Genomic DNA, 48,309 nt, shown 5'->3' with positions numbered 1-48,309 from the left:
ATTGTCAAGGGAGGACTCTCCCGCATAATACGATACCGTATAAGAACCTGCACTCTGGCCTGCTAAAGCCTCTATATTGCTCTGCGTCAGATCGAAGGTAGCCTCTCCGGTGTTACCGTTGTCGCATTCCTCCTTGTCGCTTACCTCACCGATCACTACCGTGGCCACTTCGATCTCGAAAACAGTGGTATTGTAACAGTTGGGGCGTTCGGCGTTCTCTATGCGTACAAAGATCTCCTGGCCGTCCTCCAAAGGTTCATAGGATGTTGTATTGGTGATGCCGGCACCACCCAAATCTGCTGAGGCCAATGTCTCGTAGTAACGGATGTTGAAATCATCCAGGGACTGGTCCCCAAGCACAACGGGGGTGTTCACCGTTAGGTCTACCGTGTTCCCCGAAACGCCATTATCACAAAGGTATAGGTCATTGGGTTCATTGGCAGCACCGCTCTCGAAGCTCTCGATAAAAAAGCTGCCCGTCTCGTAGCAGTTGCTGTTGTTGTTGCTCTCCACACGCACAAAGACCTCCTGAGGGTTCGAAAGTACATTGGAGTAGTTCGTCGGGTTGGGGATTGCCTCCGACTGGCCGGCATCTGCAGAGGCCTGGCTATCGTAATAGGTCACCGTATAGTCCGAGGCTTCCTGGCCGTCAAGCGCCGCTGCATTGTTCTGTGTCAGGTCAAATTCACCGTCCCCATCATTATCGCCATCGCAAGACTCCAGATTACTATTTGATAAATCGCCGATACGGATGAGGGTTGTATTCACCTCAAAACTTCCGGTGTTATAGCAATCGGTATTGTTCGTATTTTCTATCCTAACATAGATGGTTTCATTTTCTGAAGCCGGGTTATAGTTTTGGGTATCGGCAATATCTTCAATATCATTCTCTGCATTTTCTGGGGTGGTGTGGTAGGACACTTCAAAATTGTCCGGGTCCTGATTACCCAAGATTGCAGCGGTATTTTCTTCCAAATCATAAAAAGCATCCGTTAAATTTTCAAAGCAGTCTTGTAGGGAACTTAGATTTTCTATCTCAGGTTCAGTATAAATAATGGCATTAATTTCAGCAATTTGATAACAATTATCATCTTCTTCTATTCTAATGTATAAAGAGTATGGAGTGTCATTAGAAAAACTATAGTTTTCGGGATCATTTATAAGCTCACTATTATTTTCTGTTTGTGCTCCAGTTTCAGTTTCATAATAGGAAATGCTATAATCTTGAGGGTTTTCAGTAAATTGAGTGATGGTTTGGGTAAGATCGTAAGTTTGTGAATTAATTCCATCATTATCACAATTTCCAAGAATGTCAATAGAGTCTGTGATTAATGATAAATCACCTCCAATTACTTGAATGGTAATAGACTCTTCACAATATTCGTTAGTCCAAGTGTAAATATAATCTCCTAAGTTATTTAATCCAGTTATGGTTGTTGTTCCTGAATTTGGAGATTCAATGATAGTGGGTGAAGGATTATCGGGATCTGCAATCCAAATACCACTACCAATTGCTTCTAATGTTATGGTATTAGTACAAGAAACAGTATAGGGATCTTGTGTGATGATCCCTGAATTAGCAGTAAAGTGAATATCATCTAGAAAATTTCCGACAGTATTGTTTCCAGAGGCAGTAGAAATTGCCCTGAACTCAAATCTAGTGGAGGTTTGACCGGTAGGAACTATGTAGGTTCCCACTTTTACATCCCAACCTTCATTGACAGATGAAGAGTATTGGGCAATTAAAGTTAAATTTCCGTTAGGAGCTCCGGCAAAAACCCCTACAACATCTTCTCCAGAAGGGGCTTGGTTTCTAGCAGCATGAGCAAAACTAAAATAAAACTGAGTACCTTCTATAGGCGTATTGAAATCTTGGTAAACACCAGATGTTTCATTGGCATTAAGTTCTATATATTGATTACCGGAATAGGCATTTATGGCGCCGCCATTACTGGAGTTAGGCCAAATTTCTATGGTGCTATCTGTGGCTGTGGTTTGCCATCCAGGAACATTACTATCATTTTGAAAAGAAGGCCAACCTGATTGAGGTATTACAGGTTCTTCAAAATCAGGGTTAATGGTTGTAATCACACAATCTCCTTCATTTTCATTAAAAATAACCTCTAAAGGAATAGAAATAGTTGATGTACAATTGTTGGCATCTGTTACTTCTAGTTCAACGGTAAATGTTCCCAATTGGGAATACGTATGACTTACTTCTAAACCATTTCCAGAATCTCCATCCCCAAAGTCCCAAGAATATATTGCATTTTCGTCACTATTTTCAAAAATAACTTCTGCATTAAAATTTATTTCTACAAAAACATCAACTGTATAGGTGTCATCTATTAATTCTGATGGACTAACAGAAGTAATTGCAGGATCAATATTTTGACAAGGCACTACGCAAGAAATTTCGGCTTCCCATCCTGGTAAAGGAGAAGGTTGTCCATCTGGAACATACTCAAATGTGAGACATCCGGTACTGTTCTGTTCTCCTACTGAAATTGTGAAAGGAGTACTTTGAGATGCTGAAAAAGAATCAATTAAAGGAGCATTTACATTGTCTCCATCATAAACATAAAGGATATCGTTACCTGAAGTAAGAAAAGAATCAAACACTAGTTGAATATTCATATCTGTATCAGGACAAATAGTAGTAATTTGTATATCTTCAGAAATAGTAAAACCAGATGGACCTCCTGTGTCGTAAAAACTACCAGAGCAAGTGTTTATTAGAGGTTCTTCTCCAATATTATAATTTTGACTATAAAATATAGTTGAATATAAAAATAGGGTGAATAGGAGTAATATTTTTTTCATAAGTTAATTGATAACTTAAAGGGGTTATAAGATTAGTTCGATAAAAATAAATAATTATTATGTATTTTTAACTATAACAGGTTACTATCTATAATTACTACATTTTTTAACTAAATTGTTTGAAACATTCTTAATAGCTATAAGCAAGTTTTGCCTGAAACCTTTCAGGCAAAACTTGCTTAATTAAAATATTGCTTAAAGAATATGTTACTCTTTAATTAGTTTAATCATTTTAATAGAATTTTTTATTTGAATTTTTATGAAGTAATTTCCTGTTTGAAGCATCGAAAAATCTATTGAACCTGAAACTTTGTTATAATCTTTTTGAAAAACTTGTTGACCTAACATGTTGAAAACAGTTATACTTTTAATTGGATTATTGGCTTTGAATGTTAGCATATTTCTTACAGGATTAGGATAGTACATAAATCCTGAAAAATCTATATCATTTACATCAAGTTCTTCAGTAGAAAAAGAAGCAACCGTTGACCATTCGCTATAACTTTCCTCTTCACAGACCGCTCTGATATATACATCATATTCAGTGTCCGGCTCTAGGTCGTTCAAGGAGTATCCGTCTTCTTGATCATCATCGGTAGCTGTTGTACCTTGAGTTTCAGGATCAAATCCTGTTGGTCCGTACAAAATTTCCCATTCAGTTTCGTCTCCGTTTGATGTCCAAGAGATCTGGGCAGAAGTTGTTGTAATATTTGAAAATTCAATACCTGTAGGTGTTTCACAGCTTTCAAGAGTAGAAAAAGAATCAACCGTAGACCATTCGCTATAATTTTCCTCTTCACAGACCGCTCTGATATATACATCATATTCAGTGTCCGGCTCTAGGTCGTTCAATGAGTATCCATCTTCTTGATCATCATCGGTAGCTGTTGTACCTTGGGTTTCAGGATCAAATCCTGTTGGTCCGTACAAAATTTCCCATTCAGTTTCGTCTCCGTTCGATGTCCAAGAGATCTGAGCAGAAGTTGTTGTAATATTTGAAAATTCAATACCTGTAGGTGTTTCACAGCTTTCAAGAGTAGAAAAGGAAGTAACCGTAGACCATTCGCTATAATTTTCCTCTTCACAGACCGCTCTGATATATACATCATATTCGGTGTCCGGTTCTAGGTCGTTCAATGAGTATCCATCTTCTTGATCATCATCGGTAGCTGTTGTACCTTGGGTTTCAGGATCAAATCCTGTTGGTCCGTACAAAATTTCCCATTCAGTTTCGTCTCCGTTTGATGTCCAAGAGATCTGAGCAGAAGTTGTTGTTATATTTGAAAATTGAACTAGTGTTGGTACTGAGCAAGATGGGGTTTCTGCTAATTTAATACTAGCGCCAAAAATATTAATTACTCCGTCTCCTGAAGATTTTTCAAAAAACAATTCAGAAATAGATTTCGATTGATTTGCTTCATCGATGGTTATTTCTAATTCATAAATTCTGGGATTAGTTGTTGAAGTTTCTACATCTTCAGTATCAAGATTAAGTCTACCAATTCCACGGATAATAACAGGAGGTGTTTCGTTAAAGTACCAATCAGGAACAGATGTATTTTCGATGGCCTGAGTAGAGCCATCGTTAAAAGTAATAGTTCCTGTCATTTCTGCGGAACCACTCCCCGAAGTTACCATTAAATGTAAGCTTTCTGCTGGTTGAGTATTGTTAAAGGTAAAAGTCCCGTTGTCTGAAACATTCTCTAAGCGCAAAGAATTGTTTCCCTCATATGGGTTATCAAATGGAGACATTTGAAAATGCAAACCGCTGGTTTCTCCTCCTTCTTTTGTTAAATCACCATTTAAGGGTAAACCATCACCATTTTGACTAACGGGAGGAGTGTCGATATCGTATTGATAATCTTCAGACATATATGCGTAATTTGCGCCATCAACATCATTAGTGGTAGAAGAACTGGGAGCCCCTATTCCATTAGCAATTACATCATCTGTAAACCCTTCGTTAGGTTGGAGTTTTGAATATACTCCAAAAGCATATGGGCCCGTCCAAGGGCTAAATCCCTCGACTTCAGAACAATCAACTCTAACATAAAACTCATAAACGGTTGAAGGATCTATAGCTACATCGTAGGTATTGGTAGTTACCGCTTCTCCAGAATCCGGTGTTCCGGTTCCCACAGGTTGTACGGCTATTTCCCAGGCGGTAGCTCCATCTGTTTCCCAAGTTAACTGCGCATTTGTATTGGTTACCAGAGGAGCGTTGAGATTTGTTGGAGCTGGACATAATGGTATACCTGAAGTATTTACATCGTCTATATAGAGATAATAGAAATTCAAAGAACTTGTACTTGTGTTTTTAAAAGCGACATAGATATCTTGACCTACGTATGCAGAAAGGTCATAAGAGTATTCATTCCAATTCTCGGGGGCACTAACTTGAGTAGCGATGACGTCTGTAAAATCTTCTTTTGCCTTTCCAGTAGTGGAAACTACAATATCGAAGGGTTGTGCATTTGTAGAATTTGAATTTTTTGCCCAAAAACTAAGTAAATCACTTTCGTTGGCATTTACGGTAAATTTAGGGCTAATTAAATAATCATCATGTGAATTCCAATCAGATCTAATACGTACAGAATTACTTCCAGTATTGGAATCAAAGGTATATACTTCCCAAGGATAAGTAGAGTCTCCATCATTAATTATTTCCCAACAGCTAGGTATTTCAGAAGAAGATTCAAAGCCTTCTTCTAATCCGTCTAAAAGACCACATGCAGTTGTAAAGGTTGTGGAAGTCCAGAAACTGTAGCTTCCTTCTGTTCCACAATAAGATCTCAAAAATATTTCATATTCTGTATTGGTCTCTAAATCATTAAAATTGTAGGTGGTTTCGCTTACTTCAGTTCCAGATTCAGGAGTATCCATTCCAGCCAGTTGAATGGCAATTTCCCAACTTTCTTCCGTATCTCCGGCAACCCAGGAAAGTTCTGCTTCGCTAGTGGTGATATTATCTACAGCTAAGTTAGTAGGTGATAAACAGTCTGCTGAAGTTTTTGCGCTAACGGCAAAAACATTTAAAAACCCATCGGTATTGGTTTTAGTGATCGCAATACTTTCTATGGTTTTACTGTAATTAGATTCTTCTATGTCTAGCGTGATATGATAAATCCTAGGATTGTTAAGAGGATTTTGTAAAACGTCATCGGTGGTACTAACTCTTCCTATTCCTGTAATAACTGCCGGAGGAGTAGTATTGTTAAACCAGTCTGGAGCTAGTTTTCCGGTTATTGTTTGAGAAGTGTTATCGTCAAAATTAATCTCCACATCAAAATCTGAATCTGCACCACCGGAAGTAGCTAAGATATAGAGGTTTTGAAAAGTTCCTCCATTAGAGAATGTTAGGGTTCCTGACATTTCTGTTTCATTAGATAGCCTTAAGGAGTTATTTTCCCCATAATCTGCAAATTGATAGATGGCACCTTCTTCTTGGTCTGTTAGGTCGTAGAACCCTGAAGGATCCAGTCCGTAAGTTGTAGGCGCATTACCATTAGAAGTTACCAAGCCTTGTTCTAAAAAGCAATAACCGGTTCCATCAATATCTGAAGTGGTAGAGTTAATTGTTTCCCCGGTTCCATTGGCAATAACATCTTCATTTAAGCCAGAATCAATAGTTAAAGTTATGTATTCTGGTGTATTAAAGAATAAGGAAGGTGTTGGTGGTTCTAAGGTTTTGTCTTTCTCTTTTTCAGATGAAAATACTGAAAAAGATAATAGTGTTAATAAAAGCAAAAAAGATATTTTTTTATCATTTTTTTTTGATTTTAACGAGTAATTTTTCATCATGTTTACGTTTTCATTGGTTTTTCGTAAATATATATAATTTTACTAAATCGTTTATCCTGATGTATTAAATATCTTTTATGTTAATTTTTCTTAATTATATTTTCTTATATAAAAAAGGAAGTTAGTTGTGTTATTATTGTTATTGAGGTTATTATGATGAAAATTATTCAATACTGATTTAAATACGCTATTAAAATTTAACATACTATTAACATTTTGAAAATTAGTATAAAAAAACGCCTTTCAAATCGAAAGGCGTTTTTTTGAGAGTATATTTTGAATTAATTAAACATCATCATAATCTATTTTAATAGTAGGAGTAGTAGGGTGAGCTTGGCAGGTAAGTGTTAAACCTTCTTCAACTTCATCATCAGTAAGAATTTGATTTTTAGCCATTTCAGCTTTTCCTTCTGTAATCCTAGCGATACAAGAACTACAAATTCCGCCTTGACAAGAATAAGGTGCATCAAGATCTTCGTCTAAAACAGCATCGAGTATGTTCTTTTTCTGATCCATGATGAAGGTTTTCTCTTCATCATCTAAAATTACCGTGATTTGCGTTTTACCATCTAAGTTAGCTTCAACTTCACCTTCATCGCTAGAACTAAATAATTCAAAATGAATATTTTCTTTAGTAATATTATTCTCCTGAAGCACTTCTGAAACTAAATCGATCATTTCTTCAGGGCCACATAAATAAATATCGTTAAATTGATGCCCCTTGAATTTGTTTTTCATCACAAAGTTTACTGTACTTCGCTCAATTCTTCCAAAGAAAGAATTTTCGTCTTTTGACCGACTGTATACAAATTCTACAAAAAACCTATCAGGATACGTTGCTTGAAGCTCTAATAACTCTTTGAAGAAAATAGTTTCTTCTGGAGTTTTATTACCATAGACCAATACAAATTTACTGTGTTCCTCTTCGGTTAAGGCTGTTTTTATGATGGACATCACCGGAGTAATTCCGCTTCCCGCAGCAAAAGCGGCATACGTGTGGTGAGATTTCCCTGGGTTGGCTTCAAAGATAAACTTTCCTTCAGGAGGAAAAACATTTAAACTTTCACCTTCTTTCAATTGGTTATTGGCAAAAGAAGAAAAACGGCCATCAGCAACCTCTTTTACGCTTACTTTTAATTGACCACTTTTTGGAGTAGAGCAGATGGAGTATGAGCGTCTGAGTTCTTGTCCGTCAAAATCTTTTTTAATTGTAATATATTGACCTGCGGTAAATTTAAAAATAGGTTTTAAGTCTTCAGGTACATCAAAAACCAAACTTACAGCTCTGGGTGTTTCTCGAATTATTTCTTTTACAGATAGGGAATGAAAGTTCTTCATTAAAAAAATTTTCAGCAAAAATACAAAGTCAGGTGTTTTTTAAAACATTTTACTTCAAAATATAATACCTAAGTTTTTTATGCATAAGAAAATTAGGTATATTTGGGTTGAATTTAAAACTGAAAAATGTCTAATTCAAAATTATATAAAGGCAGTCTTTCTACTATTATTTTGAAGCTATTAGCAGAAAATAATAAAATGTACGGGTATGAAATGACTCAAAGAGTAAAAGAGCTTACGCAAGGCGAATTAACTATTACTGAAGGTGCACTTTATCCGGCTCTACATAAATTAGAGGCCGATGGGTTTTTAGAGGTAGAAATGCAAAAAGTAGATAACCGATTACGGAAATACTATAAACTTACCCAAGCCGGAACTCAAGAAAGAGTGAATAGAATAGAAGAGTTGGAAAGATTTATTGAAACCATTCAAGGTATCGTGAACCCAAAACCAAGTTTAGGATGAACCCAAAATTAACCAAAGAAGAAATACAATTTATAGATAATTACCTTAAAAATTCTGGAGTAGAATATATCGATACTCGCGCAGAAGTGGTGGATCACGTGGCATCTGAAATCGAATCTCGATTATCAGCAAATAATACAACAAATTTTTACGAAGAATTTAAAGTTTATATGGTACAGCATAAAGAAACCTTATTAAAAAATGCCGGAAAATATAGTTGGAGCATAGATAAAAAGGTATTAAAAGAAGTTTTTAAAAACATGACTAATCTGAAGGTTTTAGTTCCTGCTTTTTTGATAGCTGTTATATTATTTGCTGTAGATCTAAAAGAATATTTGAATTCTACCCAAATTTTGATTGCTTTTTATGCTGTTTTGTTAGTGTTGGCTTTTATACCAATAATTCTTTATAGAAAAATAAAATTATCTTTTTTGAGGCGTATAGGTATTATTTCAACTATACCTTTTATAGCCATTCATAATCTTTTATTGGGAGATAGATTTGCTTTTGAGCAATATGAAATGGTGTATTCTTTTTTATTTTGGGTGCTTATAGCAACTACTTATACTTCCTATGATTTTACCCAAGAATATAAAAGGAAACTTGAACTTTTATAAAAAACTTATCCAGAAATGAATTTAGAAAAAGTGTAACGTTTATTATTAAATTTATACCTATCTAAAAAACAAACCAATCTTTATGTTTAAACGCTTTATCGCTTTAGAGTGGAAACAGTTTTCTCGTTCTTCCTATTTTCAAAAAGGGATTGCGATAAAAATATTGCTTGCATTTGGCGCATTATATTTTATTGGGATGGCAGCTTTTATGGGGGTCGCTGCTTATTTTGGACTTCAAAAATTTATGCCCGATAAAGATCCCATTACAATTGTAAATAATTTTGTGATTTATTGGTTTTTGGCAGATATGGTGTTTCGCTACTTTTTGCAGCAGTTACCCGTATTAAACATCAAACCTTATATGGTGATTCCTATAAAGCGGAGTGTCGTGATTCATTTCTTATTAGGGAAAACTTCCATTTCTTTTTTCAACTTTCTGCCGTTATTTTTCTTTTTACCGTTTTCCATAACGTTATTGGTAAATGGTGATTATTCCATACTTCATATAGCGAGTTGGTTCTTTTCGATGATGTTATTCACCTTATCTATTAACTACCTTAATTTTTTACTCAATAAAAACAACAAGGTTTTTTATGTAATTGCAAGCCTTTTAATCGCTGCCGGATTGCTTCAGTTTTATGGAATTTATTCGGTTACAGAACCAGCAGGGTATTTTTTCAATACTATTTACAATAAACCTTATGCAGTTTTAATTCCATTACTTTTAATGGTGATGCTCTACCGGGTTAATTTTAAATTCATTAGAAAAGATTTTTATTTAGACGGAGCTATTTCAAAGGAAACTAAAGATGTACACACGCAAGAACTTACTTGGCTAAATAGATTTGGTAAAATAGCGCCATTCTTAAAAAATGACGTTAGAATGATTATGAGAAACAAGCGCCCAAAACAGGTACTGTTGATGTCATTCTTATTTCTCTTCTACGGACTCATTTTCTACACCCAAGAAACTTATCAAGAAATGCCGGCGTTTTTAGCCTTTGCTTCTATGTTTGTTACAGGAGGTTTTCTCATGTCTTTTGGTCAATTGGTACCATCTTGGGATAGCGAATATTACAAGTTATTAATGAGTCAAAATATTCCCTATCGTGAATATTTAAAATCTAAATGGTCGTTAATGGTGGTGGCCGTTTTGATTTCCTTTATTTTAAGTACACCATATATTTATTTTGGCTGGGATATTTTCGGGATGATTGCCGCCGGAGCCTTATTTAATATGGGGTTAAATTCATTTATTACTTTGTATGGAGGAGTTTTAAACCGAGTTCCTGTAGAGTTGAATGTGAGAGCAAAAGCCTTTAGTAACACTCAAGGTTTTAATCCAACACAATTATTAATAGCCTTACCTAAAATTTTTGGTCCTATCCTTATCTTTTATATTCCTTATAAACTAATCAACTTTGAAACCGGAATTATTTGTCTGGCGGTTTCAGGAGTTTTGGGATTGGTGTTTACCAACTTCTTTTTAAACCAGATAGAAAAAGTGTATCAAAAACAGAAATACAAAACCATCGCTGCATTTAGCGAGAAAAAATAAATCACGATGATAAGTGTAAGCAATTTAAGCAAAGATTATAACGGCGTGACCGTTTTAAATATAGATAATTTAGACATTCCAACTGGGGAAAGTTTTGGTTTGGTAGGAAATAACGGAGCGGGAAAAACTACATTTTTTAGTTTACTGTTAGATTTAATTCAGCCTTCCGGTGGGTACATTAAAAACAACCATATCATTGTAAATGAAAGTGAAGAATGGAAACCATTTACCTCCTCCTTTATAGATGAAAGCTTTCTAATAGGCTACCTTACAGCAGAAGAATACTTTTATTTTATAGGAGAGTTACGCGGCCAAAATAAAGCCGATGTTAATGATTTTCTGAAGAAATATGAAGAATTTTTTAATGATGAAATTCTTCAGAAAAAGAAATACCTGCGAGACCTTTCTAAAGGAAACCAGAAAAAAGCCGGCATCATCGCAGCACTTATTGGCAATCCCGATGTAGTAATTTTAGACGAACCTTTTGCCAATTTAGATCCAACCACACAAATTAGGCTTAAAAAAATAATTAAAGAATTAAACCAACATACCGATACTACTATTCTTATTTCTAGTCATGATTTAATTCATGTAACCGAAGTTTGTGAGCGAATTGTAGTGCTTGACAAAGGAGCAACGGTAAAAGACATCCAAACCAGTCAAGCAACTTTAGAAGAATTAGAAGCTTATTTTAACAGGTAAACGTCAAAAATCTTCGAGATATTCTTTAAATTCTTACAAAGAAACGTATTTTTACGCGCTACCATACTAAAAGTAGCGAATCTTAGTTATTTAAATAGCTAATAATTAATGAATTTGAAGAAGAACAACTTTTCTACCGCCGTTCATTTTTGCGTGGCCATTTTGGCCTTGGCAACCATTGCTTCTTGTTCTAGAAAGAAGGATAAGTGGCTCAATCGTAATTTCCATGCAATGGGAACTTACTATAACATTATTTATAATGGAAACTTGGCACTTGCCGCCGGAAAAGAAGAACTAGCACAAAACTATCAGGACAATTTTTGGGAAATACTTCCTATTGAGCGAATGCAGGTAGAAGAAGAAACCAATAAACCCGGAGAAACCAAAAACGCCAATTTTCAAAGAGCTGAAGAAAAAGCGACCAAAGCCATTCAAAAACATAATATGCGTATTGCGGGAGAAGAGCATAATCCGCAAATGGATGAAGCTTTTCTGTTGTTAGGAAAAGCACGGTATTACGATCAGCGGTTTTTTCCAGCTTTAGAAGCATTCAATTATATTCTTACCGATTACCCGGAGAGTGATCGTTTGGTTACTGCTAAAATTTGGCGTGAGAAAACCTATATGCGCATGGGCAACGATGAACTTGCCCTTCAAAACCTTCAAAAACTTTTTGAAGAACAGATAGAATTTGAAGATGAAGACCTTGCCAATGCATCGGCAGCTATGGCACAAGCCTATTTAAACCTCGATCAAAAAGAAGAAGCGATTGCACCTTTAAATAAGGCTATTGAATTTACAGATTCTAATGAAGAAAAAGGAAGATGGATTTACATAAAAGGGCAGATTTATGATAGGTTAGGAGAAATTGATAGTGCTAATAAAGCTTTTGATCAAGTGATCGAACTGAACAGGAAGTCTCCTCGCGAGTATATGATTAATGCCTACATGGAAAAAGCCAAAAACTTTGATTATGATGAAGGCGATCATTTAGCATTTATGGAATTGATGAATGAAATGTTGGAAAATAGGGAAAACCGACCTTATTTAGATATTATCAATTATCAAGTAGCTCAATATTATAAGAATACAGATTCGATAGATGGGGCGGTAGAATTTTATAATTACTCTTTAAGAGCAGAAGTTCCCAAACAGAACAATTATCTTAAATCGAGAGATTACCTCAATTTGGGCAATATTAATTTCGATGCAGCAGAATATAAAGAAGCCGGCGCTTATTATGATAGCGTGATGATGAATATTCCTCAGAATACTCGTGAGTTCAGGAGTATTCGTAAAAAACGTGAAAATCTGGACGATGTTATTAAATATGAAGATATCGCGAGGAGGGACGATAGTATCATCAACTTGGTAGCGATGTCGAAAGCTGATCGTTTGGCTTATTTTGAAGAAGTTACGGCTGAAATGAAGCAGAAAGCTATTGAAGAAGCTAAACGTTTAAAAGCGGAAGGAGAAACTAAAAAAGCAGGAAATCTTTTCGGAACCAAGAAGAGTACCGCTTCAAGTGGAAATACAGCGGGTGGATCTAATTTTTATTTTTATGACCCTCGTCAAGTAGCAAGAGGATTGCAAAAATTCAATAGAACTTGGGGAAATCGAGAGCTAAAAGACAATTGGCGCTACGAAGCAAGTTCAAGTGGTTCCAAGAAAAATATTGAAGAAGCTAAAGAAGAAGACTTTATGGCGATTATCGAAAGTGATCCCGCCTATAACCCACAAACCTATATTGATAGTATTCCTTCAGATAAAAAAGTGATTGACAGTATTCGGGAAGAAAGAAATTTTGCTTATTACCAACTTGGGGTGATTTATAAAGAAAAGTTTAAAGAATATGGCTTAGCTTCAGATAAGTTAGAGACTTTATTGCAAAATAATCCGCAGGAACGTTTAATACTTCCTTCAAAATATTATCTATACAAAATATACGAAGCTACCGGAAATACTGCTTCCGCAGATAAATGGAAACAAAATATCCTAACTCAGCATCCCGATTCCCGTTATGCAAGTATTTTAAGAAACCCACGTTCGTTGCGTGACGATGAAAATAGTCCGGAAGCTGTTTATGCTTCTATCTACAGAAAATATAAAGCTGAAAAATACAAAGAGGTAATCGACAACGCCAATAACTATATCGAGATTTATACCGGAGACGATATTGTCCCAAAATTTGAATTATTGAAAGCTTTTGCCAAAGGGCGTTACCAAGGTTTCAATGCGTATGAGGAAGCTCTAAATTATGTAGCCTTAACCTATCCGCAAAGTGAAGAAGGAAAAAAGGCGGAAGAAATAATAAAACAATCTTTGCCTGCATTAAAGAATATCAACTTCAGTAAAGATGAAGGAGGAGATCAATTCTATCTTGTTTATCCATTTGCGAGTACAGATCTAAAGATGGCGGAAGAACTTCAGCAAAAACTGGATGCAGCTATTGCAGATAAAGGATATGAAGGTCAATTTTATACTTCTATTGATTTCTATACTCCTACAGAAATTTTTGTAGTGATTCACGGATTGAAAAGTAAATTGGGAGCTGAAGGTTTTGGAAAAGTGCTGGCAGAAGAGAAAGATTATGAAATTAACCATACTAATTTTGGAATATCTGATAGTAACTATCAAATAGTTCAAATTCATAAAAACTTAGATGCTTATTTAGCAGAGCAATCACAATAAAACTAAAATTATGTTTTCAGATAACAAAAAATCCAGAGGATTATCGTCAGAAGGTCTAAAAGAGCAAAATAAAATAGCTCAAGGAACTACCATTACTGGGAGTATTGAAGGAAAAGGAAGTTTTAGGATAGAAGGAAAGGTAGAAGGTACATTAAAGACTGCTGGAAAAATTGTAGTAGGAAAAACCGGTTATATTGACGGGGAAGTAGAATGTGAAAATGCAGATTTTGAAGGGAAATTTTCAGGAAAGCTCGTTGTTAAAAATATGTTGAGTTTAAAATCGACCGCAAATATAGAAGGCGAGGTGATTATCGGAAAATTATCGGTAGATCCGGATGCTACCTTCAATGCGAAGTGTTCTATGAAAGGAGGGGTAAAAACATTAAGTGATGAGAGAGGAAGAGGAAAAACAAAAGGAGAAAAAACCGCTTAGAAATTGGGCTGTACTTTCTGGTATAGCTATCCAAATGGGAGCTACTATTTTTGTTTTTGCGTGGATTGGGCAATGGCTAGATGAAAAATACCCATCTAATAAAGAGTGGTTTACTATTTTATTTGTTTTAATTGGTGTAGCAGTAGCTATTTATGCCGTACTCCGACAGCTAAAAGGGCTAAACAATTAATATGAATATTAAGCAAGAGGCGCTAAAATTTTTACTTACCATTATTATAATTTTAATAGGAGGATACTTTCTTCATCAATTTCTATTAACTACTTATTTCCCTAAAGACCTAACGTCAATTTTAAAGTTCAGTTACAAGTTTAATGGCGGAATCACCATTTTGTTTACACTTACCATTATTCTGCTCAGTAAAAAATTTAAAGACCAATTGGGCTTTTTGTTTATGGCGGGTAGTTTTCTTAAAATTTCCCTTTTTTTGATCTGGTCAAAACTTCAAAACCAGGCATTAGATAAAAGTTATTTATTAACCTTTTTTATTCCTTATGCTATCTGCTTAATAGTTGAAATATACTTTGTTTCTAGAATTTTAAATCGTATTAACTATAAGAAAGACAAGTAATTGTAGGGGTTTTAAAAGAAATGAAACTTATTCACGAATTCGTGTGATTTTTTAAAATTTAATTACTTACATTTGCACCGAAATTTAAAGACCGAAATTAACCTGAAATGCAAAAGGAAAACATAATTAAAGTTTTATTGTTCTTTGCAGTAGCATTTAATGTTTTAGGTGTTTTTGCTAACAATCCACAGCAACACCACGAAGAAGGACAGGCAGATCAAGAGTCGTTAAGGGTAGATACCAAAAGAGAGGTTAAAGAATATATTAGCCATCACTTGCAAGATTCTTACGATTTCACTTTATATTCAGATTCTGAAGAAGGAAAACATATTGGCTTTCCGCTTCCTGTAATTTTAATTGATGATGGTGGCTTGAGGGTCTTTTTGTCTTCAGAGTTTCATCACGGAGAAAAAGTTGCTGAGGTAGGTGGTGATTACTACAAACTTTATCACGGAAGAATTTATAAGACCAATGCAGCGGGTGATATGACCTATGATGAAGAGCATCATCCAACCAATGAAAAACCTTTAGATTTTTCAATTACCAAAAACGTATTCACGATTTTATTAACATCTATCTTACTTTTATTATTGTTTGGTGGTCTTGCTAGACATTATAGAGATAAACATATTCCTACTGGTTTTGGAAGAGTCTTAGAGCCATTAGTGATTTATGTAAGAGATGAAATAGCAATCCCAAATATTGGGAAAGCAAAGTACAGAAGGTTTATGGGCTTCCTGTTAACTGTTTTCTTCTTTGTGTGGATTTTGAATTTACTAGGGATGACTCCACTTGGAGTGAATGTTACAGGAAATATAGCTATTACAGCTTGTTTAGCTTTATTTACTTATTTGGTTACTCAATTTAGCGCAACTAAAGATTATTGGAAACATATTTTCTGGATGCCTGGAGTGCCTGTAATCATGAAGATTATTTTAATACCTATAGAGTTACTAGGTACATTAACTAAACCATTTGCATTAATGGTTCGTTTGTTCGCAAACATCACTGCGGGACACGTTGTGATAATGAGTTTAATTGCACTTATTTTCGTAACCGATAATATTGTGTTGGATGGTCCTATTTCAGTATTATTAACACTGTTTATTTCAGTAATAGAATTATTAGTAGCCTTTTTACAGGCATATATATTTACTATGTTATCTGCGTTGTTTATAGGTCTAGCTGTAGAAGAGCACGACCATCATCCAGAAACAAATGATATTGTTTAATTATTAATTATAAATTGTAGATTATGGAAAGTCTAGATCTAGCGTTAGTTGGAGCAGGTTTAATTGTTATCGGGGCAGGATTAGGTCTTGGTAAAATTGGAGGCTCTGCTATGGAGGCTATTGCACGTCAGCCTGAAGCTTCTGGTAAGATTCAAACAGCGATGATTATTATTGCTGCATTATTAGAAGGTTTAGCATTCGCTGCTTTAATCCTAGCTTAAAATTAAACAAACAACACCCTGTAACGGTTGGTTGCAGGGGTTGTTTTTAAAATTAATAATTAAGAAACTTAAAAGATAAATGGAAAAGTTAGTTAACGATTTTGCCTACGGATTGTTTTTTTGGCAAGCTTTAATCTTAATTGTCTTAATTCTTTTATTAAGAAAATATGCTTGGCGTCCTGTTTTAAACTCTTTAGATAAAAGAGAGCAAGGCATTAAAGATGCATTGGACTCTGCAGAAAAAGCTCGTTTAGAGATGAAAAATTTGCAGGCCAATAACGAGAAAATGAAGAAGGAAGCACGTGAAGAGCGTGATGAGTTGCTAAAAGAAGCGCGACAAATAAAAGAAAAAATGATTGCAGATGCCTCTGGTGAAGCAGAAGAAAAAGCTAATGCAATGATTCTTAAAGCGCAAGAAAGTATTAGAACAGAAAAGCAAGCGGCTTTATCTGAAATTAAAGCGCAAGTAGCTAGCCTTTCTATCGAGATTGCTGAAAAAGTAGTAAAGAAAGAGTTAGACAACAAAGAAGACCAAATGAGGTTGGTTGATAATATGCTTGACGATGTTAAGCTAAACTAAGATTATGGCAAGTAGTAGAGCAGCACAACGTTACGCAAAAGCTTTATTAGATTTAGCTGAAGAAAGAAACAATCAGGAAGCTATTAATAAAGATATTCGTGATATTCACAAAACATTAGAAGCAAGTGGAGAGTTACGAAGTGTTTTAAAAAGCCCTGTAATAGATGTTAATGCAAAGGTAAATTCTTTAAAAGCGATATTTAAATCGGTTTCAGAAGATGTGAAAAACCTGTTTTCAGTATTAGCAAATAACAACAGAATTGCAGAATTAAACTTAGTAACTAAAAAGTACATTGAACTTTATGACGAAAAGAACAATGTGAAAGTTGCTTTAGTTACTACTGCAGAAGCTTTGACTCCGGCAATCGAAGCAAAATTACTTGCAAAAGTAAAAAGCCTAACCGGAAGCGAAGTGACTATAAAGAACAAGATTGATGAGTCAATCTTAGGAGGGTTTATTTTAAGAATTGGAGATCAGCAATACGATGCTAGTATTCAAGGAAAATTAAATACCCTTAGAACAAGATTTAAAAACAAAGCACACGTATAAATTAACATTAAAACGGTATAAGAAATTATACCATTTATAATAATTAATTATGGCAGAAGTGAATCCTGCTGAAGTATCAGCAATATTAAAAGAACAACTATCAGGATTTGAAGCGAAAGCTTCTTTAGACGAGGTAGGAACAGTATTAACCGTTGGTGATGGTATTGCCAACGTTTATGGGCTTGCCAACGCTCAATACGGAGAACTTGTTGAGTTTGAAGGAGGTCTTGAGGGAATGGTACTTAACCTTGAAGAAGATAACGTAGGGGTTGTACTTTTAGGTCCTTCAAAGAAAATTAAAGAAGGAGATACTGTTAAAAGAACACAACGTATCGCTTCGATTAATGTAGGAGAAGGAATAGTTGGTCGTGTAGTTGATACCTTAGGAACTCCAATCGATGGAAAAGGTGAAATTACAGGAGAAACTTTACAAATGCCATTAGAGCGTAAAGCTCCAGGGGTAATCTTCAGAGAACCTGTAGCAGAACCATTACAAACGGGTATTAAATCTATCGATGCTCTTGTACCGGTAGGAAGAGGTCAACGTGAGTTGGTAATTGGTGACCGTCAAACTGGTAAAACTACCGTTTGTATTGATACCATTCTTAACCAAAAAGAATTTTACGATAGAGGAGAGCCTGTTTACTGTATTTATGTAGCTATTGGACAAAAAGCTTCAACTGTAGCTGGTATCGCCAAAACATTAGAAGATAGAGGAGCCTTAGCTTACACGACTATTGTTGCAGCAAATGCATCAGACCCAGCACCAATGCAGGTTTATGCACCATTTGCTGGAGCAGCGATAGGTGAATATTTTAGAGATACAGGTCGTCCAGCTTTAATTATTTATGACGATTTATCTAAACAAGCAGTAGCTTACCGTGAGGTATCTTTATTATTACGTCGTCCACCGGGACGTGAAGCTTATCCTGGAGACGTTTTCTACCTTCACTCTAGATTATTAGAACGTTCTGCAAAAGTGATCAACGATGATACGATTGCAAAAGATATGAACGATCTTCCAGAATCTTTAAAAGACAAAGTAAAAGGAGGAGGTTCTTTAACCGCTTTACCAATTATTGAAACACAAGCGGGAGACGTTTCAGCATATATTCCTACCAATGTAATTTCAATTACAGACGGTCAGATTTTCTTAACTTCAGATTTATTTAACTCGGGTGTTCGTCCGGCAATTAACGTGGGTATTTCGGTATCTCGTGTAGGAGGTTCTGCTCAGATTAAATCAATGAAGAAAGTTGCAGGTACTTTAAAATTAGATCAAGCACAGTTCCGTGAATTAGAAGCATTTGCGAAGTTTGGTTCAGATTTAGATCCAGCTACTTTAAATACTATTGAAAAAGGAAAACGTAACGTAGAGATTTTAAAGCAAGCGCAAAACGATCCTTACCCAGTAGAAGATCAAATTGCAATTGTATATGCTGGTTCTAAGAACTTACTAAAAGAAGTTCCTGTAGATAAAGTAAAAGAATTTGAAAGCGATTATTTAGAGTACCTTAAAGCAAAACATAGAGATACTTTAGATACGTTAAAAGCTGGAAAGTTAACAGATGAAACTTTAGAAGTGTTGAGAAACGCAGCTTCAGAAATTTCAGCAAAGTATAAAAAATAGATTTGAGAGGTGAGTATTGAGATCTAAAATGTTCTCAATACTCATTACTAACCACTCATTACTAATACAATGGCAAATTTAAAAGAATTACGAAGCAGGATTACCTCGGTTTCTTCGACCATGCAGATAACCAGTGCCATGAAAATGGTATCTGCTGCAAAGTTGAGCAAGGCGCAAGATGCAATTACAGCGATGCGACCTTATGCCGATAAACTTACAGAATTGCTTCAAAGTTTAAGTGCTACTCTAGGAGAGGAAAGCGAAAGCAAATATGCTGAGCAACGTGAGGTGAAAAAAGTATTGGTAGTAGCTATTTCTTCTAATCGTGGTTTGGCGGGAGCATTTAACTCTAACATCGTTAAAGGTGTTAAGTCACTTTACGAAGAGCAATTAAACGGAAAAGAAGTAGAGCTTTATACCATTGGTAAAAAAGCAAACGATATTCTAAAAAAGACCTTTACCATTTCTAATCATAATACAGAAATCTTTGATAAGCTTGAATTTGATGATGTAGCTGAAATTGCCGAAGATATTATGAAAGCTTTTGTAGAAGGAAATTATGATAAAGTAATGCTCGTTTACAATAGCTTTAGAAATGCTGCTACACAAATAGTAACTAAAGAACAGTTCTTACCAATTATTCCAATGGAAGAAGGGGGAGATAATGTGAATTTAGATTATATTTTTGAGCCGGAAAAAGAAGAAATTGTAAAAGAACTCATTCCAAAGTCTTTAAAAATTCAATTATATAAAGCCTTAAGGGATTCTTTTGCTTCTGAACACGGTGCTCGTATGACAGCAATGCACAAGGCAACCGATAATGCGACAGAATTAAGAGATTCTTTAAAACTGTCGTACAACAAAGCACGTCAAGCATCCATTACCAACGAAATCTTAGAAATTGTTGGTGGAGCGGAAGCTTTAAATAATTAGACGAAGCGATAGCCGGAGTCAAATTATTCTTTCGAGAGGCGTTAAATAATTAGACGAAGCGATAGCGGAGTCAAATTATTCTTTCGAGAGGCGTTAAATAATTAGACGAAGCGATAGCCGGAGTCAAATTATTCTTTCGAGAGGCGTTAAATAATTAGACGAAGCGATAGCCGGAGTCAAATTATTCTTTCGAGAGGCTTTAAATAATTAGACGAAGCGATAGCCGGAGTCAAATTATTCTTTCGAGAGGCGTTAAATAATTAGACGAAGCGATAGCGGAGTCAAATTATTCTTTCGAGAGGCGTTAAATAATTAGACGAAGCGATAGCCGGAGTCAAATTATTCTTTCGAGAAGCTTTGAACAAGTAAGAAAATTCAATTTTTATATTATAAAAACCTCGAAGCAATTCGGGGTTTTCTTTTTCTATAAAAAGATTGAAAACTGTTACTAAAATCGATACATTTAAAGTTTAAAATCTACTTGTGCTTCAACGATTATTTAAACAAACATTCATTTACGGGTTAGCTACGGTATTACCAAGAATACTCACCTTTTTGCTAACACCTTTCTTTATCACTCAATTAAAATCTGCAGAAGATTATGGATTATATTCATTAATCATGGCATTTATGGTATTGGGTAATGTGGTGCTTTCTTACGGGATGGAAACTGCCTTTTTTCGGTTCATTAATAAAAAGGAAAATTCAAAAGAAGTGCTTCAGACTGGATTAACTTCACTTTTTGTAAGTACCTTAATTTTTTGTTTGTTAGGAAATATTTTTGCCTCTCATATAAGTTCATTATTAGAGATTAATCTTATCTACATTAGATTTATTATTGCTATTCTGTCTTTAGACGCTTTAGTAGTTATTCCTTTTGCAGCACTTAGGCAAGAGGGAAAATCCATTAAATATGGTATTATTAAAATAGTTAATGTGGTTATAAATGTTGTAAGTGTTGTTGTTTTTTTCTTGGTTTTTGCAAAACTAGATCCAAACAATTCAAATTGGATAAATGATATATTATACCAGAAAAATAAAGTTCATTATATCTTCACGGCAAACGTCATAGCAAGCTTTGTGACATTTTTAGTTTTTATTCCTATGTACTTCAACACAAAACTAAAATTCAACTCAGTTTTGTTTAAGCAAATGTTTCGTTATGCATTACCTATTTTAATTGCAGGGATTGCTTTTTCTGTAAATGAAGTATTTGATAAAATTATTCTCAAGTATTTATTACCTGAAAATATAGCGGAAAGAACCATTGGTATTTATGCCGCTTGCTATAAAATGGGAGTTTTCATGAGCTTGTTTATTACCGCTTTTAAATTAGGGGTAGAGCCTTTTTTCTTTCATCATGCAGAACAAAAAAATGCAAAAAAAACCTATGCAGACATTACCTTGTACTTTACAATTCTAGGATCATTCATCTTATTATTTATTTTGGTATATACCGATTGGCTAAAGTATATTTTAATTCCTAACAAGGAATATTGGGAAGCTTTAGTAATCGTACCTTTTATTCTTCTTGGTAATTTGTGTTTAGGAATATACCATAACCTTTCTGTTTGGTACAAAGTAAGTGATCAGACTAATTACGGAGCGATAATTTCAAGTTTAGGAGCAATAATTACGCTAACTTTAAATTTTTGGTTGATTCCTGAGATTGGTTATAAAGGAGCTGCAATTGCTACTTTAGCGGCGTATTCAGTAATGATGTTTACTTCCTATTTTATTGGGAGAAAAAAGTATCCCATTCCCTATAATCTAAAAAAAATAGGATTGTATTTAGGATTATCTGTTACTTTCGGGTTTACATCATTTTATATATTTAATAGGAACATTCTCATAGGAACATTATTACTTTTATTATTTTTGGGAATCATCTATATAAAAGAAAAAAAAGAAATTATAAAATTAGTACAAGCATCATAGCTAATGACTGTAAAAATCATCAATAAATCCAATCATCAACTTCCTGCTTACGAAACTATTGCTTCTGCAGGAATGGATCTTCGCGCCAATTTAGAAGATAAAATTATTTTAAGTCCGTTAGACCGCGTAATTGTAAAAACCGGTTTGTTTATGGAACTTCCCGTGGGTTACGAAGCGCAAGTACGACCTCGAAGCGGTTTAGCCGCAAAAAAAGGGATTACCGTTCTCAATGCTCCTGGCACGATTGATGCCGATTATAGAGGAGAAATAGGCGTAATTCTCGTCAATCTTTCCAAAGAAGCTTTTACGATTAATGATGGCGAACGTATCGCGCAACTAGTAATTGCCAAACACGAACGTGCCGAATGGCAAGAAGTAGAAGTACTGGAAGAATCTGACAGAGGAGAAGGTGGATTTGGAAGTACAGGAGTTTAATACCTATACAATCAGGAATCTCCAATAATAAAATATTTATAAATCATAAAAAATAAAAGTCCTTTCCTCAGGAAAGGATTTAGGATAGGAAAATGAAAATAATAGTACCTATGGCCGGTCGCGGCTCAAGATTACGTCCACATACTTTAACTGTACCAAAACCTTTAATTCCGGTGGCGGGAGAACCCATCGTTCATCGCTTGGTAAAAGATATTGCCAAAGTGCTCAACCAACCGATTGATGAAGTTGCTTTTATCTTAGGAGATCCAGCATTTTTTGGAGATGATATCGTAGATAGTTTAAAAGGCTTGGCAAAATCTTTAGGGGCAAAAGCTTCCATTTATCGTCAAGATCAGCCTTTAGGAACCGGACACGCCATTATGAGTGCTAAAGAGTCTCTTTCAGGGCCTGCTGTTGTTGCCTATGCCGATACGCTGATAAAAGCTAATTTCACCTTAGATGAAAAAGCCGATGCAGTAATCTGGACCAAAAAAGTAAAAAATCCGGAAGCTTACGGCGTGGTAAATCTAAACGAAAAAGAAGAAATTATTGAGTTGGTAGAAAAACCCGAAGAGTTTGTAAGTGATCAAGCAGTGATTGGGATTTATTACTTTAAAGATATTGCCGTTTTAAAAGGAAAACTACAAGAAGTTTTAGAAGAAAACTTAATGCACGGCGGCGAATACCAAATTAACGATGGTATTAAAAAAATGATGGCCGAAGGAAAAATTTTTAAAACCGGAACCGTTGATGAATGGATGGATTGCGGAAATAAAAATGTTACCGTAGAAACCAACGGTAAAATGCTTAACTTCCTTCAGCAAGATGGAGAAAAGTTAATTAGTGATTCGGTAAAGAAAGAGGCTTCAGAAATTATTGAGCCTTGTTATATTGGAGAGAATGTAGTATTAAAAAATTCTACCATTGGCCCCCATGTGTCTATTGGCGATGGTTGCGTAGTAGAGAACAGTTCTATTAAAAATAGCTTAATTCAAACCAATTCAAGCATTAAAAACGCTAAATTAGATAATTCCATGATTGGAAATCATGCCAAATACGATGGGAACTATACCCAAATAAGTATTGGCGATTATTCAGTATTGGAATAGAAATTGTAATCCTCCTACAAGGTTTTCAAAACCTTGTAGGTTTTTATAGAGGTTTTCTCTAGCTTATACCTACAAGGTCGAAAAAAGACCTTGCAGGAAAACCAAAAAGTATTATTTGAAAAAGATCCAGTTACATATTCTACTTATTTCATTCGGAATTTTCTTCGGAACTAGTTTCGTTTCCATAGCTCAAGAAAAACAGCAGGATTCTTTGGCGATTGCCAAACAGGAAGTTAATCAAGATAATTTAGGAAATGTAACCGATAAATTTCAGGAATATTTCTTTCGGGCTTTGGCACAGCGTGGGATTGAAAATTATGAAAAAGCGGTTAAGGCACTTCTTCAGTGTGAAGAATTAAAACCTAATAACACCGCCGTATTTTACGAGCTAGGGAAGAACTACAAAGACCTAGAAGAATATACCAAAGCCGAAAATTACCTGTATAAAGCCCTTGACGAAAAACAAGGAAATCAGGATATTCTAACTGAATTGTATGATGTCTATTACCTCACTCAAAATTATACTGAAGCGATTAAAATAGCCAAGCAGCTTAGTAAATTCAATATCGATTATTACGAAGATATTGCGAATTTATATGTAATAAAACAGCAATATCCACAGGCTTTGGAAGCTTTAGATTATGTTGATGCAAGAGAGGGAAAAAGCGAATATAGAGATGCGCTTCGTGCTAAAATATTTTCAGAAACAGAAGATGCTTCCTTAGAAGAAAATTATCTTCAAGAAGAGTTGGCAAAGTATCCTAATGATACCGACAGCTATTTATCTCTAATGTATTTTTACGCCAAACAGAATCAACTGGAAAAAACCTATCAGGTAGCTGAGCAATTATTAGGGGTTTATCCTAATGCTCAAGAAGCCCATTATGCTTTATACAAAAAGTACCTTGCCAATTATGAAGACGATAAAGCGGTTAATTCCATGAAAACTGTTTTAAAAGGCAATTTGAACGAGACGATGAAGAAAGAAGTGGTGAAAGATTTTATGCAATTGGTAAAAGAAAAACCAAAGTACGAACAAGCGTTAATGCAAACTTTGGATAATGAACTTGGTCAAGATGGGGAAACTAATAAACAAATGGCAAGTTTCTATTTGGGGAAAGATAATAAAAAAGCCATCTTAAACCTTCAAGCAGCTTTAAAAGAGAATCCAACAGATTTTGCTACGGCCAAAGATTTAATGCTGTTATATGTGGAAGAGAAAATGCCTTCCAAAGCCATTTTATTGGCAGAAGAGTTTATGGCCACGTATCCTTCACAGCCTATTTTATATTTGGTCACCGGTGTGGCAAATAATACCCTAGAAAATTTTAATGAAGCTGAAGAAAACCTATTGATGGGCTTGGATTATTTAATAGATAATCCAAAAATGGAAAGCGATTTCTATCAGCAGCTTTCAATTGCTTATCAAGCTTTGGGTAACGATAAAGAAGCAAAGAGATTTCAGCAGAAATTTGAAAACATTCAGAAAACCCTTTAGTTACTAATGCAAAACATTCTAAAAATATTTATTCTGGCACTTATTGGTAGTGTACTTTTCTCCTGCGGAACCAAAAAAAACGTGACCACCAGAAAAGCAGAAGAAAATAAGGTTAACGTTATTAAAAAAAATAAAGCCTCAGAACCAGACTTTAAAACTTTACAAGGGCGTTTAAGAGGAAGCTATGATGATGGCGAAGAAAGTCAGTCTATTTCCGTAAGTATTCGAATGGAAAAAGACAAAGCCATTTGGCTAAGTGCTAAACTAGCGGGTATTATTCCATTGGCAAAAGTCTTGGTAGAGCCTAATCGGGTTCAGTTTTACGAGAAAATAAACGGTAAATATTTTGATGGTGATTTCAGCTTATTGAGCAGTTGGTTAAATACAGAATTAGATTTTCAAAAAGTACAAGATTTGTTAATTGGTCAACCAATTTACGAGCCAACTGTAAAAGAATATCAGCTTTCTTCCACACAAAATGGTTATCAGTTAGCTTCCATCGAGAAATCACCTATTGCCAAGTCTTTTCTAATAGATTTATTGACTTACAGAACAAAGGCACAACAACTGATTCGTGCTTCAGAAAACCAAGGAGTAACCATTACTTACGATGATTTTTTTGGAAAAGAAGAGTATTTTATGCCAAAAGGAATCACTATTATTGCTAACGAAAAAGAATCGACCACAAAAATAAATATAGACTATCGTTCGTTAGAATTTAACCAACCGGTATCATTTCCGTTTGAAATTCCATCAGGTTACGAAGAAATTACTATTGAATGAATCAACTTTCGCTGAAATATCTCGCCTGTATTTTCCTATTTATAGGGATTTCTTTTCATTCATTCTCTCAAACCAAGGAGCGGCAAAAGCTTGAAAAACAGCGTTTGGCTTTACGTCAGGAAATCAAAGAAATCAATAGTTTAATTTCAAATAACAAACAAAAGCAACGGTCGGTATTAACACAGGTAGAAGATTTAGATAAACGAATTAGAGCTACTGAAAATCTTATTCGGGTAACCAATCAAGAAGCGAACTTGTTGACCAAAGAGATTAATACGAATCTTAATAAAATAGATAAGCTTAGAAAGGATTTAGAAAAGCTGAAGGAAGATTATGCTAAGATGATCAAGAAATCTTATAAAAGTAAATCGCAACAAAGCCGTATTATGTTTCTTTTCTCTTCAGAAACCTTTTTGCAGGCCTATAAACGTTTGCAATACATGCAACAATATACGGAATACCGAAAAGAGCAGGGAATTCAAATTAAAGCACAAACGGAAGAACTTCAGCAGTTAAATCAAGAATTAGTTGAACAAAAAAAGGCAAAAGAAAACCTGCTGGCAGAAAATAGGGTAACACAAAGTAAGTTGTTAGAAGATAAAAAACAACAAGAAGAGTTGGTGGCTTCTATTAAAAAGAAGACCAATGTTTTCGAAAGCCAGATAAAAGAAAAGCAACAAGAAATCACTAAAATCGATAAAGAAATTGACCGATTGATTAGGGAAGCCATTGCTGCTGAAAATAAAAAACAAGGCTCTACTTCTTCAAATAAGTTTAAACTTACCCCAGAGGCTAAAGAATTGGCTGCCAATTTCACTTCTAATAAAGGCAAATTGCCTTGGCCGGTAAAGTCTGGGGTAATCGCTATGCGTTTTGGAGAACATCCGCACCCAGTGGTAAAAACTGCGAAAATCCAAAGTAATGGAGTTAGGATTGAAACCAATGAAAATGAACCTGTGCGTTCTGTGTTTAATGGTACGGTTTTTCAAATTCAGGTTATTAAAGGCTCTAATAAATTAGTTTTGGTAAGACACGGTGATTATATAAGTGTATATCGAAACTTATCGAGCATTAATGTAGAAGTTGGTGATCAGTTAACTACTAACCAAGTTATCGGTAAAGTTGGTAAAAGTACCGCCACCGGAAGGCCAACACTTTATTTCTCTTTGTTTAGAAATACCAATCTGCTCAATCCCGAACTGTGGATTTATAAGATGTAAGAGGAAAGTTTGATGTAAAAAGTTTTCAGAGCATTTTGGTCATTGAGTGAGTTTTCAAGGAAAATTTGCATCGAAATGTTACCCAAATGGAACCTTCGGTACAAAATCTTTTATAAAGATTTCACTCAGTCTCTGACCTTTTCTAATTGAATTCACATTAAATCAAAAATAAAAAAGCCGAAGAAAATATCTTCGGCTTTCTTGTGGAGAATATCGGATTCGAACCGATGACCTTTTGGCTGCCAGCCAAACGCTCTAGCCAACTGAGCTAATCCCCCGTAAAACTTTGGCTAAAATAAGCAAAAATTTAATTCTGATAAGAATCTTAACCAACATTTTCTACTACCCAATCTAAATCACTTTTTTTAGCAGAAATAAGTTGAAGTGTATCGCCGGCTTCTAATTGTGTAGAACCCTCCGGCACAAAATAATTATCATCCCTAATAATCATTACCACTAAAGTGTTTTTTGGTAATTTAAGTTGATAAAGCTTTTTTCCGACCCCTTGGCTGTGTTTTGTAAGATGTATTTCTGCAGATTCTGTCTTTGATTCGTCTGAAAACTCAATCGCACGCGCTTTGGTAAGCGTTTTAACGGTAGTATCTTCCACACCTAACCATTTAGCCATTTTAATAATAGTTGTGCCCTGTAGCATTATGGAAACAAGTGTAACCATAAACACAATATTAAAAATCAAATCGGCTTTTTCTAACCCGGCTACCATGGGGAAAGTGGCGAACACAATAGGTACTGCCCCGCGCAAACCTACCCAAGAAATAAAAACCTTGCTTTTAAACTTTATTTTAAAAAAAGCCAGGCTTATAAAAACACTTAGCGGTCGGGCTACAAAAATTAAGAATAGCGCAATTGCCAGTCCAGTTAAAATTACCGGAATAATATGAGATGGGAAAACCAATAGGCCCAAGGTTAAGAAAAGAATAATTTGCATTAACCAAGCAAACCCATCAAAAAACTGACGAAGAGAATTTTTTCGAATTAATTTACTGTTTCCTAAAATAACAGAAGAGATATAAACGGCTAAAAAACCATTTCCACCAATAACTTCGGTGAGGGAATAAGCAATAAAACTTAGCGCTAAACCTAGAACAGGATAAAGCCCTTCAAAGTCTAATTCAATTTTATTAATAAGAAGCTTACTAAGCTTTCCAATAATAAAGCCAGATATAGCCCCAATGCTAATTTGAAGTATAAGCTGAAAAATGGAATCCCAACCATTAAAGTCTTGTGCAACTATGATGCCGGTAAAAAGAGTGGTTAAAAAGTAAGCCATTGGGTCATTACTTCCACTTTCTAACTCCAGCATCGGCCTTATTCCATCACGGAGATTTATATTTTTAGAACGTAAAATGGAAAAAACGGCTGCAGCATCTGTGGAAGACACAATGGCGCCGAGCAATAAAGCTTCAGTAATTGTAAAATCCAATAAATAATAGGTGAACAAGCCAACGGCGCCAGCGGTGATAAAAACGCCTAGGGTGGCTAAAATTCCACCTTTGTACATGATTGGTTTTACAGCATCCCAACGCGTATCGAGCCCTCCAGAAAATAAGATGACGTTTAAGGCAACTATTCCTATAAATTGAGCTACGACAGGGCTATCGAAGTTGATGCCTAATAAGCCTTCTGAGCCGGCTAGCATTCCTACGGCCAAGAAAAGTACCAGTGTGGGAACACCAAAACGGTACGAGGTTTTTCCTGCCAAAATACTCACTAACAGGAGTAAGGCGCCAATTAATATAATTTGAGCTATTACCATTTATTGTTCAATAAACTGAATAGTTTTATGAGTTACTTTTTCTAAATCTGGGGATAATCTTTCTTCATCCCACGGATGTTTAGTTTCAAATACGTGATTGCTTCCTTCTAGCAAAAAGAGTTCACTTTTTTTATTCCATTCATGAAGTTTTTGCGCTTCAGAAACATTCACCGTAGGATCATCTTTTGCATGAATAATTAAAAGAGGTTTCCTTAAATTGCTAGTGGCTCGTTGGATATTGAAACGTTCTTTATTCGCCATAAAATCATTATAAAACTGAATATGATGCGGCATCTGTTGTTGTGTTCTTCCATTTTTTACAAAGTAGAATTCATTCGCTTTCCATTTTTGTAAATCTTCACCTTTTGGGAATCTACTTTCAAAATCAGAAACACCATTCCAAGTAATTACTTTTTTTACTTTACTTTCTTCCTCAGCTTTAATAGATACAATTCCACCCCCTCGGCTATGACCAATTAAATTTACATTTTGGACATCGGCATTGGCATGAAATTGTTTGGTTGTAGTAATCCAATCAATTACCGTTTTTAAATCGTCTAACTGTTTGGTAAAGTTGTCTTGTGCAAAAGCATCTAAATCTGGAAAATCAATGGGTTCTTCCACTGTTCCACCATTATGCGAAAAATTAAATTTAATAAAGAAAAAACCTGATTCAGCAAACTTTTCAGCTACCAAATCCCAAGCGCCCCAATCTTTAAAACCCTTGTATCCATGACAAAAAATAACGATGGGTTTAGGTTGATGCGTAGGTTGAAAATAAACATCGGTTACGATGGGTTTGTTGTGTTCTCCTTCTAATAAAAAATTTTTCTCTCTAATCATAGCTAAACTTCTTTCTCTTCAAATGGAATTTTTGGGTTGAAAATCTCTAAAATTAAGCTTTTCAGTTCGGTTTCAAATTGCTTTAACGTGTCTTTATCAATTGTACTATTTTTTAAATGAATGAAAGGCATAAAACCGGATTTTAAATTTTTAAACGAAATAATTCCAGCTTCAGCATGTTCAAACTTCGTTTCTTCAAAAATCATTCGTGAGTAACATAGTACTTGAAAAGCCTTAGCATATTTATAATCACCTGAGAGTTCACTCCACTCATTTAATTTTAAATCTCGAGATTCTACCTTTCCGGTTTTATAATCTACAATACGAAGTTGATTGTTCAGATAGTCAACACGATCTACTTTTCCACCAATGTTTATAGGAAAATCTAATTCAGGTATAGAAATTTCACAGGTAAGTTTATTTTCAACCTCCTTGATAATAAGTTCATTTGTGTCAACTTCTTTTAATTCCCTTTCTAGAAAATTAAAAATATAACGTTTGGCTATTTCAAAAATGATTAGGTTTTTTCCTTTGTTGATAGGTGCTTGTTTATAAGTCTTTTCGAACTCAAATTTTACTTGTTTTTCAATTTGAGTCTTCATTTTTATCAAATCTTCTTTTACAATTTGCTTCTTTTCAAAAGGTTTATAAAAGTGTTCTAAAGTATCGTGAACTACCGTTCCCAGTGTGTTTGCGGCAACGGTTTCTTCAACTTCTTCCATATCCCGGATATTTAACACATAATTTTTATAAAAATCTAATGGATTTCTAATGTACGTGGTTAAAGCTGAAGGAGAAAAGCCATGGGCAGCGAGCGTTTTAAGTTTTTCGAGTACTTCTGGAGATTTTTCAATCTTTTTTAATTGCTCTTTATTGGCAGGAACATAAGGGTTAAAGAATTTAAATTTTGGTTGATTATGTTCAGGGCTTTCTATTTCCAACTGGGTAATAAACCTACTTTTTTCTCCACTATTTAGTCCGCTGGGTTCTGTGTTGTATAAAATATGGACGTTTTTGGCTCGCTGCAATAGGTGGTAAAAGTGATAGGTGTAAATAGCATCTTTTTCTTTATAAGTAGGCAAGCCGTATTCCTTTTTTAGGTCGAAAGTAATAAACGAATTGGTGCTTTTTCCGGCAGGCAGTACGCCTTCGTTTACCGAGGTTATAATCACGTTTTCAAAGTCTAACACCCGACTTTCCAACATTCCCATAATTTGAAGTCCATCAAAAGGAGAGCCGCTAAAATCCAATTGTTCTGTTGTTAAAGAATCTCGGTAAACCCGTTGGAGTGCTTTAATGGTTTTGATGGGATGATTTTCTGCTAACAGGTTTTGAAGCTTGACAAATAACTGATGAAAATGAAATAAATATTCAGTCTCTAATGGTTTTTCTGAAGCTTTTTCAGGTCTTAGCTGTTGGATGAAATTAATAAAGGCTTGTAATAATTCTCTCGGAGATTGATACTTGGTGATAATTGGATTTAAGATTTTTTCAACTGAAGAACCTAAACTGAAAAGCTGCTCTTTGGAAAGATATACCCAATTTTCTTCATGAATTTTCTCTTGAATTTTTTTAGAATTGGATCCCAGTTGACTTAAAACTGCAGGATGATTTAAAATTTCAACTATTTGTTTGTAATAATAGTTTTGATCTTGCTGAAGCTGAAGTTCGAATATTACTTCAAATAAAGCTGCTAAAGGAGTTTCTTTTAAAGGTAACCCCATGGTAATATTTGCCTTTTCAATATTTTCTGGAAGAGAATTAAGCAAGGGGATTAACAAACCTTCGTCGTTTAAAACTACTGCGGTTTTATTGAGTTGCTCTTTAGTGAGCTTGCTTAAAATTTCTGCAGTTTGTTTAGCTTGACCAATGTTTTTGGGAATTCCTATAACTTCAATATTTTTCTTTTCGCTATAGTGACTGGGCAAATGTTGGAAAGTTTTTTGTTCTTGATAGTAGTTCCAGCTTTTAGCGTATTCTCTTATAAATAGGGAGGCTTCATGAAATTGATCATCGTATAAATATTTGTCGATATCCCAAAAGATTTGACCTCTGTTATTATCTAATATGGTCTGAAAAAGTTTTTGTTCAGCATTATTTAATGCATTAAAACCAAGAAGAACATAGTTTTTATTAGTTGATTTTAAATGTTTTTCAATTTGTTCGGAAGCTAGGCGGTACATCAAACCCTGATACGCTTCTTTATTTTCTACTAATTTATTTTGATAGTGTTGATAAAATTCCGGAAGACGATTCCAAAAGCGTAAGTAATTAGTAACTAATTCGGTTTGTGGATCTGCCAACGACCAGTGATTTATATCTTGAATTCTTGAGAGGTATGCAAAGAAATGATTAGCGTCGATAAGGTAACGGTCTATCTCATTAAAATCGTAAATAAGGGTTTGTGCCCAGCCATAAAAAGTTTCAAAATCTTCTTGCTCTTCTTTTGGGGTTAGTTTTAGGTAGGTTTGGTAAAACTTAAATAAGCTTTGTGTATTATCGATGGGTTGAAGTTGAGCAACATCTTCGATAAATTCTTCTGTGCTTACTACTTCCGGAGCGAAAAGCGAGCTAGTTGTTTTGCTTTTAATTGTTTCTTTTAAAAAACTTCCGGCCCTTTTACTGGGTAAAATAAAAACGGTCTCGCTTAAATTGAAATTCTCATTTCTAAATAAACTTTCTAATACTTCTTCAATAAAACTCTTCATAGTCTAAAAATAAAAAAACGCCTCAGATTTCTGAGGCGTTTTTACTATTTATAAGAATTTTATTTTCTTATTTCTCTCTATTCTTTTCTAAAGATACTTCAACACGTCTGTTTTGTTGTCTTCCTGCAGCAGTTTTGTTAGTTGCAATAGGACGACTTTCTCCGTAACCTTCAGAGGTAATTCTGCTAGCGTCAATACCATCTTGTTCTACCAAGAAGTTTTTCACTGAAGCAGCTCTTTCTTTAGATAATCTTAAGTTTAAAGCATCGCTACCTTGACTATCTGTATGACCCTCAATATGGAAAACAGTTTGTGGGTATTCATTCATAATCTCTGCGATAGAAGTTAAAGCAGGGTAAGACTCTTCACGGATTGAAGATTTTCCTAAGTCAAATAAAATTGTTTTAGAATACTCATTCAATTCGTTGATAACTTCAACAGTAACTTCAGGACATCCGTTGTTAGCAGTAGTTCCTGCAACATCAGGACATTGGTCATCTTTATCTAAAACACCGTCACCATCACTATCTGGCCAAGGGCATCCGTTATTAGCAGAAGGACCAGCTTCATTTGGACAATCGTCAGCGCTATCTTTAATTCCATCACCATCAGCATCTGGACATCCTTTAAGAGCCATTTCTCCAGCTACGTTAGGACACTCATCTTGTGGATCTGCAATACCGTCACCATCAGAGTCAGGACATCCGTTAAATTCAGCAGGACCTGCTTGATCTGGACAAGCATCATCTTTGTCTGGGATACCATCACCATCAGAATCAGGACATCCGTTAAATTCTTTTAAACCAGCAACTTCTGGACATTCATCTTCATCATCGTAGATCCCATCACCATCGGTATCAGTTCCACCGAATGCAATTTTAAATCCAGCTACGTGTTGAAAATGACGGAAACCTCCTTCGCTTTGGTCATCCATAGTATGCTTATAGGTAGTTTGGATGTTGAAAGCGATGTTATCTGTAAACCAGAAATTAAATCCTAATGTTCCATTTACAGTAAAATTACCTTCCTCATCTAACCAAGTATAACCAGGACCAACGCCTAGGTATGGGTCAAACCAACCATCTTCGTTAATAAGGTTTCTAAAACCATATAAACCAGTAAGGTCAACACTATAGTATGTTAAATCATCTACAGACACTCCGTCTATATTATCTATTCTATTAATAGAACCTGCAAGTTCTCCAGAGAATCCTGCTCCAATATAACGAGCAACAGATATACGAGATACAGAAGGTAATATATTATAGTGGTCTGTTTCAAAAAAACCATTAAAAGGACTGTCTTCATTTGCAGGGTAAGAATCCACTGCGTTTACTCCAATTCCGATAACCCAAGGGTTATTTTCGTCTTGGGCCTGTACGGTAGTACACCCCAAAACAAGAATTGTTACTAATAAAAATCTGCTAAGATGTTTCATATTAAAAAGTGTTTAATTTTAAATGTTAATTAAAGCAAAAGTAATTGCTAATGGGTTATTCCCAAAAATAAAACTAATAAATTTTTCTTAACAAAATTCATTAATGGCATAGATATTATTAAATAACATCTAATTCATTTCCAATTTTTATGAATGCTTTAATAGCTTTATCTAAATGGTTTTGATCGTGAGCAGCAGATAATTGCACTCTGATTCTCGCTTTTTCTTTTGGGACTACAGGGTAGAAAAATCCAATCACATAAATACCTTCTTCCAATAGCTTATCTGCCATTTTTTGAGATAGTTTTGCGTCGTATAACATAACAGGAACAATAGCAGAGTCTCCATCAATAATATCAAATCCTGCTTCTTTCATTGCTTTTTTAAAGTAATTGGTATTCCATTCTAGCTTATCCCGAAGGGAAGTATCATTTTCCAACATATCAAAAACTTTAATGGAAGCTCCAACAATTGCGGGAGCAAGAGAGTTGGAAAATAAATAAGGTCTTGAACGTTGTCTCAAAATTTCAATAATTTCTTTTTTAGCAGTAGTATAACCTCCCATTGCTCCACCTAAAGCTTTTCCCAAAGTACCGGTGATAATGTCTATTCTGTCCAAAACATTTTTTACTTCTGGGGTTCCTTTTCCGGTTTTTCCAATAAATCCGGTAGCGTGACATTCGTCAATCATCACCATAGCATCATATTTATCGGCTAAGTCACATATTTTGTCTAAGGGCGCTAATAAACCATCCATAGAGAAAACACCATCGGTTACAATGAGTTTGTGCCGCGCTCCATTTTCGTTCGCAGCTTTGAGTTGTTCTTCTAAATCTTCCATGTTTCCGTTTTCATAACGGTAACGGGCGGCTTTACATAAGCGAACGCCATCAATAATGGAAGCATGATTTAAAGAATCAGAGATAATAGCGTCTTCTTTGGTTAATAGCGGTTCAAAAATACCTCCGTTGGCATCAAAACAAGCTGCGTAAAGAATTGTATCTTCCTTGCCGTAGAATGAAGCTATCCTTTCTTCTAATTCTTTATGAATGTCTTGTGTACCACAAATAAAGCGTACACTGCTCATCCCAAAGCCATGAGAATCTAAGGTGTCTTTTGCAGCTTTAATTACTTCCGGATGTGAGGAAAGCCCTAAATAATTGTTCGCACAAAAATTAATCACTTCCTGTCCGGTGCTAATTTTAATAACGGCATCTTGAGGAGTGGTAATAATTCTTTCTTTTTTATAAAGGCCACTGTCCTTAATTTCTTCTATTTCTTGCTGTAAATGCTTTTTTAAGTCTGGACTATACATAATTATTTTCTAGTTTTTTTACAAAGTTAGATAATCTTAATGGTAACTGTAGGGTAGAGGTACACCAATATTTTTTTCTGAATTTGATAACCTATTTCTGAAATATAATTGGCATATTCATTCACTTGGTCTTCGTGAACTTTGAGCGGATCCCCGGTTTTATAATCTATAATTACAGCTGAATTATCTTGAAGGCAAAGTCGGTCAATTCTTTTGAATCCTTTAGGAGTGATAATCTCTTTTTCATTGAAAATCTCATAGTTTCTGCTGAAAAATTCTTTTAAAGTTGAATGATGAACAATCTCTTCTAATTTTTGCTGAAATTCTTTCTTTTCTGTAGATTGAATAAGTCCGGAATTAATCGCTTTTTGAAGAGCATCAGTAATATCTTCTTCATACATCACTTCCATTAATAAATTATGAATTAAGTTCCCTTTATCGATGGCTTCTTGCTGTTCAGTATCCCAAAGCATTCCAGATTTGGTGACCAAACTAATATTATGATTGGTCGGGGCCGAGGAGATAAACTTCATGCGATGTTCTTCTGAAGCTTCTTCCATCTTGTCATTTTTCGTTAAATTTCCAAATTCATAAATTCGTTCAGTTTCTTGCCAGCGTCCTTGTTTTTTCAAAAAACCTTTCAACAATCCGGTAAAATCTTTTTTCTCTTCTTCCGGCTTTTCAGGGTTTACTTCAGAAATCACATATAACTGATTTTTAGGTCTGGTAAGTGCTACATATAGAATGTTGAGCGCATCAAATTCATTTTCAAATAATAGTTTTTGGTAAAGTGCTGAGGGAATTTCTCCAAAGCCTTCTAATTTTTTGCTAGCGCTTAAATAAGCAAACGGAATTAAATTAGGTTCTTCGGTAAGCGGAACCCAAATATCATCATTTCGAGTATCTTCTAAACTTTGGTTGGCATAGGGATAGATTACTATTGGAAATTCCAATCCTTTAGAAGTATGAATTGTCATGATTTGTACAGCATCTTCACCTTCAGGAGCAATAATGCTTAGCGAGTCTTTTTTAAGCTCCCAATGGTCCTGGAAACCGGCAATTATTCCGGTGTTTTTCTGAGTGTATTCATAGACAAAATCAAGATAGAACTGCAAATAAGCATCGGCTTTCTCTTCTAAATGAAAAGCCCTAACGATATATTCAACCGCATCATAAAGCGGTAAACGCTGTAAAACTTCTAAGTCAAAATAAAAATCGAAGTAGTGAAGGCTCTCAAAAAAATCATTTCCTTCTTTTGTTAAGCGTGAATAGATTTCGTGAAAGTAATTGGCTTCCGGTTGTTGCTGAAGTAAATAATCCATCACTTCGAATTTTACATTTTTATCGGCTGGATTCAGGGATAATTGAAGAATAGCACTAATAAAATTTACTTCAGCAGAATTTTTAACCAATAAGGTTTCAGTGGAAATAATTGGAATGTTGTGTTCATTTAAATAATTGGCAACCGCGTACCCATGTGCTTTCTTTCTCACTAAAATGCAAATGTCTTTTTTACGATAACCTTTATTGTTAAGGTGTTGAATAGTTTCCAGTACTTTTAACGGATAAGCTTCGTCGCGTTCTTCATTATTAATTGCTTCAACAAAACTAATATTTACATAGCCACCATGTTGGTGATGAGGTTCTTGGTAAGAAGTTGCAAATAGTTTTTGGTAGCTGTCCCATTGCAGTTGAGAGGCACAAAAATTGAAAAACTTATTATTGAATTGAACAATTTCCGGTTGGCTCCTAAAGTTTTTAGGCAAAGTTACCGTTTGCTTTTCAATACTAAAAGGGTTGTATCCTTCACAGAGTTCCATAAACTGTTCTGCTTTCCCACCTCGCCATCGGTAGATAGATTGTTTGGCATCGCCTACCAAAAACAACTTTCCGTTTTTTTGATTGTTGAGTTGCTGCGAACTCAAGCTGTTTTCAATAAGTGGCTGTAAATTTTCCCATTGCAAGGCAGAGGTGTCTTGAAATTCATCGATAAAATAATCTTGGTAACGTTCTCCTAGTCGCTCGTATATAAATGGAGCAGGTTGCCCTTTGATGCTTTGACTAATTTTATTGTTGAATTCAGAAATGAGCAGTAGGTTTTTATCTTCTTTAATGGTTTCTACTTCTTTATAAATGAGGTTGAGCAGTGAAAGCGAAGTAAGTTTCTGTAAGATGCTTTGGTAAAAAGAGATACGTTGAATTTTTTCTTCAGAAGAAAAATAAAGTTCGGCTACCTGCGGTTGAATAGCATCCATTACCTGTTTCTTGGCATCGGTTTGCTTTTGTGTATAATGAGGAGCCGAATCTATTTCCGTTTCCCACTTTGTTTTTTTAGAAGTAGATTTTAGATAGTTTAAATCTTCTAACTTACGAAAGTGTTTGGGAATGGATTGGCGGTTGTAGTCTTTATCTTCGAGTCCGTTTTCCTGTAAAAGTTTAAAAAACTGAAGGGCATTTTCCTGAAGGTTTTCTTCAGAATTTTTAATGGCTCTTTTCAATTCTTTTTCAAAAGCCTGAAAATCTTCAAGGTCTTTTTGTGAAAGTACTTTTAAAGGCTCTAAATTATTTTCATTCACCAACAACCTTGCAATTTCATATAAGTCTTTGGCTATGTCCCAACTTTTATCATCGTCTGCTTTCGCAATAGCGAAGTCAATAAGGGTTTGTGTAAGTTTTTTATCACTCCCGGCTTTAGAAATAAGTTTATCTACCGCTTGGGTTAAAATATCGTCGGTATTTAATTCTACTTCAAAATTTAAAGGCAATCCCAAATCTTTAGCGAAAGTACGTAACACTCGATGGGTAAAACCATCGATGGTAGAAACATCAAAAGCGGCATAATTATGAAGAATACTTTTGAGTATGGTTGCGGCTTTTTCTTTTATTTCTTTGTCAGAAAGTTGCGTTTCTTGCTGAACTTCCTCAAAAAGAGCTTTTGAACTGCTTGGGGTCTCTTCTGCAGCAAAATCGCGTAAACTTTTTACAATTCTAGATTTCATTTCTGCCACTGCTTTGTTGGTGAAAGTTATGGCAAGAATATTTTTATAATAGTCGGTTCGGTTAGCTTTAAAGAGAATGGAAAGGTATTTTTTTACAATGGTAAATGTTTTTCCAGATCCTGCTGATGCATTATAGACTTGGAAAGGTGTTGGTTTTATTTCAATGCTCAAAATTTGGGATTTTTAGGAGTAAAAATATAAGCAAAAATGATAAGGTATAATGTTTCTCTATTAAAAACAAAATCTTTAAGTATTTTATAACATTTTTTTATTTAAAATACCAATTGTAATAATTAATTTTGATAGTGAAAATAATATTAACAGTAAAAACAACTATTATGGCTTTTGAACAACCAAAACTAAAATATGCATTTGATGCACTTGAACCTAATATAGATAAAGAAACCATGGAAATTCACTATGGAAAGCATCATGCAGGATATACAAAAAAATTAAATGCAGCTGTAGAGGGAACCGATTTAGAAGGGAAAACCATTGAAAATATTCTAATGAACCTAGATAAATCTAATTCTGCTGTAAGAAATAATGGAGGTGGTTTTTTTAACCACAACTTATTTTGGGAAGTAATGTCACCAGATGGAGGCGGAAAACCAAGTGGAGAACTAGGAAAAGCTATTGAAGATGCTTTTGGTTCTTTTGATGCTTTTAAAGAAGAATTTGCAAAAGCGGCAGCCGGACAATTTGGTTCTGGATGGGCTTGGCTTTGTGTACACGAAGGAGGGAAATTAGAAATTTGCTCTACTCCAAATCAAGATAATCCGTTAATGCCAGGAATTGGATGCGGTGGAACTCCAATTTTAGGATTAGACGTATGGGAGCATGCTTATTACCTAAAATATCAGAATAAGCGTCCTGAATATATCGATTCATTTTTTAATGTGATAGATTGGGAAGAAGTTGCTTCTAAGTATGCAAAAGAAAAATAAGATATTTTTATAAATATCAATAATAAAAAAGGTGGTTGAAAAACCACCTTTTTTTTGCCCCAAATTTTACCATAAACTTAACCTACTTTGTTATGGAATTATAAATATATTATATTTTCATGTATTTGTGAAAATTATTGCTGTTTTTTTATTTTATTTTTAAAATAAATTCGATTAATTACAAATATGCACGCTCTTTATTGCCTTCAAAGAAATTAATAAAGGATCTATTTACCACTCTATTTCCTCCTGGAGTTGGGTAATCTCCGGTAAAATACCAGTCTCCTAAATTCTTGGGACAAGCTTCGTGAAGCTTATCTACCTTTTGGTAAATCACCTCCACTTCAGCTTTGACAGTTTCGTCTGAGAGTAGCTCACCAATTTTTTTAGAAACTTGCTCGTAAGTAAAAGGTTCGTAAATTTCTTTTACAAAGTTTTGTACTTCGCTATCTTCTAAATCAACTTGTTGTTTACATTTCTCGTAAACTTTTTCTACTAAATCGTATTGATTGGCTTCTTTTAAAAGTGCTAGTGCTGCTTTAAAGGCAACAAAATCTTCTAACCTTGCCATATCAATTCCGTAGCAATCCGGATAACGAATTTGCGGTGCCGAAGAAACCACAATGATTTTCTTTGGACCTAACCGGTCCATCATTTTAATAATACTTTTCTTTAAGGTAGTTCCGCGAACAATACTATCGTCTATGATTACCAGGTTATCTTCAGGTTTAACCACGCCGTAAGTTACATCGTAAACGTGAGCTACCAAATCGTCACGGCTACTGTCTTCGGTAATGAAAGTTCTGAGTTTCGCGTCTTTAATAGCAATTTTTTCAGTACGGAGACGATACGATAAAATTTCTTTTAAACGAGCGTCGGTAAGTGTTTCTTTTTCTTCTAGTATTGCTTCGTTTTTCTGACGGTTCAATTCATCTTGAGCAGCTTCCACCATTCCGTAGAATGAGGTTTCAGCTGTGTTCGGGATAAATGAAAATACAGAATTAATCGTATCGTAATCTATGGCCTTTAAAACTTCAGGCATAATAAAACGTCCTAAGTTTTTTCGCTCTTGGTAAATTTCAGCATCACTTCCTCTAGAGAAATAAATACGCTCAAAAGAACAAGCTTTACGCTCTAAAGGTTCGATGATTTTTTTAATAGAAGTTTTTCCGCTTTTTTTCGTGATCAAAGCATGCCCCGGCTCTAATTCTTTTACATCGTCAAAATCTACATTAAAAGCAGTTTGAATCACGGGTCTTTCTGAAGCAACAACTACAGCTTCATCATCTATATAATAATAAACGGGTCTAATTCCGGCAGGATCTCTTAATACAAAAGAATCTCCATGTCCCATTAAACCTGCCATAGCATAACCGCCATCCCAATCTTTGGAAGACTTACGTAAAATTTTAGCAACGTTAAGTCTATTGGCAATATGAGGGGAAGCTTCTTTTTTGCTGTAGCCTTCTTTTTTTAATTTTTTATAAACTTTTTGTACTTCAGAATCTAAGAAGTGACCTATTTTTTCCATTACCGTAACGGTATCGGCTTTTTCTTTTGGATGCTGACCTAATTCAACTAAATTGTTAAATAGTTTAAAAACATTGGTCATATTAAAGTTTCCGGCAACGATGAGGTTACGGTGCATCCAATTGTTTTGTCGCAAGAATGGATGAACGCTTTCGATACTATTTTTACCAAATGTACCGTAGCGAACGTGACCTAAAAACAATTCACCTATGTAAGGAATATTCTTTTTTTGCGCTTCGACGTCTTCGGCATATTCCGGATGTTTTTGCAATTCGTCGTTGATGCGGTCATTGATTTGTGCAAAAATATCTTGAATAGGTTGCGTTTGGTTAGATCTTACACGGCTAATATATCTTTCACCGGGAGAAGTATCTAATTTAATGCTGGCCAAACCAGCACCATCCTGACCTCGGTTGTGCTGTTTTTCCATCATTAAGTACATCTTGTTTAACCCGTAAAAAGATGAACCGTACTTTTCTTTATAGTATTCTAAAGGTTTTAATAACCTAACAAGTGCGATACCGCACTCGTGTTTAATAGCATCACTCATGAACTATGCAGAGATTTAGGGTTGTTGTGTTGTTGATATTGAGGTTAATCTAAGTTGATTTTAAATTGGGTTAATGCTTTAAATGTTTTTAAGCGTTCTTCTATCTCTTCGTCGGTTAAATTCAGCATCCTTTCAGTTCCAAATTTTTCCACACAAAATGATGCCAAATTAGAACCATAAATAATTGCGTTTTTCATATTCTTAAAAGAAGTGTCATTGGTTTTAGCTAGATACCCTACAAAACCGCCAGCAAAAGTATCTCCGGCTCCGGTTGGGTCAAAAACTTCTTCTAAAGGAAGGGCGGGTGCGAAGAACATTTCATTTTTATGAAATAATAAAGCACCGTGTTCACCTTTTTTAATCACTACATAGTCGGGACCCATTTTTTCAATCTCACGGGCAGCTTTTACTAATGAATATTCACCGGAAAGTTGTCTTGCTTCTTCATCATTAATAGTAATTACATCAACTTTGGCGATTACCTTTTTTAAATCTTCTAGAGCATTATCCATCCAAAAGTTCATCGTATCAAGAACAATAAGCTCAGGCTTATCCATTTGCTCAATCACACTCATTTGAACTAAAGGATGCAAATTTCCCAGCATTACGATTTTAGCATCCTTATAAGATGAAGGAACAACAGGTTGAAAATCTGCCAATACGTTTAACTGAGTATCTAAGGTGTCGCGAGAATTCATATCGTTATGGTAACGGCCACTCCAAAAGAAGGTTTTGCCATCTTCTACCATTTTTAACCCTTCAGTATTGATTTCTTTTTCTTTAAGAATTTTGATGTATTCCTCAGGAAAATCGCCACCTATCACTGAAACAATTGCAGTATCTATACCAAACTTTCTAGCCGCAATGCCAATGTATGTGCCGGCTCCACCTAAAATTTTATCGGTTTTACCAAAAGGAGTTTCAATTTTATCAAAGGCTACGGTACCTACAACTACTAATTTATTCATTTTACTTGCTTAGAATTTGTTGCAAATATAAGGTGTTTATAAAAACTTAATAGGAAGCTGAAGTGGATTAATATTTTAATCTCTAAAAAAGTAATCTTTTCTCTAGATCAAATTTTTAAAAAGAATTGCATTTAGTGTTTTAGGTAATAAGAATAAAAATAATATCTATTGCTGATTTTTATCAGTTTTTCAGGATAGAAATAGAAATATTTTTGACCAATAATAAAATTTAAAAATCATGAGAAGATTTGTATTTACAACATTTGCCGCATTATTGATTAGTTTTTCATTTCAAGCTCAAGAAAGTGAAAAAGTTCAAGATAATCCTTGGCAATTTAGGTTGAGAGGAGTAGTTGTTTCACCAGACGAAAGTGCTTCGATAGAAGCGATAGGTGGGGATGCAGATATTTCTACTACGGTTATTCCTGAATTGGACATAACCTATTTTTTTACTGAAAATTGGTCACTGGAACTTATTCTTGGGACTACCAAACACGATGTTGAAGCAATTAATACTGCTGTAGGTAATATTGATTTAGGAAGTGTTTGGTTATTGCCTCCTACCCTTACTTTTCAATATCACTACACTTCATTAGGTGATTTTAAACCTTATGTAGGAGCTGGTTTAAACTATACTATTTTTTATAGTGTAGATGAAGGACCTGTTGCAGATGATTTAGACTATGATAATAGTTTTGGCTTTGCCGGACAATTGGGTATAGACTATATGATTAGTGATAAATGGTTTATTAACCTGGATGTGAAAAAACTATTCTTACAAACCGATGTTACGGTAAATGCTACTTCTGCTTTAGGTGCTACAGTAGGAGCAGATGTAGATATTAATCCTTGGCTTTTTGGATTAGGTGTTGGTGTTAAGCTGTAATAGGTGTTATTTTTATTTAGAAAGCCAAAAAAGCTGCCTTAAAAAATTGTCGGTTCAAAATACTAATCGATAAATATTCAATATTCTTTAGGGCAGCTTTACTGTGTTTATAATTACTTTCTGCCAAAATCAGCAGGGATTTCTCCCCATTCTTTCGTGTTCCATTTTAAAATAGAATTAGAATAGGTATTGTTGTGTAACCAGATTTCTGCCCTTTTAATAAGTTGAAATAATTCTGCATTTTTAGCATTAGGCTGAAGTTTAGTATTGCATTTTTTCTTCTTTACCCAACCCATTGCAATTTTTGAATCTGTATAAATAGGGAGATGACTGTTTTTTTTCTGAAGAAAAGCCAAGGCGTGAACAATAGCTAAAAACTCACCTATATTATTTGTTCCCTGCGGAAAAGGCCCCTGTTTAAATAATTCTTTATTGGTTTTGGTGTAAACGCCCCGATATTCCATTTTTCCAGGATTCCCACTAGAAGCGGCGTCTACATTTAAAGAATTAAAATTAACTTCTTGAGCTCTTTTCTCTAATTGATATAGCGGAACAGAGTTCTGGTGATTCTCTTTGTATTCAAAAAAAGAAACGCTAAAGGCTTTTTTTGCTTCTTCTATGCTTTTAAAAGATTTGTATTGCGCTCCCTTATATCCAGCTACTGCTTTTTTACACTCTTCCCAAGAATTGAAAATTCCTGTTTTGTTTCCCTTCCAAACTACATAAAACTTTTTCTTGGCCATTAAGATTCTTTAAAAAGGATTTGGTCAATTACTTTTGGGAAGTGCTTTTTTTCCAATTGCTGAATTTTTTCCCGTAAAGTTTTTACAGAATCGCTAGGGTGTACATCTACTTTAAACTGCGCAATGGTTTTTCCTTCATCATAGTTTTCATTCACCCAATGTATGGTAATCCCAGATTCTTTTTCTTCGTTTTCTAAAACGGCTTCATGCACGTAATTGCCATACATTCCTTTTCCTCCATATTTAGGAAGGAGTGCAGGATGGATATTAATTATTTTTCCTTCAAATTCATTTAGGATGTTTTCGGGCATCATCCATAAAAAACCTGCCAAAACGATTAGGTCAGGTTGTGCATCTTTTAACAAATGAAGCACTTCATTAGAGTTGTAAAGTGCAATTCTATCAAAATAAAGCGAGCTAATTTCATGTTCGTGAGCCATTTTTAACACATTTGCCCGAATATTATTAGACATGACATGAGCAATTTTAACATCATTTCTATCTTTAAAATGATAGATAATGTTCTTAGCGTTAGAACCTTGTCCAGAGGCGAAAATCACAATTTTTTTGGCTGAATTTGAAGAATCCATAGTAGGAATTATGTAAATTTTAGAAATAATTAAAATATAAAAATAGTTACTTCCTTTAAATTTGTATAAATTAGGGGCACATTTTTTAAACTAAAACTTGTTTTAAACTAAAGTTTTTTATTTTTGCCACTTATTTAAATTTAAAAAAATAAAATTATGTCAGACATTGCATCAAGAGTAAAAGCAATAATCGTTGATAAATTAGGAGTTGACGAGAACGAAGTTGTTAACGACGCAAGCTTCACTAACGATTTAGGAGCGGATTCTTTAGATACCGTTGAGTTAATCATGGAATTCGAAAAAGAGTTTGATATCCAAATTCCAGACGACCAAGCAGAAAATATTGCAACTGTTGGTCAAGCCATTTCTTACATCGAGGACGCAAAAAAATAAGAAAACCCACTTATGGAGTTAAAGCGAGTAGTAGTTACAGGTTTAGGAGCCTTAACACCAATTGGTAACAATATTGAAGAATATTGGGAAGCATTGGTTAATGGAAAAAGCGGAAGTGCTCCTATTACCTATTTTGATACAGAAAAATTTAAAACCAAGTTCGCTTGCGAAATCAAAAATTTCAACTTCAATGAATATTTTGATCGTAAAGAAATCCGAAGGTTAGACAAATTTGCCCAATATGCGATGGTAGCTTCCGATGAAGCCATTACAGATTCCGGAATAGATCTGGAAAATGTAGATAAATATCGCGTGGGTGTAATTTGGGGAGCCGGGATTGGCGGTCTTGAAACATTTCAAGAAGAAGTTAAAAATTTCGCAAATGGAGACGGTTCACCTCGTTTTAACCCATTTTTTATTCCTAAAATGATAGCAGATATTGCCCCGGGTAATATTTCTATCAAACATGGCTTTATGGGTCCAAACTACACAACTGTTTCCGCTTGTGCTTCTTCTGCTAATGCTATTATCGACGCACTCAACTATATAAGAATGGGATATAGTGATGTGATTGTAACCGGTGGTAGTGAAGCAGCCGTAACTCAAGCAGGAATGGGTGGTTTTAACGCCATGCATGCGCTTTCTACTAGAAACGACGATCCACAAAAAGCTTCCCGACCTTTCGATGCTAATCGTGATGGCTTTGTATTGGGAGAAGGAGCTGGTTCGTTAATTTTGGAAGAGTATGAGCATGCCAAAGCACGTGGAGCAAAAATTTATGGTGAAGTATTAGGAGGAGGTCTTTCTTCAGATGCTTATCATATGACGGCACCACATCCCGATGGACTAGGAGTCGTTGCGGTAATGAAAAATTGTTTGCGTAATGCAGGGTTAAACCCTGAAGACGTAGATGCCATTAATACGCACGGTACTTCAACACCATTAGGTGATGTTGCAGAACTTAAAGCTATAGGGAAAGTATTTGGGGATCACGCACCATCTATAAATATTAATTCTACTAAATCTATGACGGGTCATTTACTGGGTGCTGCCGGAGCTATTGAGGCAATTGCTTCAATTTTGGCAATGAAACACAGTTTGATACCGCCAACGATTAACCATGAAACAGTAGATGAAAATATCGACCCGAAACTAAATTTAACTTTAAATAAAGCGCAAAAAAGAGAAGTAAATGTGGCGATGAGCAATACCTTTGGTTTTGGTGGTCACAACGCTTGTGTTTTATTTAAAAAGATAAACGAATAAGCGTTTAATGAACGTTATTCGTAACATATTGAATTCCCGTTCTGGTAAGAACGGGAATTTTTTTGATGCTATACAAAATATCATTGGCTTTAAGCCTAAAAGTATTACCAATTACAAAAGAGCTTTTGTTCATCGCTCCCTAAATAAAAAAGATTCCTTGGGGAACGATTTGAATTACGAACGCTTAGAGTTTTTAGGTGATGCGATGCTTAGTGCCATTATTGCTGCCTATCTTTTTAATGAAGTTCCTGAAGGAGATGAAGGTTACCTTACCAAAATGAGGTCTAAGGTAGTAAGTAGAAAACATTTAAATGAACTAGGGAATGATTTAAATCTCATCCAGTTTATAGAAACCAATATTCCAAAAGACCATTTTGGGCAAAACATTCACGGGAATTTATTTGAAGCTTTAATAGGAGCTATTTACTTAGATAGAGGCTATAAATTCTGTGAAAAATTTATTTATGAGCGGGTCATACATCCGTATGTAGATATAGAGCAACTGGAAGGCAAAGTTATTAGTTACAAAAGCCTTTTAATTGAGTGGTGCCAGAAGCAAAAACATAAATTCAATTATGAAGTTTATGAAGATACAGGTAAAAATGAAGTAAAGCATTTTGCTGTAAAGCTGTGGATAGATGGTAAAGTAATAGCAAAAGCAAGGGCAACCTCCAAGAAGAAAGCAGAAGAAAAAGCGTCTAAAAGAGCTTATTATGCTTTTCAAAATAAAATTAATACAAAACAGTAGGGGTTTCAGCTTTAAATTTGAAGATTATTTAACTTTGTACCCGTGTAAAACTTGTTATCTTGTTATAATTTTATAGATTGAATAATATGGCGGTAAATAAGTTGTGGTTGGACGATTTAGTGGAAGAAGAATTTGCCCTTATTGCCATACATTGTTCAGCAGAAGTTTATAGAGTTGTTTATAACCTAAACAAAATTCTTGGGATAAGCTTACAGCGGCAACCCACAGATGTAGATTATAGCTATCCGGAGGGATTAGCATTTTATGAACTCTATAATTATTATAGTGAAGTAGAAGGTTGTGATTATTACTTGGTTTCTAATAAATTTAAAATCAAAACCAACCATTTACAAAGCCAAGGGTTTTTGTTTGAAGACGAAACTAAAAAAACGGTCAACCTACTTCCCGATTTTAAAAATGTGGACTGCTTTTTAAAAATTGAAGATAATACCGGAGTGGTAAACATAAAAAAACTACTACTGGAAATAAATAAAATAAATCAGATTGTAACAGCTTACGAAGTTGAGCTTAATCAACTAAAAACTATAGAAAACTTAATATTTAGCTAATGCATAAATCTAAGAATACAAAAATTGTAGCCACGTTAGGCCCCGCAACAAGTTCTAAAAAGACTTTAAAAGCGATGCTTGAAAACGGAGTAAACATATTTAGAATTAATTTTTCCCACGCCAATTATGAAGATGTAGAAGAGCGTATAAAAATGATTAGGGAATTAAACGAGCAATATGGCTTTAATGCCGGTATTTTAGGAGATTTACAAGGTCCTAAACTTCGTGTAGGCGTAATGAAGGAAGAAGTGGTGGTAAACAAAGGCGATATTATCACTTTTGCTACCGGAAAGGAATTTCAAGGAACCGCCGAGCGCGTTTATATGAATTACGATACTTTTCCTAAAGATGTAAAAGCCAAAGAGAGAATTTTATTGGACGATGGTAAACTTATCTTTGAAGTAGTTAAAACGAACGGAAAAGATGAGGTAGAAGCCAAAGTAATTCAAGGAGGGCCTTTGCGTTCCAGAAAAGGAGTAAACCTACCTAATACCAATATTTCTTTACCTGCCTTGACAGAAAAGGATATAAAAGATGCAGAATTTGCTATAAAGAAGCAAGTAGACTGGATGGCACTATCCTTTGTACGCCATGCAAAAGACATTAAAAAGCTTCAGGATTTAATCAATAAGCACGGAGATCATAAAATTCCAATTGTTGCAAAAATTGAAAAGCCTGAAGGCGTAAAAAATATTGACGAAATTGTTCAGGCTTGTGATGGTTTAATGGTTGCCCGTGGAGATTTAGGAGTTGAAGTTCCTGCTCACGAAGTACCATTAATTCAAAAAGAATTAGTGTTAAAAGCTAAAAAAGCTCGTATTCCGGTAATTATCGCTACCCAAATGATGGAAACGATGATTAGCAGCCTTACGCCAACTAGAGCAGAAGTAAA

Annotated in this window: 40 protein-coding genes and 1 tRNA gene (1 of these 41 cut by a window edge); 27 read left to right on the top strand and 14 right to left on the bottom strand. The window is 34.8% G+C overall.

Features of this window, described 5'->3' with window-relative positions; translation table 11 throughout:
* The 3 genes from FVB9532_RS15900 to FVB9532_RS15890 all read right to left on the bottom strand — a co-directional run.
* A partial coding sequence (locus tag FVB9532_RS15900; protein WP_150546168.1) for an FIDD domain-containing protein occupies positions 1 to 2,823 on the bottom strand: 2,823 nt, incomplete at its 3' end.
* 207 nt (positions 2,824 to 3,030) lie between these two features.
* Positions 3,031 to 6,570 (bottom strand): fibronectin type III domain-containing protein, encoded by a 3,540-nt coding sequence (locus tag FVB9532_RS15895; RefSeq protein WP_194716565.1) that lies wholly within the window; start codon positions 6,568 to 6,570, stop codon positions 3,031 to 3,033.
* Positions 6,571 to 6,909: 339 nt separating this feature from the next.
* On the bottom strand, positions 6,910 to 7,962 hold the full coding sequence (locus tag FVB9532_RS15890) for a ferredoxin--NADP reductase (protein ID WP_150546166.1): 1,053 nt from the start codon (positions 7,960 to 7,962) through the stop codon (positions 6,910 to 6,912).
* A gap of 126 nt (positions 7,963 to 8,088) precedes the next feature.
* On the opposite strand from FVB9532_RS15890, the gene FVB9532_RS15885 reads away from it, so the two are divergent.
* From FVB9532_RS15885 to FVB9532_RS15790, 20 genes are all read left to right on the top strand, one after another.
* A complete protein-coding gene (locus FVB9532_RS15885; RefSeq protein ID WP_150546165.1) occupies positions 8,089 to 8,427 on the top strand; it encodes a PadR family transcriptional regulator in 339 nt (112 codons plus the stop codon).
* Complete coding sequence (locus FVB9532_RS15880; protein ID WP_150546164.1) at positions 8,424 to 9,044, top strand: hypothetical protein; 621 nt, start codon at positions 8,424 to 8,426, stop codon at positions 9,042 to 9,044. The genes FVB9532_RS15885 and FVB9532_RS15880 overlap by 4 nt, the downstream gene beginning before the upstream one ends.
* A gap of 82 nt (positions 9,045 to 9,126) precedes the next feature.
* Positions 9,127 to 10,602, top strand: a complete 1,476-nt coding sequence (locus FVB9532_RS15875; protein ID WP_150546163.1) for a DUF5687 family protein — start codon at positions 9,127 to 9,129, stop codon at positions 10,600 to 10,602.
* A gap of 6 nt (positions 10,603 to 10,608) precedes the next feature.
* Positions 10,609 to 11,304 (top strand): ABC transporter ATP-binding protein, encoded by a 696-nt coding sequence (locus FVB9532_RS15870; protein ID WP_150546162.1) that lies wholly within the window; start codon positions 10,609 to 10,611, stop codon positions 11,302 to 11,304.
* A 108-nt stretch (positions 11,305 to 11,412) separates the two neighbouring features.
* Positions 11,413 to 13,995, top strand: a complete 2,583-nt coding sequence (gene porW / locus FVB9532_RS15865; protein ID WP_228482372.1) for a type IX secretion system periplasmic lipoprotein PorW/SprE — start codon at positions 11,413 to 11,415, stop codon at positions 13,993 to 13,995.
* 10 nt (positions 13,996 to 14,005) lie between these two features.
* Positions 14,006 to 14,428, top strand: coding sequence for a bactofilin family protein (locus FVB9532_RS15860; RefSeq protein WP_150546161.1), 423 nt, complete (start codon positions 14,006 to 14,008; stop codon positions 14,426 to 14,428).
* Entirely contained in the window at positions 14,385 to 14,618 is a 234-nt protein-coding gene (locus FVB9532_RS15855) for an AtpZ/AtpI family protein (RefSeq protein ID WP_150546160.1), read from the top strand. The genes FVB9532_RS15860 and FVB9532_RS15855 overlap by 44 nt, the downstream gene beginning before the upstream one ends.
* 1 nt (position 14,619) lies before the next feature.
* Positions 14,620 to 15,018, top strand: coding sequence for a DUF6168 family protein (locus FVB9532_RS15850; RefSeq protein WP_150546159.1), 399 nt, complete (start codon positions 14,620 to 14,622; stop codon positions 15,016 to 15,018).
* A gap of 107 nt (positions 15,019 to 15,125) precedes the next feature.
* Complete coding sequence (gene atpB / locus FVB9532_RS15845) at positions 15,126 to 16,250, top strand: F0F1 ATP synthase subunit A (protein ID WP_150546158.1); 1,125 nt, start codon at positions 15,126 to 15,128, stop codon at positions 16,248 to 16,250.
* A 23-nt stretch (positions 16,251 to 16,273) separates the two neighbouring features.
* The gene (gene atpE, locus FVB9532_RS15840; RefSeq protein WP_150315409.1) at positions 16,274 to 16,471 is read left to right on the top strand and encodes an ATP synthase F0 subunit C; all 198 of its coding nucleotides are present in this window, start codon (positions 16,274 to 16,276) and stop codon (positions 16,469 to 16,471) included.
* 79 nt (positions 16,472 to 16,550) lie between these two features.
* Positions 16,551 to 17,051, top strand: coding sequence for a F0F1 ATP synthase subunit B (locus FVB9532_RS15835; protein ID WP_150546157.1), 501 nt, complete (start codon positions 16,551 to 16,553; stop codon positions 17,049 to 17,051).
* A gap of 4 nt (positions 17,052 to 17,055) precedes the next feature.
* Positions 17,056 to 17,601: an ATP synthase F1 subunit delta gene (gene atpH / locus FVB9532_RS15830; RefSeq protein ID WP_150546156.1), complete on the top strand. Its 546-nt coding sequence runs from the start codon at positions 17,056 to 17,058 to the stop codon at positions 17,599 to 17,601.
* A gap of 49 nt (positions 17,602 to 17,650) precedes the next feature.
* Positions 17,651 to 19,231: a F0F1 ATP synthase subunit alpha gene (gene atpA, locus FVB9532_RS15825; RefSeq protein ID WP_150546155.1), complete on the top strand. Its 1,581-nt coding sequence runs from the start codon at positions 17,651 to 17,653 to the stop codon at positions 19,229 to 19,231.
* A gap of 69 nt (positions 19,232 to 19,300) precedes the next feature.
* A complete protein-coding gene (gene atpG, locus FVB9532_RS15820; protein WP_150546154.1) occupies positions 19,301 to 20,164 on the top strand; it encodes an ATP synthase F1 subunit gamma in 864 nt (287 codons plus the stop codon).
* A 483-nt stretch (positions 20,165 to 20,647) separates the two neighbouring features.
* The gene (locus FVB9532_RS15815; protein WP_150546153.1) at positions 20,648 to 22,102 is read left to right on the top strand and encodes a lipopolysaccharide biosynthesis protein; all 1,455 of its coding nucleotides are present in this window, start codon (positions 20,648 to 20,650) and stop codon (positions 22,100 to 22,102) included.
* Between the two features lie 3 nt (positions 22,103 to 22,105).
* Positions 22,106 to 22,537 carry a dUTP diphosphatase gene (dut, locus tag FVB9532_RS15810; RefSeq protein ID WP_150315403.1) on the top strand — a complete coding sequence of 144 codons (432 nt, stop codon included), beginning with the start codon at positions 22,106 to 22,108 and terminating at the stop codon, positions 22,535 to 22,537.
* Between the two features lie 92 nt (positions 22,538 to 22,629).
* Complete coding sequence (locus FVB9532_RS15805; RefSeq protein WP_150546152.1) at positions 22,630 to 23,646, top strand: sugar nucleotidyltransferase; 1,017 nt, start codon at positions 22,630 to 22,632, stop codon at positions 23,644 to 23,646.
* Positions 23,647 to 23,761: 115 nt separating this feature from the next.
* On the top strand, positions 23,762 to 25,144 hold the full coding sequence (locus tag FVB9532_RS15800; RefSeq protein WP_150546151.1) for a tetratricopeptide repeat protein: 1,383 nt from the start codon (positions 23,762 to 23,764) through the stop codon (positions 25,142 to 25,144).
* A 6-nt stretch (positions 25,145 to 25,150) separates the two neighbouring features.
* A complete protein-coding gene (locus FVB9532_RS15795) occupies positions 25,151 to 25,927 on the top strand; it encodes a lipoprotein insertase outer membrane protein LolB1 (RefSeq protein ID WP_150546150.1) in 777 nt (258 codons plus the stop codon).
* Positions 25,924 to 27,147 (top strand): murein hydrolase activator EnvC family protein, encoded by a 1,224-nt coding sequence (locus FVB9532_RS15790; RefSeq protein ID WP_150546149.1) that lies wholly within the window; start codon positions 25,924 to 25,926, stop codon positions 27,145 to 27,147. Before FVB9532_RS15795 ends, FVB9532_RS15790 begins: the two co-directional genes overlap by 4 nt.
* A gap of 204 nt (positions 27,148 to 27,351) precedes the next feature.
* Here FVB9532_RS15790 and FVB9532_RS15785 read toward each other — a convergent pair.
* The 7 genes from FVB9532_RS15785 to FVB9532_RS15755 all read right to left on the bottom strand — a co-directional run bounded on the left by FVB9532_RS15785 (position 27,352) and on the right by FVB9532_RS15755 (position 38,398).
* A tRNA-Ala gene (locus FVB9532_RS15785) sits at positions 27,352 to 27,425 on the bottom strand.
* A 47-nt stretch (positions 27,426 to 27,472) separates the two neighbouring features.
* On the bottom strand, positions 27,473 to 28,924 hold the full coding sequence (locus tag FVB9532_RS15780; protein ID WP_150546148.1) for a potassium/proton antiporter: 1,452 nt from the start codon (positions 28,922 to 28,924) through the stop codon (positions 27,473 to 27,475).
* On the bottom strand, positions 28,925 to 29,767 hold the full coding sequence (locus tag FVB9532_RS15775) for an alpha/beta hydrolase family protein (protein ID WP_150546147.1): 843 nt from the start codon (positions 29,765 to 29,767) through the stop codon (positions 28,925 to 28,927). It abuts the gene before it with no gap.
* Positions 29,768 to 29,769: 2 nt separating this feature from the next.
* A complete protein-coding gene (locus tag FVB9532_RS15770; RefSeq protein WP_150546146.1) occupies positions 29,770 to 32,475 on the bottom strand; it encodes a PD-(D/E)XK nuclease family protein in 2,706 nt (901 codons plus the stop codon).
* 67 nt (positions 32,476 to 32,542) lie between these two features.
* Positions 32,543 to 33,913 carry an OmpA family protein gene (locus FVB9532_RS15765; RefSeq protein WP_150546145.1) on the bottom strand — a complete coding sequence of 457 codons (1,371 nt, stop codon included), beginning with the start codon at positions 33,911 to 33,913 and terminating at the stop codon, positions 32,543 to 32,545.
* 118 nt (positions 33,914 to 34,031) lie between these two features.
* Positions 34,032 to 35,228 (bottom strand): glycine C-acetyltransferase, encoded by a 1,197-nt coding sequence (gene kbl / locus FVB9532_RS15760; RefSeq protein ID WP_150546144.1) that lies wholly within the window; start codon positions 35,226 to 35,228, stop codon positions 34,032 to 34,034.
* A 26-nt stretch (positions 35,229 to 35,254) separates the two neighbouring features.
* Entirely contained in the window at positions 35,255 to 38,398 is a 3,144-nt protein-coding gene (locus FVB9532_RS15755; protein ID WP_228482371.1) for a UvrD-helicase domain-containing protein, read from the bottom strand.
* Positions 38,399 to 38,565: 167 nt separating this feature from the next.
* On the opposite strand from FVB9532_RS15755, the gene FVB9532_RS15750 reads away from it, so the two are divergent.
* Positions 38,566 to 39,174 carry a superoxide dismutase gene (locus FVB9532_RS15750; protein WP_150546143.1) on the top strand — a complete coding sequence of 203 codons (609 nt, stop codon included), beginning with the start codon at positions 38,566 to 38,568 and terminating at the stop codon, positions 39,172 to 39,174.
* Positions 39,175 to 39,352: 178 nt separating this feature from the next.
* On the opposite strand, the gene FVB9532_RS15745 is transcribed toward FVB9532_RS15750, so the two are convergent.
* Positions 39,353 to 41,254, bottom strand: coding sequence for an amidophosphoribosyltransferase (locus FVB9532_RS15745; protein ID WP_150546142.1), 1,902 nt, complete (start codon positions 41,252 to 41,254; stop codon positions 39,353 to 39,355).
* Between the two features lie 44 nt (positions 41,255 to 41,298).
* Positions 41,299 to 42,222, bottom strand: coding sequence for a PfkB family carbohydrate kinase (locus FVB9532_RS15740; protein ID WP_150546141.1), 924 nt, complete (start codon positions 42,220 to 42,222; stop codon positions 41,299 to 41,301).
* A gap of 238 nt (positions 42,223 to 42,460) precedes the next feature.
* Here FVB9532_RS15740 and FVB9532_RS15735 point away from each other — a divergent pair, with 238 nt between their 5' ends.
* Positions 42,461 to 43,108: an OmpW/AlkL family protein gene (locus FVB9532_RS15735; protein ID WP_150546140.1), complete on the top strand. Its 648-nt coding sequence runs from the start codon at positions 42,461 to 42,463 to the stop codon at positions 43,106 to 43,108.
* A 113-nt stretch (positions 43,109 to 43,221) separates the two neighbouring features.
* Here FVB9532_RS15735 and FVB9532_RS15730 read toward each other — a convergent pair whose 3' ends face one another.
* Both FVB9532_RS15730 and purN read right to left on the bottom strand, forming a co-directional pair.
* Positions 43,222 to 43,851: a ribonuclease H1 domain-containing protein gene (locus FVB9532_RS15730; protein ID WP_150546139.1), complete on the bottom strand. Its 630-nt coding sequence runs from the start codon at positions 43,849 to 43,851 to the stop codon at positions 43,222 to 43,224.
* Positions 43,851 to 44,441: a phosphoribosylglycinamide formyltransferase gene (purN, locus tag FVB9532_RS15725; protein ID WP_150546138.1), complete on the bottom strand. Its 591-nt coding sequence runs from the start codon at positions 44,439 to 44,441 to the stop codon at positions 43,851 to 43,853. The genes FVB9532_RS15730 and purN overlap by 1 nt, the downstream gene beginning before the upstream one ends.
* A gap of 156 nt (positions 44,442 to 44,597) precedes the next feature.
* Here purN and FVB9532_RS15720 point away from each other — a divergent pair, with 156 nt between their 5' ends.
* The 5 genes from FVB9532_RS15720 to pyk all read left to right on the top strand — a co-directional run.
* Complete coding sequence (locus FVB9532_RS15720) at positions 44,598 to 44,834, top strand: acyl carrier protein (protein ID WP_150315387.1); 237 nt, start codon at positions 44,598 to 44,600, stop codon at positions 44,832 to 44,834.
* 12 nt (positions 44,835 to 44,846) lie between these two features.
* Positions 44,847 to 46,100, top strand: a complete 1,254-nt coding sequence (gene fabF / locus FVB9532_RS15715) for a beta-ketoacyl-ACP synthase II (protein WP_150546137.1) — start codon at positions 44,847 to 44,849, stop codon at positions 46,098 to 46,100.
* Between the two features lie 7 nt (positions 46,101 to 46,107).
* Positions 46,108 to 46,848 (top strand): ribonuclease III, encoded by a 741-nt coding sequence (gene rnc / locus FVB9532_RS15710; protein WP_150546136.1) that lies wholly within the window; start codon positions 46,108 to 46,110, stop codon positions 46,846 to 46,848.
* Between the two features lie 86 nt (positions 46,849 to 46,934).
* Positions 46,935 to 47,417 (top strand): IPExxxVDY family protein, encoded by a 483-nt coding sequence (locus FVB9532_RS15705; RefSeq protein WP_150546135.1) that lies wholly within the window; start codon positions 46,935 to 46,937, stop codon positions 47,415 to 47,417.
* Positions 47,417 to 48,309, top strand: partial view of a pyruvate kinase gene (gene pyk / locus FVB9532_RS15700; RefSeq protein WP_150546134.1) — the 5' portion only. 538 nt of this gene lie beyond the right edge of the window; 893 of the gene's 1,431 nt are visible here — the first part of the coding sequence; it begins with the start codon at positions 47,417 to 47,419; its stop codon lies beyond the right edge, outside the window. The genes FVB9532_RS15705 and pyk overlap by 1 nt, the downstream gene beginning before the upstream one ends.

The sequence above is a fragment of the Mesonia oceanica genome, from assembly GCF_902499555.1.
Taxonomy (GTDB): Bacteria; Bacteroidota; Bacteroidia; order Flavobacteriales; family Flavobacteriaceae; genus Mesonia; species Mesonia oceanica.
This window is presented reverse-complemented; position numbering and strand designations above follow the sequence as displayed.

What these genes read in the sequence shown, in the direction of transcription:
- atpG (WP_150546154.1), top strand. Translation starts at nt 19,301, where the DNA reads ATGGCAAATTTAAAAGAATTACGAAGCAGGATTACCTCGGTTTCTTCG.
- FVB9532_RS15795 (WP_150546150.1), top strand. Translation starts at nt 25,151, where the DNA reads ATGCAAAACATTCTAAAAATATTTATTCTGGCACTTATTGGTAGTGTA.
- atpB (WP_150546158.1), top strand. Translation starts at nt 15,126, where the DNA reads ATGCAAAAGGAAAACATAATTAAAGTTTTATTGTTCTTTGCAGTAGCA.
- FVB9532_RS15890 (WP_150546166.1), bottom strand. Translation starts at nt 7,962, where the DNA reads ATGAAGAACTTTCATTCCCTATCTGTAAAAGAAATAATTCGAGAAACA.
- FVB9532_RS15750 (WP_150546143.1), top strand. Translation starts at nt 38,566, where the DNA reads ATGGCTTTTGAACAACCAAAACTAAAATATGCATTTGATGCACTTGAA.
- atpA (WP_150546155.1), top strand. Translation starts at nt 17,651, where the DNA reads ATGGCAGAAGTGAATCCTGCTGAAGTATCAGCAATATTAAAAGAACAA.
- fabF (WP_150546137.1), top strand. Translation starts at nt 44,847, where the DNA reads ATGGAGTTAAAGCGAGTAGTAGTTACAGGTTTAGGAGCCTTAACACCA.
- FVB9532_RS15735 (WP_150546140.1), top strand. Translation starts at nt 42,461, where the DNA reads ATGAGAAGATTTGTATTTACAACATTTGCCGCATTATTGATTAGTTTT.
- FVB9532_RS15855 (WP_150546160.1), top strand. Translation starts at nt 14,385, where the DNA reads ATGAGAGAGGAAGAGGAAAAACAAAAGGAGAAAAAACCGCTTAGAAAT.
- FVB9532_RS15850 (WP_150546159.1), top strand. Translation starts at nt 14,620, where the DNA reads ATGAATATTAAGCAAGAGGCGCTAAAATTTTTACTTACCATTATTATA.
- FVB9532_RS15730 (WP_150546139.1), bottom strand. Translation starts at nt 43,851, where the DNA reads ATGGCCAAGAAAAAGTTTTATGTAGTTTGGAAGGGAAACAAAACAGGA.
- FVB9532_RS15875 (WP_150546163.1), top strand. Translation starts at nt 9,127, where the DNA reads ATGTTTAAACGCTTTATCGCTTTAGAGTGGAAACAGTTTTCTCGTTCT.
- FVB9532_RS15720 (WP_150315387.1), top strand. Translation starts at nt 44,598, where the DNA reads ATGTCAGACATTGCATCAAGAGTAAAAGCAATAATCGTTGATAAATTA.
- FVB9532_RS15805 (WP_150546152.1), top strand. Translation starts at nt 22,630, where the DNA reads ATGAAAATAATAGTACCTATGGCCGGTCGCGGCTCAAGATTACGTCCA.
- atpH (WP_150546156.1), top strand. Translation starts at nt 17,056, where the DNA reads ATGGCAAGTAGTAGAGCAGCACAACGTTACGCAAAAGCTTTATTAGAT.
- FVB9532_RS15885 (WP_150546165.1), top strand. Translation starts at nt 8,089, where the DNA reads ATGTCTAATTCAAAATTATATAAAGGCAGTCTTTCTACTATTATTTTG.
- FVB9532_RS15765 (WP_150546145.1), bottom strand. Translation starts at nt 33,913, where the DNA reads ATGAAACATCTTAGCAGATTTTTATTAGTAACAATTCTTGTTTTGGGG.
- FVB9532_RS15705 (WP_150546135.1), top strand. Translation starts at nt 46,935, where the DNA reads ATGGCGGTAAATAAGTTGTGGTTGGACGATTTAGTGGAAGAAGAATTT.
- kbl (WP_150546144.1), bottom strand. Translation starts at nt 35,228, where the DNA reads ATGTATAGTCCAGACTTAAAAAAGCATTTACAGCAAGAAATAGAAGAA.
- FVB9532_RS15860 (WP_150546161.1), top strand. Translation starts at nt 14,006, where the DNA reads ATGTTTTCAGATAACAAAAAATCCAGAGGATTATCGTCAGAAGGTCTA.
- FVB9532_RS15835 (WP_150546157.1), top strand. Translation starts at nt 16,551, where the DNA reads ATGGAAAAGTTAGTTAACGATTTTGCCTACGGATTGTTTTTTTGGCAA.
- FVB9532_RS15790 (WP_150546149.1), top strand. Translation starts at nt 25,924, where the DNA reads ATGAATCAACTTTCGCTGAAATATCTCGCCTGTATTTTCCTATTTATA.
- FVB9532_RS15775 (WP_150546147.1), bottom strand. Translation starts at nt 29,767, where the DNA reads ATGATTAGAGAGAAAAATTTTTTATTAGAAGGAGAACACAACAAACCC.
- FVB9532_RS15740 (WP_150546141.1), bottom strand. Translation starts at nt 42,222, where the DNA reads ATGAATAAATTAGTAGTTGTAGGTACCGTAGCCTTTGATAAAATTGAA.
- FVB9532_RS15870 (WP_150546162.1), top strand. Translation starts at nt 10,609, where the DNA reads ATGATAAGTGTAAGCAATTTAAGCAAAGATTATAACGGCGTGACCGTT.
- FVB9532_RS15780 (WP_150546148.1), bottom strand. Translation starts at nt 28,924, where the DNA reads ATGGTAATAGCTCAAATTATATTAATTGGCGCCTTACTCCTGTTAGTG.
- FVB9532_RS15745 (WP_150546142.1), bottom strand. Translation starts at nt 41,254, where the DNA reads ATGAGTGATGCTATTAAACACGAGTGCGGTATCGCACTTGTTAGGTTA.
- FVB9532_RS15880 (WP_150546164.1), top strand. Translation starts at nt 8,424, where the DNA reads ATGAACCCAAAATTAACCAAAGAAGAAATACAATTTATAGATAATTAC.
- dut (WP_150315403.1), top strand. Translation starts at nt 22,106, where the DNA reads ATGACTGTAAAAATCATCAATAAATCCAATCATCAACTTCCTGCTTAC.
- rnc (WP_150546136.1), top strand. Translation starts at nt 46,108, where the DNA reads ATGAACGTTATTCGTAACATATTGAATTCCCGTTCTGGTAAGAACGGG.
- FVB9532_RS15770 (WP_150546146.1), bottom strand. Translation starts at nt 32,475, where the DNA reads ATGAAGAGTTTTATTGAAGAAGTATTAGAAAGTTTATTTAGAAATGAG.
- purN (WP_150546138.1), bottom strand. Translation starts at nt 44,441, where the DNA reads ATGGATTCTTCAAATTCAGCCAAAAAAATTGTGATTTTCGCCTCTGGA.
- porW (WP_228482372.1), top strand. Translation starts at nt 11,413, where the DNA reads ATGAATTTGAAGAAGAACAACTTTTCTACCGCCGTTCATTTTTGCGTG.
- atpE (WP_150315409.1), top strand. Translation starts at nt 16,274, where the DNA reads ATGGAAAGTCTAGATCTAGCGTTAGTTGGAGCAGGTTTAATTGTTATC.